A 56,224-nucleotide genomic window follows, 5' to 3' on the forward strand; every position below is an offset into this window, starting at 1 on the left:
CGGTGGGTGGCTGTGCGCACTGTCCGCCCTGACCCCGAACTACGCCGCAGCCCACGAGACTGCACCGGAAGGGAGTTCCTCATGAACACTGTCACGCCGCACTTGCTGTACGAGGATGTGGAGAGCGCGTTGTCGTTTCTGACTCGAGCTTTCGGGTTCGAGGAGACACTGCGCTACAACGATCCCGCGGGGTATGTCAGCCACGCCGAGATGAGACTGGGCGAGGCGGTGATCATGCTGGGCGATCCCGGCCCGGACTATCGCGGCCCGGGCCGTCGCGGTGGCGCGACGGTGCAGATTCACGTCCAGGTGGACGATGTCGATTCGCTCTGTCGTCGGGCGCGGGAGGCAGGGGCGAACATCACTGCCGATCTCGAAGACCAGCCGTACGGCGACCGCAGTTTTTCGGCGGACGATCCCGAGGGCCATGCGTGGACGTTCGGACAGACGATCCGCGAGGTGGCACCCGAGGACTGGGGGGCCGTCGCTACCTGAGGACTCGGTGTAGTCATGTTCGAAGCGATGTTTCTCCACTCCGGCGCCGGGGAACCCGGTGGGCATGTCCGTCCTTGTCGCAACCGAGAGCACCCGAGGCACTACCCGGCGCGCCGCCACGGTGATCGCGGGGTCGCTGGCCCAACACGGATTCGAGGTCACACTGGGAACCCTGTCCGACCTCGAACGGGCCGCGGAGTTCGAGGCCATCGTCATCGGGAGCGACGCGGAGGGTGACGGCTGGCCCGACGTCGCGCGCGAGGCGTGCAGGCGTCACGCCCCAGCTCTGACGCAACGGCTGGTCTGGTTGTTCTCCGGCCCTGCACCCGACGGCGCGACGAGGGGCAACATCGACCTGTCCGAACTGGCGGTGACGGTCACGGCACGGGACTACAAGTACTTCCCGGCGACAGATACCGAGCGGATCCTGTCGTGGACGGCGTTCATTGCCGATGAACTCCTTGGGCACAGCTGACCTACGCCCGTCGGTTCACCATCGTCCTCAGACGCCTACGTGATCCACGATGATCTGTTTCGCTGCGCTCCACGCGGGTGAATGGACGTCCCCGAACTCGCCGTGCCCGAGCCCGTCGAGTATGTGCAGCTCGGCAGGGTCACCGGCTGCCTGTGACGCCTGGACATACGTGCGTGACTGGACGGGGTTCACTGTCTGACCGGCGGTACCGTGCACAGCCGTCACCGGCAGGCCGACGGGAAGATGCTCGATCGGTGAGGCAATCGCGTAGCGGTCGGGATGGTCCTCGGGCATGCCGTCGAGCAGCTCGCGTACGAACCCGTCGTGCCCAGCAGTGGCAGCCAGCGACAAATCGAACACCCCGGCCATGATGGTCGCGCTCAGCGGACGGATCTGCGGTTGCGAGCCCGGGGCATCCGGGGGAAGGGTATGGCGTCCTGCGATCCAGGCGGCAAGGTGCCCTCCTGCCGAATGTCCGGCGAGGTGCACTCGTTCCAGATCGAGACTCCCACCGGCTGCGTCCTGCACAGAAGTCGCGAGTGCTTCGGTGGCGTCGTCGGCATCGGCGAGCGTGATCGGCCATCCTCCGGTGCCCTCGACACGTCGGTATTCGATGTTCCAGACCGCGATGCCTTCGTCGGCAAGCGATTGCGAGAGCGGCTCGAAATACGACAGATCGTGATCTTCGAGCCACCCTCCACCGTGCACCATCACCACCACTGGGTGCGGGCCGTCACCGGCGGGCAGATGAAGGAATCCGTAATTGTCGGCGTCGTCTCCGTAGGAGACACGTAGTGTTTCCGGCTGCGTGGTGTGCTCGGCTCCTGCGATGTCACCCTGGGAGTTCGAACAGCCGGCAGCAACAGCGACGGCCGTCAGAAATACCGCAATTCTCAGCCTTGTTGATCGGGTCGACTTCATTCGGCACACCTTTGTCGTCGAAGCACGGAAGATCACCGGTCGCTGTTCATGCTGCAATACTGCAGGATATGTCGCTCGGACCACGCGAGAAACACACAACGTCGGGTCAGCCGAGAGTTTCAGCGATCCGTCGGGCCACGTAGGCCGCATCCTGGTCGGCGCCGTGCAGGGTTCCAGACAACATTGTTCGCTGGTATTCGAGCCCGACATACGCGAGACCCTTGTGGATACGCGAGATGCCCGAGCGATGGAGGGGAAACCCTTGGGTATCGAACTGCTCGAGACCGGCGAGATGGCCGAGTGCGGGACGGTAGCCAGTGGCGAGAATGACGGTATCCACCTTGTCCTCACGTTCATCGGCCCAGCGCAGAACGCTTTCCCGCGCGCCGACGAACATCTCGCGCCGCTCGGGCGCACCGTCGTCGATCATCTGCTTGTAGCCCTGTGTGTCGACCACGGGTATCGGCGTGTGACCGAACCACCGACCGATCGGTAAGCGTCCCGCACGTGAGAGCCACGTCCAGAACCGGGAATTCGGCGGAATCGGAGTGTTGGTCGCGTAGTGGATCGGATGGCGAGACGCCAGCACGACTCTCGAGTATGCGGAGAGTTCGACCGCGATTTGTACTGCGGAGTTGCCGGCGCCGACCACCACGACACTGTGGTCACCGAAGCGTTCGGGGGAGCGGTACTCGGCAGCGTGGATCACTTCGCCGGTGAACTCGTCGAGCGCTGGAATGTGGGGCCGACGCGGATTCGAGAATCCTCCCGTTGCCGAGATCACCGCGCGCGACGCAACGGTCTCGCCGCCTGCTCCGTGGATCAGGAAGTGCTCGCGCCGGCGCGACACGCGCTCGACGGTGAATCCGGTGCGCACTTCGGCGGTGAGCGACTTTGCGTAGGATTCCAGGTACTCCGCCACTTCGATGCCGCTGGGATACCGGTGGGGACTACCCGGAAAAGGCTCTCCGCGGAGGGAATTGAGATGTGCGGGCGTGAACAGGGTGAGGCTGTCGTAATAGTCGCGCCACGACCCGGCGGTCGTCGCTCTCTTTTCGAGCAGTGTCGTGGACAGCCCCCGCTGTGTCAGTTCACGCGCGACGGCCAATCCTGCTTGGCCGCCGCCGATTACCACTGCATCCCATTCCACGCGGTTCACCTGTCCGTCTACTTGCACGTCAGGTGTCACCGTATCGTCTATGTCCATGGATTTTCGGATGTGCCTTTGTTGGTCAGGGCAGCGGCTCACCGGTCTCGAGCAAAGTCTTCAGACTGGACATGAACGCCGGCCAGCCGTGCTGGACGGACTCCAGAACCTTGCTCTCAGGTCCGATGAAGTCATCGTGGGTCAGCGTCAGCTTGACTGTCTCGCCGTCCTGTTCGAGTTCGAACGTGACCCGCGACGCCGGTTCTTCGGCCAACTCGGCGTACTCGCTGCCGGCGTCGGCGGCGACCTTGAAGGTGTAGGCCAGGCGTTTGCCCGGTTCGGATTCCAACACGACCTCCCCGGTCTCGACCCGGGTGCCGTCCGGGTCGATTGCGATGATCGGTGATCCGACCTGCCAGTCCGATTCCATGGCCATCCCACCGAACCAGCGACGGATGAAGGCGGCGTCGGTCAGTGCCTGCCAGAGCTTCTCGGGAGTGGTCTGGATATACGTGACGTACACGAACGTGGGCTTGCTCATCGGTCGGTCCTCCAGGGATCGTTTCAGGTCCGCGAGCGCGTGGAGGCGTTCGCGGTCGTACTTGCCGATCCAGCGATCGGCGATCTCGCTGATGGGGGCGGGATTGAGGTAGTGCAGACGCTCCCGACCATGCCGCACGGTCGCGACGAGGTTTGCGTCGATCAACACGGCGAGATGCTTCGTCACTGCTTGCCGGGACATCTCCAGTCCCTCACGGAGCTCTCGCAGGCTCTGCCCGTTACGCATGTTGAGGCGGTCGAGTAGTCGTCTGCGGTTGGCGTCGGAGAGCGCCTTGAATACCTCGTCCATGCCACCATCACCTCTTCGGGCAACCTTCAGGTTGCCTATTCCAAAATAAGCAACCTGAAGGTTGCCTGTCAAGGTCGCCTGGTACGGCACACGGCAGTGAGCGCTGATCGAGGCAGCTTCCGTAGCTCCGGGTCGGAGGCTAACCGCGCGCGGGACGCTCGCGCCGACCCTGCGCCTCCACCACTACCGGGGCAGCGAGCTCCACGGCGAGCAGCAGATCATGGAAGCGGTGGGGCCGGCCCAGGGTGGCGCGGGTCGCGAGCCGGCCGACACCTCCGAGCGCCATCAGTCCGGCGAGCACACGCATCCGGTTCAGGTCCGGTTCGGGGCGAGCCGCGGCGTCGAGCCAACTCACACCGTAGCCGGCGAAGACGGGGCCCATGAAGCGCACGTGTGAGTCCACGGTCGCGTCATCGGTCATGCCGGGTTCCCCGGATACTCCGCCGACGAGCTGGATCCCTCCGATCGCGATGCAGGTCCATCCGGTCACGCGTCCTAAGATTCTCAGGGCTGACATGAGCCCATGATGACAGACACAGCGTGTGTCCGGACCGCGCCGACGATTCCGATGATCCACATCAGACATGAATGCCGAAGGTCTCGATCTTCCGATAGAGCGATGATCGGGCGATTCCCAGCGATTTCGCTGCTGCGACGCGGTTGCCGCCACATTCGCGGAGCGCCACCACGATGGCATCGCGTTCGGTGCTTTCCATCGTCGTCATCGTTCGACGAGGTGCAGAACTGAGTGCGGGTGGCAGATCTGCGGCGGTGATCGCCCCCGCCGGCTTGACACGCAGGGCGAACTCGAGAGTGTCCACGAGTTCGGTGACGTTGCCCGGCCAGTGATACTTCCTCAGCACCCGCAACGCGTCATCGCGAATATCCGACTCTCGGTGAGGCGCTCTCTGCCCCAGTAACATTCGGATGATTGCCGATATGTCATCGGGGTGATGCCGTAAAGCGGGGACGTCGAGTGTCGTGGCGAAGTTTCGGGCGAGGACCGAGTGCAGGAGTCGACTGCCATCCGTGGATGAAGTGGCGACGATCCACCGTGCTGGATAGCTGCGCTGGTCGGTGGACACCAGATCGGAGACGATCCGGTCCTGTTGTGCGTCGAGCAGATCGATATCGCGCAGAACGATTGTGGTGGCGGAAGACTCGATCGCCTTGCTCACGCCCGCCTCCACGGACTCGGTGGCATCGCACTCCACGACGATGATGGGTGCCTGCGGATTCTTGTACAGGTGCGCGCCGCGGGCAAGAGTGAGCCTGCCGCTCCCGCCTTCTCCTCGCAGGATCGTGTTGGCCTCTGACGAGGCGAGCGCGACCAGCTCACTACTGCACCGGGCCCACTGTGGTGACGAACCCGTCGACCCCGGCAGCGCAGGAATGCTTCGGTGGCGCGTGATCGTGCGTGTGGGGCGCGGCGACCGTTCGACTTCCAGAATCACGCCCGCGACCTCGACACCGTCCTCGATTATGTGGCGCTTGACCGTGATGGTTCCGCCCGAGGGCAGGCGAAGGTCGAGTTGGGTGATCTGCGAGGGGCCGAGCAGTGCATGCGCCTCCTCGCGGAGGAACGCCTCATCGATCGGATCGAGGAGGCGAGAACCGATCGAGTTCGACATGAAGACACCGCAGCTCAATGAGTACACCGCGGCCTGCCGCCGCCGACACGCCGCCAGAAACTCTCCCAGTACGAGCTGTTGCTTCTCCGATCCAGTCGAACGGAGTGCGGACTCGATGTCCCGGGCAGCCCCGAGCGCGAGTTGACGCATCAGTGGGTTCGCCTCCCGGGCGAGGCCGGTGATGTCGATCAGCCCTTCGACACGCCCGAGAATCGGATTGTGGATAGGCGCGCCGGCACAGGTGAAATCGTGGATTGCCTCGTGGAAGTGTTGGCGCCCGTTGACGTAGACGGCCATCCCCGTCTCGAGGGCTGTGCCGACGCCATTGGTACCGATGACGTCCTCTGAGTAGTTGAACCCCGGCGCGAAGCAGACACTGTCCAGCTTCGCGGCAAGGGCAGGATCGTTGTCGCGGCGCAACATGACCTGGGCATGCTCGTCGGTCAGTGCGACGCTCAGCGACATTCCGGTCAGGTCGTCGTGAAGGCGATCGAGGATCGGTGAGGCGCATTGGACCAGCCTGCGTCGCAGGTCGAGGTCTTCGACGAACTGGAGACGAGGAGGGTTCGAACCATCCGGTACTACACCGGCCCGGCGAGATCGCTGCCACGACCGGGCGATGAAACTCGAGACATCGTCGGTTGTGGACAGGGATGTCGCGGGTCGACGGTCGGTAGTCACTCGCCTTCTCCGGTGGTCATTGTCCATCGCATCTCCGTCCTGCATGTCTCCGACTTTCCACATCACTGTGTCGCAGATCACCCTCCTCGAGTGTCCCAGAATGAGACATCGGTGGGAAACCCGCCTCAACTCGGGGCGGGCTCGGGTGCGATGGGTGAGTGGCTGAGCCACCGGACTGCGCCTCCCGGACCCAATAGGTGCATGATCCGGGAGGCGCGGCCCAGCTCAGGGCGAGGGGATGAAGCCGTAGGTGACGAACATGGTGGCTCCGCCAGTGGCGAAGTTCTCGATGTCGGCGGCGGCCTGCCCTTCTGGGTCGAAGGACTCGGGGTTGTCGGGGTGGCCGTAACAGACGATGAGGTGATGCACTGGATTCCCTTCGAAGATGTTGCTGCGCGGTGTAGCCGGTCAGACCTCGATGTCGAGGAGATCTCCGAGGTGGCGGTCGATCTGAGGCATGTAGGTCGGTGAAACACCGAACAGCCCCAAGTGGCCGAGGGTGTCTTCGACGACCCGCAGTTCGCTGTCCTTGATCAATTTCTGCTCGGGTGCGCAGTCCCGCACCGGGAACAGCTGATCTTCGTCGATGGGCATGACGAAGGTCTTGGCGGTGATTCGACCGAGTGCTGCAGCCAGATCGCCGCCGGTGTGGCGGGCGACGTCACCGCGCTGCCACGCCCATGATTGAGTGAGTAGCGCGTTGGGATCCATCGCAGTGAAGTAGGGTTCGAGGAATCCGGCGAGGAATGCGTCCTTGGAGTCGAAATCCATTGCCCGCCAGATCTCCTGCTTCCAGAACTCGGTCGAGAAGCCGAGAACTGCCCAGATATGGGCTTGCCGTGTCAGACCGTCGACGACCTGTTCGTGGGAGGTGTACTCACCGCCGTTCCATCCCGGATCCGACTGGATCGCTTCGCGCATGATCTGGGCGATCAGAAAGTCGCCCGGCGTGTTCTGCGCAGTGCCCGCAATCGGTGCGGCACGCAATACCTTGTCGGGGAATCGCACTGCCCATTCGTAGGTCTGCTGAGCTCCCATCGATCCGCCGGTCACGAGCGCAAGCCGCTCGATACCGAAGTGCTCCCGCAGCAAGCGTTCCTGCGCGATCACGTTGTCACCGATACGGACGTGCGGGAACTTCGACATCGCAATACCTGAATTGGCTCCGTCGGCATTGTGCGGTGAAATCGACAGCCCGCTGCCGATCTGATCGATGCAGACGATGAAGTACTTCTCCGGGTTGAGCGCGTGATCGGGGCCGATATAGACATCCCGCCAGATCTGGTGCGTACCCGAGTACCACGTCGGGATGAGGATCGCGTTGTCCTTGGCCTCGTTCAAAGCGCCGAAGGTTGCTACCGCGAGCCGGCACTCGGGTATGGAACCGCCTTCCTCCAAATCGAGTGGTCCAATGCTGATCACATCGTAATCGCCATGAAATTCACTTGTGTAGTACGGGTTCTCGGTCATGGTCGTCCTCCTCGAGCGAGCAGATGAAATGGGTGTCGGGTCAGCTCAGTTGAAAACCTTTGTACCCGGCGGCGGCCGCGGCAAGGGTCTTTTCCCGATAGACGCCGACTCCGCCGATGTAGGACAGCACTCGCCGAGGCTTGCCCGGGACGTTCGCGCCGTTGTACCAAGAGTCGGTCTTCGAGACCAGCGTGGCGTTCGCGGTCTCGTCGTGGTGGGCGACCCACTCGTCTTCACCGGCCAGGGTCGGCTCGATGACGGTGTGGTCGTGCGCCCGCATGTACCGGATGCATTCGGCTATCCATTCGGTCTGTTGTTGCAGGCAGGTGGTCATATTGCACAGTGCTGCGGACGGGGCCAGGGGCGCACCGGTCGTGAGCATGTTGGGGTAGCCGTGCACCATCAGACCCATGGTCGTGCGGATGTCGCGATTCCAGTCGTCCTTCAATGACCGACCGCCGCGCCCGCGGATATCGATCCTCGTCAAGGCTCCTGTTCCGGCGTCGAAACCGGTGGCCATGACGATCACATCGACCTCGTGCAGCGTGCCGTCGGCCATGACTATGCCTTCGGGCACGATCCGGGTGATCGGGTTGTTGCGGACTCCGACGGCCTCGACGTTCGGGCGGTGATAGACCTCGAGGTAGTTCGTTTCCAGCGGCACACGATGTGTTCCGAAGCCGTAGTCGGTAGGGATGAGCAGGTCGCACAGGTGGGGGTCCTGTAGGCGTGCGCGCATCTTGCGCCGGACGAACTCGGAGATTTCCTCACTGACCTCTTCGTCGTAGAACATCTCGCCGAACGAGGCGAGCCACAGCTTCAACGACCCGTTCTCGTAGATCTCTTCGAGCACGTCGTCGCGCTGTTCCGGAGTCAGATCTGCCCACACATGCTCGAAGTCGTATTCGAAGCCGCTGAAGGTGGTCGGCAGTGTCTCTTTCAGCTCGGCGAACCGGCTCTTGTACGCCTCCACGTCCGACTCGTCGAAGGTCGGATTCCTCATGGGCAGGGCGTACTGAGGTGTGCGGATGAAGACTTTCAGGTGCTCGACCTTGCCGGCGACGGTCTGGATCACCTGGATGCCGGTGGCGCCGACCCCGATGACAGCGACCCGCTTGCCGTCGAGATCAGCACCTTCCTTCGGCCACCGGGACGTGTGGAAGATCTGTCCGTCGAAATCTTCCTGCCCCTCGAACATGGACGACATCGGAGCCGACAGCATTCCGCTGCAGGCGACCAGGAACCGAGTGGTGATCGTCTCGCCGCGATCGGTTTGCACGACCCACTTGGCGGCGAGTTCGTCGTAGTGCGCACTGGTGATTCTGGTGGACAGTTGGATGTCGCGGCGAAGATCGAGAGTGTCCGCGATGTAGTGCATCCAGCGCTCGATCTCCGGTTGGCCGGGAAAGCGTTGGCTCCAACTCCAGTTCTTGTACAACTCTTCCGAGAACAGGTACTGGTAGATGTACGCCTCGGAGTCGAAACGCGCACCGGGATAACGGTTCCAGTACCAGGTGCCCCCGACGTCGTCGGCGGCGTCGTATGCGCGCACTCGCAGCCCCTGTTCTCGTAGCTGGTGCAGCTGGTACAGGCCGGCAACACCTGCGCCGATGATCAGTGCATCCAGTTCGAGCGATTGCGCTGCGGTTTCCGTAGGTTCAGTATTCGCTGTCGACATCTCGAGCCCTTCTGTGGTTCTGGTCACTGAGATGTCATTGTTGTGAGAGCCGGCACGGTTGACTGTCCGAACTTCGGACACCTTGTCGATCATCAGGGTGACGCCAGAAATGACCTGCCCGGTAACGGATGTCGCGTCGGGCGAATCAGATGTTTCTGGCGCTACGTTCCGGCGATGGACGGTTCCGCGGAGAACCGCTCACGCAGTCGGCGCTTGAGAATCTTGCCACTGGGGTTCTTCGGAAGGCTGTCGACGATCACGACGTGCTTGGGGACCTTGTAGCCGGCCAGATGTTTCCGACAGTGCTCGATGACGGCCGCCTCGTCGATCTCGGTATCCGCAACCACGACGGCTGCCGCGACGGCTTCGATCCAGCGAGGGTGTGGAACAGCAAATACCGCTACTTCCTCGACGCCGTCGAGGGCGTAGACGACCTCTTCGACCTCTCGGGTGGCAACATTCTCGCCGCCCGTCTTGATCATGTCCTTCTTGCGGTCCACGACCCACAGATAGCCTTCGTCGTCGAGGTAGCCGAGGTCGCCGGAATGGAACCATCCCCCGGAGAACGCCTCTGCAGTTTTCTCGGGCCGGCCGAGATAACCCACCGTGGCGTGCGGACTGCGGTGCACGATCTCGCCGACCTCTCCTGTGCTTAGTGGGCTGTCCTGGTCGTCGACGATGCAGGTTTCCACATTCAACGCCGGACGCCCGGCAGAACCGGCTTTGCGGAGCTGGTCCTCCGGGCCCAGGGCCGTTGCCAAAGAAGACATCTCGGTCTGACCGTAGAAGTTCCACAGTCGGATTCCGGGAAGTCGGCGATTCATCTCGTGCAGGATTTCGACGGGGAGGGCAGAGGCGCCGTAGTAGCCCTTGCGCAGCGACCGAAGATCGGTGGTGTCGAAGTTCGGTGATCTCAGCAGGGCGATCCATACGGTCGGAGGGCAGAACAAGTTGGTGATCTGTTCTTTTTCGATGGTGCGCAACAACCACTCGGGGTCCGGTCTGTCGAGGATGACGCTGGTGGCCCCGAGGTAGATGTCCGTGCTGAGGAAGTTGTCCAACTGGGCGCAATGATAGAGCGGAAGAGCATGGATTTCTTTGTCCTCGGTGCTCATCCCGCCGGTGACGATGCAGCTGATGTACTGCCACATCAGTGACCTGCTGGTGAGCAGAGTCCCTTTCGGGCGTGACTCCGTGCCCGAGGTGTACATGATCCGGATGACGTCGTCGTCGCCGATCGGCACTTCCGGCGCCGGATCGCCACGGAACTCCGTCCACTCCGATATCGGTGTCCAACCGTCCGGCACTGGGGAATCGGACAGTTCGATTCCGACTCTGATCCGGACAGTTCCCGCAGAGTCCGCGACAGCCTGGTCGGCGACGGGGGCGAGGGAATCCTCGACCACGAAGGCATCGGCTCGGCAATCGTCGAGAATGTAGGCGATCTCCGGCCCTGTGAGCATGAAGTTGACCGGGACGAAGACGACCCCGAGCCGGGCAGCCGCGAAGTTGAGGACAGGGAGTTGCCAGCAGTTGTGCGACAGCACTGCCAGGCGATCGCCGCGGCGCAAGCCGGCAGCGTGGAGCGCGGCTGCGACGCGGTCGACCAACGCGTCGAACTGCGCGAACGTCAACCGCACCTCACGGTGCACGATCGCGAGTTTGTCCGGGAATCGTGCCGAGGATCGCCGCGGAAGGTCGCCGACGGATTGGCCACGTGCTTGGGACACGAGGGCGGAGCAGGCGCTGTCGAACTGCATGTGTGACCTCTTTGCTCAGGTGTGAGTCGGAGTCGGTCGTGGTTCCCGCCGCGCGGCACGACTCGTAGATGAACTGTGCGCTCGCAATCGGGTGAGTCGATACCGTCCAACTACGTGATCACTACGGATCGGGAACGGGATCGAAAGGGCGGAGTGAAAGTCTGAGCTCGGAAGCTCCTCTCTCGGAAAGACCACTGCTACTCAGTATTCTGTCTTCGCTACCGACACATCCTGACCCCGTCACGCAGACGGGATGCGGTCAGGGCCTGGCTGTGTACCCGGTTGTCGGGATCCCGTAGGCGACCACGTAGTTGCCCCGCTGTCGAGATACGCGTGGCGGGTCATTGTGATTCCAGTCATATGCAGGTACCCGTCGTACCCATCTGGAAGGAATCCTCGGATGACAATCACCGCGCCCGTTCTCTCGACGTATCAGCAGCGAGTTCGCGGGGCCGAGTATCTCGATCGCGCCCGCGAAGTAGCCAGGGTCATCGAGGCCGAAGCGAACGCCATCGAAACAGAAGCAACGATCACGCGGCCTGTCTACGAGGCACTTGCGGATGCGGGCTTGTTCTGGATCCTGGTGCCGGAGGAATACGGCGGTGCCGGCCTCGACATCGTCAGTGCCTTCAAGGTGGTCCAGGAGATCACACGCGCCGACGGCTCGACGGGCTGGGCGTTCATGGCCAACTCCTGCAGTACCGGTGTAGCGGTCGGCTACACGAATCCCGACGGTGCCCGCGAGATGTTCTCAGGTGTCGACAAAGGCATCACAGCGGGCATGATCGTCCCCACCGGCACGGGCCTCCGAGTCGACGGCGGATACCGTGTCACCGGCCGCTTCCAGTTCGCCAGCGGCTCGGCCCACGCATCGTGGATCGGCGCAGGCTTCGTCGTGCACGACGACCAGGGCAATCCGATGGTGGGAGAGGACGGGCAGCCCGAGGCCCGTATCGCCTGGATCCCCAGGGAGAACATCGAATTCCTCGGTAACTGGGACGTCATGGGCATGGTCGGCACCGGTTCGTACGATTACCGGGTGACCGACGTGTTCGTCGCGGAGCGGTTCACCATGAATACATTCTCGACCGTTCCGGTCCGGCCTGAGTCCGTGTACAAGCTCGGGTTGCTGGGCATCGGCGTCGGCGGTCACGCACCTGTGGCATTGGGACTCGCCGAGCGTGCCTTGGAGGAGATCGCACGCATCGTCGCGGGGAAGGCCCGGCCTGGATACGACGGTGTCGTCGGTGACTCGGACGTCTTCCGGATCGAGTTTGCCCGCCACGAAGCCCTGTACAAGGCTGCCTGTGCCTACGTCTACGAGGTGTTCGGGGACGCGGAGGAGACTGCGGCAGCGGGACTGCCCATCTCCGACGAGCAGCACGCGCGTCTACGGCAGGCTGCGACCTGGGTTCAGGAGGTCGCGGGCGATGTCGTGATGTTTGCTCACCGCTGGGCCGGTAGCGCCACGGTTCGTAACCCCAGCGTCCTGGGCCGGTGCGTCCGTGATGCCGCTGTTGCCACTCAGCACGCCCTGATCGACCGCATGACGTTGAGTGACGCAGCCGGGGCGATCCTGCCCGGCTATCAGCTGGGCTGATCGCCGGGTGCGTTACGATTTCGCCCGGGCCGCTCCGGCGGCCCGGGCGTGGCGGGCCCGATGGTTCTGTTCACGTCGCGAACAGTGCTCGAGGTACCTCGGTTCGTCGCGAAAGACACAATTTGCGTAGCAGGTGCTCCACATGCCCCTCCACGGTACGAGATGACAGCACCAGTTTCTCGGCGATCTGTTTGTTGGTCAGTCCCTGTGCGACCAGTTCAGCGACCTCTCGCTCACGGGGTGAGAGAAGCTCGAGCTGGGAGGTATCGGTCGTGGCGGTTGTGTGGGCGGAGTAACTCCGGTCTGGGGCAGGGTGATCGTGTTCGGCGCAGTCCTCGTCGAAGATGTAGGCGAGCAATTCGGGGGCGGTCATGGCCTGGCCTCGGGCCCACGCGGCATCGAAAGCCGAACCGCCGACGTGGTGCCGTGCCGTATCGACTGCGCGTGCGCGCAAGGTATTCCAGTGGTCTGCACCGTAGAGTTGTCGACCGATCGATCCCCACATGGAAGAGGCCGCGCCCAGCACGACGGCGGCACGTTCACCGTGGCCCTGCTCGGCGAGTGCCCATCCCAGAAGGTCTGCCATCACTGTCTTGCCGATCGGGTCGGCGAACTGTCGTTGGTAGCGAAGTGCTTCGAGCGCGCGCTGGACGGCGGTGTCCGGATCATTCTCGAGCAATGCGACGTGGCCGAGTCCGTAGGTCGCGTAGGAGTGGAACCAGAGCTCGCCGATCTCGTCGGTCATGGTGAACACTCGGCTGAACGCAGCGGCGGCGCCGGATACGTCTTGCGTGGAGCAGAGCAGCATGCCCCGATGGATCTGCAACATCGATACCAGTTCCGGATCACAGCCGTGGAGTCGATATCCGCGTTCTGCCTCGTCGAGGTATGTCATCCCGGTATCCGCTCGGCCGGCGAAGAAGTCCCGCAGTCCTGCGATATGGACCGCGAACGACCTGGTGACCGGATCTTCGCGGTCGCCGGCGATCTCGCGTGCCCTGCGTAAGGTGAAGTCGGCCGCATCCCGATCACCTTGAAGCGTCTGAACCAATGCGAGCACGGTGAGGATACGTCCTCGTGCGGTCCTCGAGATTCCGGGCAGGTCGAGTGCCTGCGTCAACCACATTCTGTGCTCGCGTACGGAGATTCCGCAGGCCCACAGGAATCTCGAGGATCCCAGCGTGTCAGCGGCCAGTCTTACGAGTGCAGGATCGGTGGGGTTGTTCATCACCGAATGCAGTGCAGCCCGGATGTTTCCGCGGTTGATCGAGACCGCTGTCGCCTTCGTCAGCTGCTCGGGTCCGTACCAGGAGGTGGTCGACTCTTCGACGATACGAGCACAGTATTCGAGGAGCCGTTCGTTCATGTGACGGCGTTCCGGGATGGTCTGTTTTCCCCATCCGTACTCCCGCATCGATTCGAGCAGCCGGAAGCGAACGCCGTTGTCCGAAATCTCACGCACTACCACCGACTTGGAGACGAGCGCGGCGACCGCTTCCATGATCTCGTCCTCGGACAGCGCATCGTCCGAGCACACGGCCACCGCCATACCCATGTCGAAACTGTCGGCGAAGACGGAAGTGCGGCACCACAAGATGCGTTCGGTCTCCGAACACAACTCGTAACTCCAGTCGATCGTCGCTTGCAGACTCCGGTGCCTCGGTGTGCGTCCGCGCGCGGAGACGGTCAACATGGAAAGACGCCGATCCAGTCGTTCCGCGAGGTCCTCGACCGAAAGGACGTTCAAGCGAGTACAGGCCAGCTCGATGGCCAGGGGAAGTCCGTCGAGCCGTCGACAGATCCGTCTGACTGCGTCCACATTCGAGTCGCTGAGTTCGAAGCCGGACAGCACCGACTCGGCGCGATTGGCGAACAACTCGACGGCTCCCGACGCCCTACCACCGTCGATGGAAAGCGGCGGAAGGTGGAAGACGTATTCGCCGGGGATTGCCAGGTACTCCCGCGAGGTGGTGAGGATTCGCAGGTTGCTCGTTTCTTCGGTCAGGCGGCTGACGAGCGCTGCGATCCCGTCGACGAGATGTTCGCAGTTGTCGAGGATCAGGAGCATCCTCCGGTTGCGCAAGTACTCGACGAGGATGTCGTCGGCGGAGCTGTCCGGGCCGTCGCGGGTTTCGAGTCCGAGTCGATCGGCGATTGCCTGGCTCACCAAGCTTTCGCTTCGTAGGGATGCGAGTTCCACGAAGCGGATTCCGTCGGCAAAGGCCCGTCGGTATTCTTCCGCCGCTCGTACGACGAGTCGCGTTTTACCAATCCCTCCGGGGCCGACGACCGACACCAGCCTGTGGACACCGAGTAGGCGGCGGACCTCGCGCAATTCGTGGTTCCGTCCGACGAAACTGGTGGGATGTTGCGGAAGCCCGGTGCCGATCGAAGGGGGATCGAAGGGAACGGTGCTCATCTCGCTCTTGATCTGGTTCACCTTGCGCACGAGAAGTGTTCGCGAGTGGCTCCACATGATGCATCTGCCTATCTCTGCGATGGAGATGCTCGGAGACCGTTGGAGGAGGTCCCGGATGCGTGCATCCGCCTCGTCGGCCACCGATCCCTTCAATCGTCGGTGGTCGTTCGGCTGTTCGGGCATCGCAAGAGCTCTGCGCACCGTGTTCCGGGAGATACCCAACCGTTGGGCAATGCCCTTGATCGACTCGCCTTCGCCACGGCACTGATGGATTTCGAACCACTCGTCGGCGTTCAACCGCACCTCCTATGAGACGCATATCACTCTGCTGGCTGAAGGTGACGTACCGCAACATAGGGGGTCAAGATGTGTCACTTTCGGCTGTCGGCGGAACATGCGCCACCCTTTCTCTCGAAAGGAGAGGCCTTCACCAGCGAAAATGGTGCACGGAGTCGTCGCTGGACGCCCCCGTAGACGGTCACGTGATCGGACGGTTACCGACCCTCGTTGTCGCTGCGAAGGTGGTGTGGACCACATCCCCCATGTACGGAGGCATACCGATGACACAGCAGAACGCCGACGCGCTCACCAAGGCTTTCGCCGCTGCCGACCAAGGCGATCCCGCACCCCTCCTGGATCTGTACGACGACACGATGACCTGGGCCGGATTCACCTTCGACGGCACACAGCGGGTCTACAGCAAGGCGGAATTCCTGGAGGGTCTCGGTGTGCTCGCCAAGCTCGACGCCTCCGCGAACGAAGTGGTCAGCTGCGATGTGATCGACGACGAACTCGTTGTCGCCAAGATCCGGGCATACCGCAAGCTCGGCGAACACGAACTGGATATCACGATGGTCATGGGCCACCGATTCGTCGACGGCAAGGTCGTGCGCGGCAATGATCTCGTGCCGTCCTCGTTCGAAGCGTTCTGGTCCGCGACCGGACTCGCCGGCTGACAGGCGATGGCGATGAGCATCGCACAGCGCTGCATGCGCAGTTGGGCCCTCGACGTTGCAATCGAAGCGCTGCAGGCCGGCGGCCCAGTGCTGGCAGTGGACGATCTGAACGGTACCGGCATCGACATGATCGTCCTGGCCCGGAGCGCGTCGACGCCCGTAGTGGCAGAAATGATTCGTGAAGGAAGCGGGTTCATCTGCGTCACAGTGAGTCGGTCCGATGCTCATCGCCTGTGCCTGCCGCCGATGGTCTGGGAAGGCGGCAATTCGTTCGGCGGTCGGATGTGTGTGGCGGTCGACGCAGCAGAAGGGGTCACCACCGGCATCTCCGCGCAGGACCGCGCAGTCACTCTGCGCACATTGGGAGATGGACAATCGACTCCCACTTCGTTGACCCGACCAGGCCACGTGATCCCTGTCCTTGCTACAGACGAGAACACACCCGGCAGGCCACGCTTGATCGCGGAAGCCGGGCACCTCTGCGCCGTATCCGGGACGGATGTGCAGGGCTCTCCGGTGGCATTCGCCTCCCTGGTGTCCCGCATCGATCCGTGCCGCGAAGCCGGCGTCGCCGAAGTTCACCACTGGGACCTACCCACGATTCGTTACTCGGACCTGCGAGCCTCGATCACCGACAGTCGTACAGCCGTTGCATGAACGGCATCATCATCATCCACCGCACTCGACGTCCCTGGGAGACCGATCGTCCATGAGCATCCCCACCCCGACGACCAGCCATGAAGCCGACCTCTGTGCCGACTTCAAAGAGGCGATGGCACACATGTGCGCACCGGTCGCCGTTGTCACGACGATGGACGGCGATCGTCCACACGGCACGACCGTCAGTGCCGTGATGTCCTTGTCGATCGAACCACTGCTGATCGCTGTGGCGATGGCGACGACATCGGAAAGCCTTTCGGCGATCACGCGCACCGGCACGTTCGGAGTGAACGTCCTCGGGGCGCAGCAACAATCCGTCGCCGCACGTTTCGCGATCAAGGGGGACGACAAGTTCGCGGGAACACTCTGGCACCGGCATGATTCGATACCGCGACTCGATGGGTCTGCAATCTGGCTGTCCTGCAGGGTCGATCACATTCTCCCGGGTGGTGATCACGTCATCCTCGTCGGAGGCGTCACGGGTGTCGACACCGACCCCATCGCCGCGCCACTGACCTACCATGGCCGGCGGTTCGGAACACACACTCCGCACGACACACCCTGAGAACTGTTGCCGTATTGCCGTACTGCCGTGTTGTCGAAAAGGACACGAACTTGACTCTGCCGCCCGTCCTCCACGACCGGCTTCGTCTGCCGGTGGTTGCTTCACCCTTGTTCATCGTCTCCGGTCCCGATCTCGTTGTCGCACAGTGTACCTCCGGTGTGGTCGGATCATTCCCGTCGCTCAACGCGCGACCCCGGCCGGTTCTGCGCGAGTGGCTCGCCGATATCACTGCGAGACTGGCGAAATACGACGCGAACAACCCGGAAGCGCCGGCCGCCCCGTATGCCGTCAACCTCATCGTGCACAAGACCAACTCTCGACTCGAGGAGGATCTCGCCACGATCGTCGAGTTCGAGGTTCCGATCGTGATCACTTCGCTCGGTGCCCGTGCGGACGTCAACGACGCCGTCCATTCGTACGGCGGCATCGTCCTTCACGATGTCATCGACAACACGTTCGCCCGCAAAGCGGTCGCCAAGGGGGCAGACGGGCTGATCGCGGTGGCTGCCGGAGCCGGTGGCCATGCGGGGGCACTGAGCCGGGTCCGAAGCCGTGGCGCGATATCTGGGGCGCAGGGCAGGGCATCGGCGCTGTCGACGCCGTGCTGACGGCTGCAATGATCATCGAACGTCTCAGAGCCGAGTATGCGCAGGCGAGAGCAGTATTGCTCTGACTTCCGGTTTCCCGCATGCACCGAGTCGGGGTTACGACTCGCTGCATGCGGGGATCCACGCAGCGCAATGGTGAGAAGGCAATACAAATGAGCAGCGGCGGTGTCACGCTGGGAACGACCGGTCGTCATGAGGTCGCCGCAGCGTTCGCGCACGCAGAGCGGGGCACTTCGGGTTGGTCCCGGGTGCCCCGCTCGCTGGTGTCTGCTGATCAGACCTTGTTGAGGGCGCCCGCGTCGACGGGCAGTGCGATGCCGGTGACGTAGCGTGCCGCGTCCGAAGCGAGCCACACCACGGCGTTGCTGACATCCATCGGTTCGATCCAGGGAGTCGGCAGCACGTTCATCGCGGTCTCGCACGCTTCGCGGAAATCCTCGTGTGTGGGTGTCTCGAGGTCCGGTCGGAACAGCCGGTACATGTCCTCGTTGTCGATCATGTCCGTGAGCACCGACGTCGGATGGATCGAATTGCACCGAATCCGATGGGCGCCCAGCTCATTGGCGGCAGTCCGGGTGAGACCGGTGACGCCGTGCTTCGCGGCGACGTAGTGGGCGAAGTTGGGGAAACCCTGCAAGCCACCGGTGGAGCTGATCAGGACGATCGACCCGCCCTCACCCTGCTCGATCAGGACGGGAACAGTCGCGCGCATCGTCTTCCAGACGCCCGACAGGTTGATGTCGATCATTTCGTCCCACTGCTCTTCGGTGAGTTCGTGCAGTGGACTGGATGAGAAGATGCCGGCGTTCGCCACCACGGTGTCGAGGCGTCCGAGCTTCGCAACACCCTCGGCGACCACGTCGTGGAGCTCGCTCAGCGACCGCACGTCGGCAACAGCGACATGGGCACGGTGTCCGAGCTTCTCGATATGCCGGGCAGTTTCCCGGAGTTCGTCCTCCGTCGCACCGCGGTACTTCGTCGTTGCCGGCTTGGCGCAGATGTCGACGATGATGACGTCGGCGCCTTCTTCCGCAAGCCGTATGGCGTGCGAGCGCCCTTGTCCGCGTGCTGCTCCCGTGACCAGCGCGACTTTGCCTTCAAGTTGTCCCATCAGGGTTCCTTCCGTTGTGACTACGGTTTTGAATGGACGAGGGTGTTTCGAACGCGGTATGTCCTGAATCACAATGGTCGGTCCGTGCGCTGCACACAGGCGGGTGACTACGTGGTCCGCTACGTGGTCACCCATTCGGGTCATCGACCTGGGTGAGCCGGCTCGGTCAACCGCAGTGCACTCGAAGCGCTGCGCGACGTGACGAGGTCCGACACGGTGGGATCGGTCCACGCGCCGGGATGGCGCGAACCACTATGGTCGCGGGATGCACGAACGTGTGGCCGATCGTCGCCTCTGGACCTGGGTGGTGCTGCTCGGGCTGACGGGTCAATTGGCCTGGACGGTCGAGAACATGTACCTCAACCTGTTCGTCTACAACACGATCACCGACTCGCCGACGGTACTCGCCACCCTGGTCGCGACCAGCGCCGTCGCCGCCACCGTTGCGACGCTGCTCGTCCTGCTGCGTAGGGTCGGCAGCACACAGACTTTCACACAAGATTCTCTGGAGAGCAGCCTGTGATCACCGAATGGGGCGAAACCCTCGATCCCGACCGTGTCCTACCTGAATACCCGCGTCCACAACTCGTGCGCGACTCCTACGTCAACCTCAACGGCCGCTGGGACTACGCCATCACCTCCGCCTCGGTCACCGAGCGACCTCGCGAGTGGGACGGGGAGATCGTGGTGCCGTTCTCGCCGGAGGCACCGTTGTCGGGCGTCGATCGGATTCTGCAGCCCGACGAAGCGCTGTGGTATCGGCGGACCGTCACGCTGCCTGCCGGTTTCGTGCGTGATCGCGTGCTGCTCCAATTCGGGGCGGTCGACCAGGACTGTGAGGTGTGGGTCGACGGCACATTCGTCGGTGGGCATCGAGGCGGATACCTGCCGTTCGCCCTGGACGTCACCGACGCTCTGCGCGGTGAGAGTCACGAACTCGTCGTCCGGGTCCGGGACGTCACCGACACCTCCTGGCGCAGCCGCGGAAAACAGAAAATCGAGCCCGGTGGTATCTGGTACACGCCGCAATCCGGGATATGGCAGACGGTCTGGCTCGAATCCGTACCGCAGCGCTGGGTCGCACGGCTCGACCTCGTGCCACGTCCGGAGTCCGGTGAGGTCGAGATCAGTGTTGAGGCAGGTGGAGCCGGATCGAACACGGTCGAGGTGACAATTCGAGCAGACGGCCACGACGTCGTGTCCGGCACTGCGTTGGTAGGGGTTCCGACGCGGTTTCGGATCGGCGACGACGTGCGCCTCTGGTCGCCCGAGGATCCGTTCCTGTACGACGTGGAAGTGCGGCTCGGTGCCGACAACGTGTCGAGTTACGTCGGGATGCGGGCGTTCGGTATCGGACGCGACGCGACAGGCACCACCCGGCTGCACCTCAACGGTGAACCGTATCTGCACGCGGGCCTGCTCGATCAAGGGTACTGGCCCGACGGCCTCTATACCGCGCCCTCGGACGAAGCGCTCATCCACGACATCGTCACGGCCAAGGAACTCGGCTTCACGATGCTGCGCAAGCACATCAAGATCGAGCCGCTGCGCTGGTACCACCACTGCGACCGCCTGGGCATCCTCGTGTGGCAGGACATGGTCAACGGTGGGCGCAACTACCGCCAGGCCGTTGTCACCGCTCCCGTCGCTCTCCCCGTGAAGTTGGACGATTCTCACTACACCTGGTTCGGACGGCAGGACACCGAAGGACGCATCGAGTTCCTCGAGGAGCTCGATGCGACTGTGGCGCTGCTGCGTTCGACGCCGAGCGTCGCGGCGTGGGTGCCGTTCAACGAGGCGTGGGGCCAGTTCGATGCGGTCGCCGCCACCGCGCGGATCAAGACGCTCGACGCCACCCGGCCCGTCGACCATGCCAGCGGCTGGCACGATCAGGGTGGCGGCGACATGGCCAGCCGCCACGTCTACTTCAGGCCCTACCGGCTGTCGGGGGCCGACGCGAAGGACGAGCGGGTCGTCGTGTTGTCGGAGTACGGTGGGTATTCCTACCGGGTCCCGGGACATGTGTGGAGCGACAAGGAATTCGGCTACCGCAAGTTCTCCGACCGGTGGACTTATGAGCGCGCGTTCCTGCGTCTGCAGCACACCCAGCTCGGCCCGGCAATCGATGACGGACTGGCAGCCTTCGTGTACACGCAGCTCGCCGACGTCGAGGAGGAGACGAACGGTCTGATGACCTACGACCGTCGGGTCCTGAAGGTCGACGCCGATGCCGTTCGTGCGTCGAACCTTCGGTTGCGCGGCCGGCACGACCACGCAACCGGGGGAGCGGCGTCACCCCTTACGGTGCGCGAACGGGAAATCACCGAACCGGTGTCCCTGACCCGACCCGACGGACGCCTGAACCCCGGCGCGGTCGGGTGGACGCGCACACCGTTGATCGCCACGGACGGCATCGGCCGCGGTTGGGCGGGGAAGGGGCGCAACAAGCGGTGGGAGTACTGGGCGGTCACCACACCGACCCACGTGGTCGCACTGGTGGTGTCCGATATTGATTACGCGGCAGTGCATGGTATCTGGATGCTCGACCGGGAAAGCGGGGAAACGATCGCGTACGACGCGATCGGCCTGCCCCGCAGTGCAACCCTGCCGAGCACCCTCGGTGGAGGGCCTGTCCGGGCGCGCACGAAGAAGGTGTGGATCGACATCGACGAGATCGACCGCGGCACACGGCTCCGGGCGCGCGGAGAACGGCTGGAGATCGACGTGCTTGCCCACCGCCCCGAGGGGCACGAGTGTCTCGGTGTGGTCGTGCCGTGGACCGACCGGCTCTTCCAGTACACGGTCAAGGACGTTGCGCGGCCCGCGACCGGGACGATCCGGGTCGACGGTGCCGCCGTGGATGTGCCTGCGGGGGAGTCGTGGGCGACGCTCGATCATGGGCGCGGATGCTGGCCGTACGCGGTGCACTGGAACTGGGGCGCGGGATCCGGCCGCACCGACGGCAAGGTGATCGGCATCCAGGTCGGTGGGAAGTGGACCGACGGATCCGGATCGGTGGAGAACGCGCTGGTCGTCGACGGAAACCTGTCGAAGATCAGCGAGGAGCTGGCGTGGACCTACGACCCGGGCGACTGGATGGCGCCGTGGCGGATCACCGGCGACACCGTGGACCTCACCTTTGCCCCGTTCCATCTGAAGAAGTCCGTCACCGACTTGAAGGTGTTCTCCTCACGCACCCACCAGTGCTTCGGTCACTGGTCCGGCACGGTCGCGGATGACACCGGTGCCCGGGTGCACGTCGAAGACATCGCGGGGTGGGCGGAGGATGTGCGGAACCGTTGGTGACGTTCAGCCGCTCTCGGTACCGGCAGGCAAGTGCTACGAGGCGATCATCGCGTCGACTACCTCGGTTTGCTGGTCGGCCAGATACCAGAGCAGTGCGAGGAAGGCCCACAGCAATAGGGAGAGCATGGCCCAGCAGATCACGTTCGCCTTGCGGTAGTGGACGAGGCAGGCGACGAATTCCCTGAGGAACGCTGCGGGCAGGTAGTAGGCGGCGGTGGGAGCTCCCACGACAGTCGCGTCGAGGCCGAGATCCCGGGTCAGCGACGCAGTGCGCAGGACGTGAAAGTTGCTGGTCGCCACCACGAGGGTGGGGGACGGATGCCCGAGTCCCGCAAGTATCGCTGTGCTGTTGCGCAGGTTCTGCTCGGTGGTGGTCGACGTGTCTTCGAGTGCGATTCGTCGTTCGTCGACGCCGGCATCGATCGCGTAGCGGGTCATCGCTGCGGCCTCGGAGATGTCTTCGTCGCTGCCTTGACCGCCGGACATGACGAGCACCGGATCGCCTCCCGATTCGTTCGCCGCAGCCAATGCTTCGATCCCTTTGTCGATCCGTGACGCGAGCAGCGGGGTGACTCGGCTACGGGCGAGTCCGGCGCCGAGGACGACCACCGCGTCGGCGGAGTTGGGCACACGCAGATGACGGTAGACCAGCGAATAGGCAATGAATCCGAAAAGCTGGATCACCAGCATCGCGATGGGGATGACGACGAGGACGAAGACGAGTGCGATATTCCAGAAGGAGGAGCCGGTACCCAGCTCGAACACGGTGGCGACGGCCGCAACCAGCACTCCGAGCAGAAATACACCGAATACCGCCGGAAGGAGCGTCGGGATGCGTAGACCTTCGCGCCGCACCACATGATAAGAGTTGAACAGCAAGGTGATTCCGCCAACGAGCAGCGCCAGGATGACGAGGAGCAGTGGGCCGACGATGACGATGTCGGCGGTGTCCGACTCTGGAGACAGCCACGCGACGAGCAGAACGGTGAAAACCCATGTCGCTACGAGGCAGGCGATGAGTGCCATACCGTGAGCGGGGCGGCGTGGTTCGCGGATGATCGAAATCCCGGTCGCACTCCACATGGCCAGCGCGAGCACCCCGAAAAGGATCACCGCGATCAGCATGTACATCTCCTTCGCTTGGCGTAGGACTTCTTTGATCCGGAGAGTACCGACGAATCCGGTGCGCGTGCTCGGTATGGAGAGATCGCGACTACCGGGCGGACACCATCGACAGTGGCGACGGGTTTCCGCGGATCGTGTTCAGCGTGAAGCTCGCCGTCCCCGGCAGGTACCTGTCATCCGAGGACTCGATCGTGTTCCCATTGCTGCTGAATGCCCGGCGGCGGACTCTCAGCAACGGAGTCCCTTCGGCGACCTCGAGGAGTCGGGCATCGTCCGCGTCGGCGCCGACGGCGTCGATGGTGCGCGTGGCGTTGTCGATATCCACCCCGGAGCTGATCAGATGCTGGTAGATGGAGCCGGAGTCGGTGTCGAACGTGAGGAGATGTCGTCCCACATCGAGGGGGTAGTTCAAGCGCTCGACCATGGCAGGCACCCCATTCAGGAGCCGTAGCCGGAACACGGAGACCACCGGGGATTTCGGTTCGATGTCCAGGGCGGCGGCCAGTGCCTCGTCTGCGGGTCGGCGTGTGACGCTCTGGGTGACCTGTCCGGGTTCGAATCCCGACTGGCGGCACCACTCCGAGTAGGAGATCACGCCGTCGAAAGACTGGGTCGGTACCGTGTCGAGCACGATGGTCCGCCGCCCCCGACCGGATGAGATCAGTCCCTCCGAGCGCAGCGTGGCCATGGCCTGGCGAACAGGCCCTCGGGACGAGTGGAATCGTTCGCACAGCTCGGACTCGGAGGGAAGCGGTTCCCCGGGAGCGAACTCCTTGCGGCTGATGGCGTTCCGGAGGAAGGCTGCAATCTCTTGATGTTGCTGAAGTGTGGTCCCCATGGTGGTTCGTACTCCCTCTTCCGGTGACGACTTATATATACAGTAAGTGCTTGCTGTGCTGGGGCAACGGTTCATTATCCGGAGGGTGCGGTGAAAAGTGCGTGAACAGCCGGCGAACATGTCTATACAGGTTTCGAATATGGTGCCGGGTGCTCATACTCTCGTTGAATGCACAAACATTCCGACCTTCTTGTCATCGGCTCCGGCATCATCGGCCTTGCTACCGCATTCCTGGCTCACGAGCAGGGGCGGTCCGTCCGTGTCATCGAGCGCGATGACCGGCCCGTCGGTTCCTCGATCCAGAATTTCGGCCACGCCTGCTTCACCGGCCAGGCAGACCTCATACAAGGCGTCGCCGATCGTGCCCGGACGGGCTGGCTCAACGCGGCCGAGCGGGCCGGCTTCTGGGCTGCAGAATCCGGGACCTACATCCCGGCGACCACGGAGACCGAACAACAGATCCTCCGAGAGTTCGCCGAGCATCGCGGCCCCGATCAGGTCACCTGGTTGAGCAGGAGCGAGGTGGCTGCTGCTATCGGAAACCCCGTTCTGGCAGCGCTTTCCGGAGTACATCTGCCGCGAGATATGAGGGTGAACCCGCGTGAGGCGGTGCCCGTTCTGGCTCGCTGGCTCGCGGCGCAGGGGGTCGACTTCGCTTGGAATACCCAGGTCACTGCCGTGGCCGATGGGGTCGCGGAGACGAACCGCGGCGATTACACGGCCTCGGAGGTCGTGGTGTGCCCCGGTTACCGACTCGGCCACCTGTTTCCGGACCTCGCCGACAGTCATGGGGTGCGAACCTGCACGCTCGTCATGTCTCTGATCGACCGGCCGTACGCCGTTCCGGCGGAGCTCGCGATGCTGACCGGTACATCCCTGGCCCGGTACGAAGGCTTCACTGCCATGCCATACGCGCCGGAACTTCGACGCGAGCTGGCCGAACGGGAGCCGGAGCTCGTCGATTGCACAGCGAACCTGATGGTGACAGGCCTGCCGGATGGGTTGCTCATCGGGGACAGCCACGCCTATGCGGCAAGCCCGGAACCGTTCATCGACGAACATATCGGAAATCTGTTGCTTGCTCGCGCGACGCACGTCCTCGGAATCACGGCACCGGTTGTCCGTCAGCGCTGGCTGGGCCGTTACGCCGACAGTCGTTCGACCAATCTCGTGCTCGAGCGTCCCGATCAGCGCACTACTGTGGCCGTCGTCACTTCCGGGATCGGCATGACACTGTCTTTCGGAATCGCCGATCTGGCGTTGAGTGGTGGCTCCGTACCGGGCTTCTGACCCGCACGCGGCTGCTCGATGAGCGCTCGGTGAACACTTCATGAACCGACCCCATATGTATATACATGTTGGCTCGCGATGCGGCACACTGGATCCCGACACCACAGGGCTGTTGTGGCCACCGCTGTTTGAACGCGGAATGCACTGCCCCCGAGCCTCTCCCCCCCCAGAAAGAAACTTGTGAAGACTCTTTTCTCCCCGAAGTCGGCTGCTGCCCGTGCCGTCGTCCTCGTTTCGGCCACCGTCCCGATCCTGGCTGCGTGCGCCGGCGGATCCGGCGACGAGACCATCACGTTTGCGGCCATCCCGGCCGAGTCGTCCTCCTCTCTGGAAAGTGACTACTCGAACATCACATCGCTCATCGAGCAGGAAACCGGCCTCGACGTCGAGTTCCAGAACGCCTCCGACTACGCCGCGGTCATCGAGGGGCAGCGCGCCGGCCAGATCGACATCGCGTCCTACGGTCCGTTCTCCTATGTCATCGCCAAGGACTCGGGCGTGAACATCGACGCCGTTGCCGCGCCCACCAGCGACCCCGCCCAGCAGCCGGCCTACACCTCGCTGGCGTACGTCCGCGCTGATTCCGACATCAAGGGCCTCTCCGATCTTCGGGGCCGGACTGTGTGTTTCGTCGACGCGGCCTCCACCTCCGGCTATCTGGTCCCCATGGAGGGGCTGATGAATGAGGACATCAACCTGGAGACGGACCTCGAAGCGGTCCTCGCCGGAGGCCACGACGCCTCACTCCTCTCGCTCGAATCCGGCTCGTGCGACGCCGCTTTCGCTCACGACACCATGCTCAACACGCTGGTCACCTCCGGCCAGATCGGCGACGGCGCCCTGCGGTCCGTCTGGGAGTCCGACCCGATCCCCGAAGACCCGATCGCTCTGAACCTCGACACTCTGGATCCCGCTGTCGCGGAGCAGATCTCCACCGTCATCCGCGACAAGGCCAACAAGCCGGCGTTGGTCGCGGCGGGCATCTGCGCCTCCGAGGAGGAATGCATCCTCCCGGAGGAGATCGAGTACGGCTACCTGCCGGTCGATGATGCCGATTTCGACGCGATCCGCGAAATCTGCGCTGTCACCGATGCCGCAGCCTGCCACAGCATCAACTGACCTGGCATGACCACTGCCACCAAGGACCTCACCATGAACCACCCCATTGTCGACACCGACACCCTGACTCACCCGGCCGTCCGGCTCGAACGCGTGACCAAGGACTTCGGCGGAGGCGTCCTCGGCCTCGATGACGTCACCGCGGAGTTCCGCACCGGTGCCATCACCGTGCTGCTCGGCCTGTCAGGCTCGGGCAAGTCCACCCTGCTCCGGCACCTCAACGGCTTGCATCGCCCGACGTCCGGGTCCGTCTCGGTCCTCGGCCAGGACGTGGCGTCCTTGCGTGGCAGGCCGCTGCGTACACTGCGACGCGAGATCGCCGTGATATTCCAGCATTTCAACCTCATCGGTCCGATGTCCGTGCTCGAGAACGTGTGCACCGGCCGTCTCGGATCGCTCGTCGGTCCCCGATTGTCGCTGATGATGTATCCCGAGAGTGTGCGACGGCAGGCACTCGAGAAGCTGGACCGCGTAGGTCTCGCCGACCGGGCCTACCAGCGTGCCGACACGCTGTCCGGCGGTCAGCAGCAACGCGTGGCCATCGCGCGAGCGCTCATGCAGAATCCCAAGATCCTCCTGGCGGACGAACCGGTGGCGTCCCTCGACCCGGTATCCGCCCGAGAAGTCATGAGCCTGATCCAGGAGATCTCGTCCGAGAACCAGCTGACGGTGATCAGCTCGTTGCACCAGGTGCAACTCGCCATCGACTTCGCCGACCGTATCGTCGGGCTGAGGAGCGGACGGATCGTGCTGGACCAGGCCACCGAGGGTCTGTACGCCGAGGAAGCGTCGGAGATCTACACCAGCGTGTCCGGGATGGCGCTGGCCGGACATGGTGGTCGGTAGTGAACAAGACCGCTACTCGGAAGCCGCCCGTCGAATTGCCCCCGAGACCCGCCCCGCGAGTGGGGACCGTTGCGGCCGCGCTGGTGATGCTCGCGCTCGTGGTCGCGGGTGCGTGGTCCGTCGATTCTCTCGGAATCAACCTCGCGACCATCGCCAAGTCCCTGGACAACGCCGTCGCCTTCATTCAGCGGATGTTCCCGCTGGACTTCCCTCCGATGGTCGAGACGGTGGGCCTGGTCTTCGAAACTCTCGCCATCGTCTTCCTCGCCACGTTCCTCTCTGTGGTGCTGTCCGTACCGGTGGCCCTGGCTGCAGCCAATTCCACTGCGAGAGGTAGTCTCTCGCAGGGCGCTGCGCGCACCCTGATCGTCCTGGCGCGCGCGGTCCCGGACCTCGTTCTGGCCATTGTGTTCCTACGCATGTTCGGCCTGGGCGCGACGGCGGGCATCCTCGCCATGGGCATCCACTCTGTGGGCATGGTCGGCAAGCTTTATGCCGATGCGATCGAGGAACTCGACGACGGCCCGCGGGAGTCGATCGAATCTGCCGGCGGCAGTCGCGGTCAGCAGATCTTCTCCGCCATCCCCCAGGTGCTCCTGCCACAGATCGCGGCAACCGCCCTGCACCGCTTCGACATCAACCTGCGCACGTCGGTTCTGCTGGGTTATGTCGGGGTGGGCGGGATCGGTCTGGCCATCGCCGACGCCCTCCGGACCCTGGACTACCGGCGAGGCATGGCGTTGGCCCTGCTCGTGCTGATTCTCTGCATCGCCGTCGAACTGCTCTCCGGGGCAATCCGAGCCGCCATCATGAGGCGATCCGGGGGAGCGGTGGTAGGAGGTACGTGGTCCGACCGCCTGTTCAACCGCGGTGCAACCGGTCTGTCGGGCGACCTGCGTCTGACCCCGCCGTGGACTGCGGCACGGGTTCGGAGATTCGTATCCGGCGGAGTCATTCTGGTGCTGCTGGTGGCGTCGCTCTGGCGCGTCGACGTGTCCTCGGGTTCCCTGTGGGACGGCGTGCTGGCGCTCCCCGACACACTGGGGTTGTTCCTGCCTCCATCAACGGGCGGGGCCCTCGGCTCGCTCGTGGAGCAACTGCTGGTCACCATCCAGATCGCGCTGGCAGCCACTTTCATCGGGGCGGTCCTGGCCATCCCGATCGGTATCCTTGCCGCGAACAATGTGGTGGCGAACAGGGCCGTCCGCTCCTTCTTCCGGATGCTCATCGTGGTGGTTCGCGGCATCCCGGAACTGATCCTCGCCATCATCTTCGTGGTCGTCTCCGGTCTCGGCGCTGTGGCAGGCACCTTGGCCCTGGCGGTGGGCGCGGTCGGCCTGCTCTCCAAACTCGTTGCCGATTCACTCGAAGAGACCGACACCGACGTCCAGGACGCCCTGCGCACCGCCGGGGCGTCCGAAATCCAGGTGTTCTTCGGCGCGACACTCCGGCAGTCCGCACCGGCCTTCATCGCCCACACCATGTACCTCCTGGACTCCAACATCCGCTCCGCGACCCTGCTGGGCGTCGTCGGTGCCGGCGGCATCGGATTCCTGCTCCTCAATGCTTCCCGCGTCAATCAGTTCGACGTGGTGACCACGGTTCTCATCCTCATGGTCGCCGTGGTGCTGGCGGTCGAGGCGCTGTCCATGTGGCTACGCACGGTCGTCCGCTGATCGAGCTGCCCACAACACTTCCTACCCGACTGCACGAAAGAGAAGACATCATGATCGAACTCGCCATCTTCGACATGGCAGGCACCACCATCGACGACCGCGACGAGGTATACCGCGTCCTGCGCGAGTCCACCGAGCGCCACGGAGCCACCTACACCGACGAGGAATTCCAACAGTGGATGGGCACCGAGAAGCGCTGGGCCATCGAGAATCTGTTGAGAATCGGCGGTGTGGACGTCGACGAAGCCCTCGTCGAGCGGGCCTGGGCGTGGTTCCGTGAGGAGTTGCGGCAGACCTACACCGACACTCCGCCGACGCCTCTCGACGGCGTCGAAGAAGCCTTGCGTGAGCTGAAGGCGAAGGGCATCAAGGTCGGCCTGACAACCGGATTCTCCCGGGAGATCGCCGATCTGATCCTGCAGTCCGTCGGCTGGCAGGAGGGGGAGATCATCGATCGCATCGTGGCCGGCGACGAGGTACCCGACGGCCGCCCCGAGCCCTTCCTGATCCAGTCGGTCATGGCCCATCTGGATGTGCAGGACGCGGCCGCCGTTGTCAGTGCAGGGGACACCGCTTCCGACGTGGAATCGGCCCGGCGGGCCGGAGTGACGTCGATCGGTGTGCTCACCGGACACCTGACCCGCCCGGACTTCGACGCTCTGGGCGCCGATCTCGTACTCGGGTCCGTCGCCGACCTTCCGTCACACGCCATCATCGCCGGGCAAGTTCGGTGACGGCGACAGCGCACGCCGTTGTGTGGCGTGGCGGTAGGGACTTCGACACCGTCGAAATACCCCTTCCCGAACCGGGCCCCGGAGAGACGTTGGTGCGTCTCACCGCAGCCACGGTGTGCGGTTCGGACCGACATACCGTCAACGGTCGACGTGAGGCTCCGTGCCCCTCCGTTCTCGGGCACGAAGGCGTCGGCGTGGTGGTCAGCACCAACGGAGGACACCTGGTCGACGGTTCTCCGGTGAGCCCCGGAACCCGGGTGGTCTTCGGCGTGGCCCGGTCCTGTGGCCGCTGCGAGATCTGCATGCGCGGGCTCACCGCCAAGTGCACGAGCGTGCAGAAGGTCGGTCACGAATCCTTCGAGAGCGACTGGCCACTGTCGGGAACCTACGCCAGCCACATCCTCCTGAGGGAAGGCCAGGCCGTGGTGCCGGTGCCCTCTTCGCTCGACGATGGGGTCGCGGCCACCGCCGGATGTGCCGTGGCCACGGTGATGGCCGTTCTCGAACGCGCCGGCGATCTGTCCGGGCGCCGCGTGCTGGTGAACGGTCTGGGCATGCTGGGACTGGTGGCTGTGGCCGCGGCCCGTCGACGCGGTGCCGCCGCAATCATTGCCGTCGACCCGAATGCGGCCCGGTTCGGATTGGCCCAGGGTCTCGGGGCAACCCCGGTGTCGTCCGAGACGGGAGACGCCGGCACCGTGGACGTGTCCCTCGAACTTTCCGGCTCGCCTACCGGCACCCGGAGCTGCATCGATGCCCTGGGCATCGGCGGCACCGCCGTCCTCGCCGGAAGCGTGTCGCCGGTCGGCGCGACCGAAGTGGACCCGGAGTGGATCGTGCGTGGATGGCGCACCATCACCGGCGTCCACAACTACGAACCGCGGCACCTGCAGGAGGCCGTGGAATTTCTCGAGTCCGTCGGAGACGACATCCCCTGGAAGGACATCCTGGACGGCCCGATCATGGCCGATCAGCTCGCCGAGGAGTTCCGCCGGAACGACGTACAACGCTTACGCACCGTGGTGAGGATGTAGTCGCCTCTCCGGGGGCCGCTCGGTCACTTGTTGCGGGTATGTCGACCGAATCGATCCGACGTTGTCGTCGCGACGATCCCAGCGTCCCGCTACCGCAATTGCGCGCGCGGATAGCTGAGATGCTCGCGAGAACCCCCACCGCGCCAGGGGTATCGTGCGTCAGGATTCGACACCGAGCATCGCGATCACTCCGCGCGCGGTCGCGCGCATCGACCACGCGAAGGTCTCACGAGGTGTGAGACGTGCGAGCTTCCGTGCGCCGGAGTTGATCGTGCGGAACCCATCGGCCCTCGAGGGGCGAATCGTGTCACGCTCGTCGCGGTGCGAGACAGGGTTGATTTCGGCGAGTGCGACCGCGTGCTCGGCGACGACGGACAGGGCGATGCTTGCGTTCGCCGGTTCCCAGCCGTAGCGGTCGGCGAATTCTTTCTGGTTGCGGTCGATCGCACCCAGTGCGCCTTCTGAACTCGGAGTGAGTGCAGTGAGATACCTGCCGATCCCGGGATTCGCGACCACGAAATCACGTAAGGCCAATGCGAGGTCGACGAGGGCGTCCTCCGGATCGTCGGCGGTGGGCTCGGGGAGTGGGGCTCGCGCGACGATGCCGTCGGCGACGATGCGGTGGAGTCCGTCGAGGTCGCCGACGTGGCGGTACACCGACATTTCACTCACCCCCAGATCGCTGGCGATCGATCGGATGCTCAACTTGGGCAGCGTGATACGCGCGCCGGCGTCGACGAGGCGTTCGGGGGTGACGAGCCGAGGTCGCCCAGGTGAGGACATGCCGAGCATTCTCCCATGGAATCGTTGTTAGGTTAGACTCACTCACATTATCCGAGTGGCTCCGTACGACGAAGATCGAGGTTGATATGCCGGACGAGGTACCGTTCACAGCCGACCGGGTCGCCGACCTGATGGAAGTGCTGCGCACACCCGAACACCAGGCCGGGCTCGAGGAGACGACGTTCACCGTCGTCTCGGTTGCCGATCGCGCGGCCGGATTGATCCGAGTGAGCGGCACGATCTCCGGAACGCATTCACTCCAGGACTGGGCTGGGCCCAACATCGCCGTTCGACTGTCGCTTCCGGAGCGGTCGTCGGAGTTCGCGGGGATCGACGGAGCACCCGACACCACCGCCCGTGTCTATACCGTCGCCGACGTGGACATCGAGAGCAGGACGGTCGCGATCGACATCGTGCGTCACGGTGAATCGTCGCCGGCGATGAAGTGGCTCGGTCGGGTGCGCAGTGGAGATGTCGTACCGGTCGCCGGTCCGCGACCACACCGTGTTCCGGGGTCGGGATCGCCGCGCATCCTGCTGGCCGACTCCTCGGCACTGCCCGCGGCGGTCCGTATCCTCACTCGCCTGCCGATCGAGGCTCCGACGGTGCTCGTTGCTGCCGCGCCCCTCGACGAGATCGATCTCGTCGAGGGGGACCTCGGGGATCGGAGGGACTTCGTCACAGTGCAGCGCGCTGAACCGGGCGTCGATCGGCCCCTCGCAACCACATTCGCCGGGATGGAGGTGCCGGCCGGTGCGTCGGTGTGGGCGGCGGGGGAGCGCGAGGATGTGCGAGAGGTCCGCCGCCGTTGTCGGGACGACCTCGTACTGGCGGCCGAGGGCATCCAGGTCTTCGGCTACTGGAAGCGCGGAATATCCAACACGCGAATCGATGTCGCTCGGCTCGAAGCTGCGCGGTCGTCGATGGAGGCGGGACGCGGCGTCTTTGCGACCGACGACCTCGACATCGAGATCTGACGCGAACCTCGTGAACAACTCCGGGGTGTGTGCATATGCACCCCGGAGTTGTTCACATGTCAATTGTGCGCGGCAACGTTCGGTGCGATCTGTCCCTCGACCAATTCTCCGATCGTGTAGTCGATCGACAGTGGCGACGCATTGCGCAGCGCTGTGAGGGATGCGGCGTCGACGTCGACGTACCGGCCGTCGGCGACGGCCGGAATCGACGTGAAGACCGGATCCGACAACGCCTGCTGTGACCCGCCCACTGCGAAGAAACTCAACAGGAGGATGTCGGCATCGAGTTGGCGCGCATTCTCGGGAGAGATCGTCGCCGACCCGGAGCCGTCGCCCGTGTCGGGCAGGGCGCTGATGGTGTCGGTGAGGGTCATTCCGAACTCGCCGAGGATTACGCTGCTGAAATCGTCGGGATCGTTGACCGCCTTGTAGCCGACAGGCGTGGCGATGCCGAGCGTGTATGTCACGCCGTCGAGTTCGGGGTTGCGCGCGACGGCCTCGTCGATGTGGGTCTGGACGTCGTCGATGAGGGTTTCGGTGGCGTCCTCGCGGCCGAGTGCGCGACCGATCTGGCGGGCCTGGTCCTGCCACGGGATCGTCAGGTACGTGGCGCTTTCCGGACCGACCACGGGTGCGATCTCGCTCAATTGGCCGTGGTAGGTCTCGAGGTCTGCGAATGTCGTCGCAACGATGAGGTCGGGCTGCAGCGCTGCGATGGATTCGAGGTCGAGATCGACCACATCGAACCCGGCTCGGGTGGTGTTGACCCGCGTCGGTTCACCTTCGATCAGATCGGTCTGCCACGGCACCTGCCCATCGGGGGACAGCGGGAAGGATGCGGTGCCGACGGGTTGTACGCCGAGAGCGAGCACGGTGTCTGCCTCCTGCCAGCCGAGTGCGACGACGCGCTGCGGATCGGCGGGAACCTCGACGGTCCCGAATCGGTCGGTGATGATACGGGTTTCTTCGTTCGTGGGGGTCTCGGTGCCGGCGCACGCGGTACCGAGTGCAGTCAGTAGTGCGAGTGCCAGAAGTGCGGGTGCTGTGCGTGTGGCACGGCGTGGTGGGCGCACGGTGTACTCCTGTCGAAGCGGCCGATTTGATATTTAGGTTAGACTAACTCACATAATTGGACTCCGTGCAAGTTCCTCGACGCGGACGAAAGTGGGAGAGTCTGCTGTGCGTAGACTTTTCGCATGACTGCTGCTTCTCTGCAGGGTGCAGTGCTGGGCACTTGGGGCCGCGAGCCGGGGACTCTGACAGGCCGGACGATGCCGCTTCCAGAGGGGGTGTCGCTCCCGTTCGTGATCGCGTCCGAAGCGCACGTCCTGAACTCCGCCACCGAGTGGGATCCACACGTGCATTCGGTGCATGAGTTGGTGTGGGTGCGCGACGGGACGATGACCGCGCGCGTGGGCCGTCGCGTGTTCACCGTGGCGGAGGGCTACGGACTGTGGGTTCCGGCCGGCGAGGTCCACGCGGGTCGGCTGACGGCGAAGATTCGCCTGTACGACGCATTCTTTGCGCCCGAGCGCATCCCGCGCGCGTTCGAAGGGCCGGCGGTGGTCGAGATGACTCCGGTTCTCGAGTCGCTGCTGATCCACCTGAGCCGTTCGGATCTTTCACCCGGCGAGCGGGCGCGGGCAGAGGCCGTCGTCTTCGACGTGCTCGAGCCCTCACAGCGGCAACTCGCTGTCCAATTGCCCAACGATGTGAAGATCAACCCGATCGCCGAGGCGATTCTGACGAATCCGGGCGACGAGCGGTCCCTCGACGAGTGGGCCCGCGAGCTCCGGACGAGTACACGGACAATCACCCGTGCGTTTCGCGCGGCGACGGGGCTCACCTTCTCTCAGTGGCGGCAGTCGGCGCGCATCCACAGGGCGTTGACGCTGCTTGCGGACGGAGTCGAGGTGCAGGACGTATCGGAGATGCTCGGGTACGCGCATCCGGGCACTTTCATCGATGCTTTTCGGCGCGTGATGGGCACAACTCCGGGCTCGTTCGTCAACGCTTCTTGACCCGTTTGTCCGAAAACCGACATCGGCTGTCTCCGATGCGGAATTGCAGACGAAATCGGCTTCACTTAGGATCACCTAAGTGAAGAGAAGGTCTGTTGTCCGGAAGTGCGGAGATGCGAGGTGCTGAGAGCGACTGTGCACGACAGCACGTTGAGCGGTGAAGAACTCGTTCTGCGTTACGGGAAGACCACGGTGGTAGACGGTGCGTCCCTATCCCTCACTGCGGGACGAGTGACGGCGCTGGTGGGGCCCAACGGAAGTGGAAAATCGACACTTCTGCGCGCGCTCGCCAGGCTGCACGAGATCGGATCCGGTCGCGTACTGCTCGGCGCCCTCGACGGTGGGCAGCAGCGGTCGGTATCGCTGATCAACGGGCGTGAGTTCGCCCGCGAAGTAACTCTTTTCGCGCAGTCGCGACCCTCACCGGAGGGCTTGGCCGTCAGTGAGATCGTCGCGTTCGGCCGGCATCCGTATCGCCGCGGCTTCGCAGGTCTCAGCGACGAGGACCGTCGTGCGATCGACGACGCGATGCGCGCCACCGGCGTGCAGAAATTCGCCGATCGTGCTGCCGGCGAGCTTTCCGGCGGCGAACTGCAACGTGTATGGCTCGCTACGTGTCTGGCGCAGGAGACAGGCGTACTACTGCTGGACGAGCCCACAAATCATCTGGACATGCGATACCAGATCGAAATGCTCGACCTGGTGCGCGATCTCGTCGACGACCGCAATGTGGCCGTCGGAATCGTCCTGCACGACCTCCATCAGGCGGCTCAGGTAGCGGACACTCTGGTTCTGCTGCAACGCGGGCGGATTCGCGCTACGGGAGCGCCTCTCGAAGTCCTGACCGAAGAAAACCTCAGCGACGTGTACGAGATCCAGGTCGAAACGAGCATCGACCCGACGGGGCGCCTGCGGATCGACCCGGTAGGACGACACGGCGCTGTCGCGCCGACGGATCGTTGAGACCGGCCCGCACACTTCACTCCCTCACCCCCTGAGTACATCCCTGGTCTCGGCACGTACACACGTGCCCAACAGAAATAGAGGAACAGCCCGATGATCGAACTCCGACGAAGAATCGCTGCCGGGGGGATTGCGCTGACAGCTGCGCTCATCCTTGCCGGATGTGGGACCACCGAGGTGGAGGGTTCCGAAGCTGCTGCTGCGAACCCTGTTTCGGAAAGCTGCGCCGAGGACACCACCGCGACGTCGACGGAACCGGTCTCTCTCGTCGACGGAGTCGGCCGGACTGTCGAACTCGACAAACCCGCCGAACGTATCGCGGTGCTCGAATGGCAGGAGATCGAAGATGCACTCACCCTGTGCGTGACTCCCGTCGCCGTGTCCGACTCCGAGGGATACGGCAAGTGGGTCAGCGCCGAAACACTGCCCGAGGGAGTGGTCGACGTCGGAAGCCGCGGGGAACCCGACCTGGATGCGCTGTTCGCAGCCGACCCGGATCTGATCATCGTCGAGGGGTTCACCGCGGACGACGAGGTCATCCAGCAGCTCGAACAGCACGGCGTACCCGTAGTGGCCGCGCTGGGCAACAACCCCGAAGACCCGATCGGGAATGTCAAGAGTGTCTTCTCGCTGATCGCCGAGGCAACGGGTCGTACCGAGCGTGCGGCGCAGGTACTGGAAGAGTTCGATGCGCACCTCGCCCAGAGGAAACAGGACGTGGCGGATCTCGACCTGCCCACCACGGACTTCTTGTTCTTCGACGGATGGCTTCAGGGCGGCAACATGACGCTCCGCCCCTACGTCGAGGGTGCGCTGTTCACCGCGCTCGGTGAGGAACTGGGGATGACCCCGGCGTGGGATGCAGCGGTCAACGACTCGCATGGCACGGGCGGCCTCAACGCGGAGTACGGCCTGGCTCAGACCGACATAGAAGGCCTCACGGGCGTCGGTGAGGCAAACCTGTTCTACTCGAACGGCGATGTGAGCGGCTACGTGGCAGAGCTCGAGAAGAGCAGTATCTGGACATCACTGCCGGCCGTCCAGGAGGGCAGGGCGTACGAATTCCCGCTGATCTGGGGTGCGGGCGGACCCCGCTCGACCCTGCAGGCAGTCGATGCCTTCGCGGATGCCCTGACCGGAGAATGACACCCTCGACACAGGTCGACACCGACGTCGCGTGCGGAGCTGACTCCGCACGCGACGCCGGAGCCGGGACGCCGGCAGCGAGGCGTCACACAGCGAGTGGGATCACCGTCCTGGTGACCCTGCTCGCTGCGGTGGTCGTGGTGGGTCTGTGGCACCTGACCCAAGGGACCTCGGGTGTGGGCACGTGGGACCTGGTTCGGCTGGCTCTCGGTGCCCAGGAGTCGGTGGGTGGGGTGTCCGTCGGCGACATCTTCTCAGATTCCAGGCTGCCCCGATTGTGTGCCGGTGCGGCCGTGGGCATCACGCTCGGGGTGGCAGGTGCGTTGTTGCAGTCCGTGACTCGCAATCCTCTGGCGTCGCCCGACACCCTGGCGGTCACCGCCGGCGCCTACTTCGCGCTCACCCTCGCAGCTGCCATCGGCTTGACCTTGCCCATATGGGTGTCGAGCGGGGTTGCGTTCGTCGGAGGACTGCTGGCGGCCGCGGTGGTGCTCACGATCTCGGGGAGAGCGACAGGTACGACAACAGCCCGTCTCATACTCGCCGGCTCGGCCATCGCCATGGCCTTGGATGCCGCGACCGGGGCATTGCTGATCTTGTTCAAGGAGAACACGACCGGTCTCTACGCATGGGGAAGCGGCTCGCTCGCTCAGCTCAACATCGATGCGACCGCACGCATGGCTCCCCTCATCGCGACGGTTCTGCTCGGCGCGATGCTGCTCGCCCGCAGGCTCGATGTGTTGAAACTCGGCGACGACGCGGCCTCGTCCCTGGGCGTACCGGTTCGTTCCACGCGGTTCGTCGCTGTGGCCTGCGCCGTCGTGCTCACCAGTATCTCGGTGTCATTGGCGGGCCCGATCGCCTTCGTCGGGCTGGGCGCGCCGGTCCTGGTACGGCTCCTTGCCCGCCGGGTGCCGTCCCTCCATCGACATGTATTCCTCATTCCTGCGGCAGGCCTCCTCGGGGCCCTGCTGATCTTGCTCGCAGATGTCCTGATCCGCGCGATCCTCGGCCCGCAAGGATCGGCCTCGATCCCCACGGGCGTCCCGACCGCGGTACTCGGCGGTGTGCTGATCGTGATCTTGGCGATGCGCATGCGCGACAGCGGTTCCGGTCGGGCGCTGTCGAATGCCGGAAGTCGCCTGCGGTCGCATCGGCGGTTCGTGGTCGTCGCTGTCGCCAGTGCCGCTGTGTTGATCGCAGTCGTCGTGCTCGGCCTCCTCGCCGGAAGTCTCTGGCTTCGGCTCGGCGACATCGGTCTGTGGCTTCAGGGTGGTGCGCCGCCTCTGGTCTCACGGGCCTTGAACGAACGCGCCCCGCGAATCGCTGCCGCTGCACTCGCCGGTGCCGCGCTCGCGTTGGCGGGGTGCCTGGTGCAGGGCACCGTCCGAAATCCGCTCGCCGAACCAGGCATTCTGGGAATCACTGCAGGAGCCGGGCTGGGTGCCGCGACCGTTGTCACACTGCTGGGCGGCGGCCGGCCGCTCATGATCGGGATGGCGATCGTGGCCGGTATTCTGACCTTTGCGCTCGTCGCTGCGGTGTCGTGGCGCGGGGGGTTCCTTCCAGAGCGGTTCGTGCTGGTCGGTATCGGGTTCGGATACTGCATCACCGCCACCACCACGTTCCTGCTCCTGAGCGTCGATCCGTGGAAGACGCCGCGCATCTTCACATCGCTCTCCGGGACGACCTATGGGCGTGTCCTCGAAGATGTCGTTCCCGTTGCGGTGGTTCTGCTCGCGGCGATTCCGGTGTCGTTCGTGATCCGACGTCAACTCGATCTTCTCGCCGTCGACGAGGACACCCCGCGGATACTCGGTGTCCGCACGGCACGCACCCGGCTCGTTGCGTTGGGGACTGCTGCGCTCCTAGCGGCGGTCAGCGTGGTGGCGGTCGGTGTGGTCGGGTTCGTCGGTCTGATAGCCCCGCATCTTGCGCGGGCGATCGTCGGTGCGCAGCACAGACGGATCATCCCGGTCTCGATGTTGCTCGGCGCAGGTCTCCTGTGCGTCGCAGACATCCTGGGCCGTACCCTCATCGCACCGTCCCAGATCCCCGCAGGCCTGATGATCGCGCTGATCGGAGCACCCTACTTCGTGTGGTTGCTCCGGCATTCCCGCGTGTGAACGAGAGGACTACATGTCGACGCACATCCCTCCGAAGATCCTCGTCATCCCCTTCGATCGTGCCGCGCGCTACCCCGAGTTGGATCGCCTCGGGCACCGTGACGTCCTGGATCGTTGGCGGGCGACCGATCGATCGACGCATTCGCCCCGACTCGTCGCCGTGCTCGGTCGCGAGGGCGACGACTGGATCGGTGCTGCGTTGGTGACTGCCCGCCCACACACCGCCTACCTGAAGATCGTCGACGTGGTGGGCGATGTCCCCGTCGTCGTCGATGGAGTGGTCGACTACGCGCGGAACACGGGAGCCGTACAGGTCAAATGGGAGGGATGGAATGTTGAATCAGACCCCTTCGCAGTGGGTTTCACACCTCTGAGGGCCCCGACGGCCGAGAGGTTCGAACCGGAACGGGCTTTCGTCCGCTGGATCGCCGACGTCGAGGTGCCCGAACCCCGGTACTATCGACAGACAACTCATTTCACCTGCGGAGCCGTAGCCGCTCTGATCGCACAATCGCACGCGGGAAGCGCGGGTTAGACACCCATCGAACGTACCGCTGAACTGACGTTGTGGCGGGAGGCGACGAACTTCTTCGCATGTGAGCCTTTCGGTTTGGGTGTGGCCACGAGCCGTAGGTGGCCGGACGCGGGGGTGACGATCGTGCTCGACACGACCGAGCCGGTCATGCTCGGCTCCTTCACCGAAGAAGAGCGGGGCTGGCGTTCGGCCCTGCAGCGCGCATCGCGCGAGGAGGCGGCCTCGCTCGGAATTCCGATCGACGGAGACCGGATATCCCTGTCGGAGATCCGTGAGGCACTCTCATCCGGTGAGAGCGTGCTGTTGCTGATCACGCTCGACGCAATGCTGGGCATCGACGTGCCGCACTGGGTGCTGTGCCACGGCACTGTGCCGGGAGCCGTTGTGATCGAAGATCCCTGGGTCAGTGACAACATCGGCGAGACGTGGGTCGACTCCCATCTTCTGCCGGTGCACGATTACGCACTCGACGAGATGTCGCTCATCGACGGTGCCCGATATCGAGGTGCAGTACGTATCGGGAGCTCCTCGTAGGTGCGTGTGCCTGCACGGCGCGACCACGAGCGTGGGCGGAGGGTTATTCGCGGTCGGGTACCAGGACGGCGGCGCCGCGGACTCGGTCGTCGGCGAGATCCGTCAATGCTCGATCCGCTTCCGACAGTCGGTAGCGCACCGTGCTCACCTGGATCCGATGCTCGCCGGCGAAGCGCAGGAAGGTGTGTGCGTCGTCGCGTGTATTGGCCGTTACCGAGCGTATCTCCCGCTCGTAGAACAAGTGCTGCTGGTAATTCAGCGGAGGGACGTCGGTCATGTGGATTCCGGCGAGCGAGAGGATTCCGCCGCGGTCGAGTGCCTCGAGTGCGGTCGGGATCAGATCTCCTACCGGCGCGAACACGATGGCGGCGTCGAGTGGGACTGGTGGCTTGTCCGCCGAGCCCTGCACGGACTCTGCGCCGAGCTCCTCTGCGAGCGCGCGGGCGTCGGCGCTCCTGGTCATGACATGAACGGACACGCCTCGATGCATCGCCACCTGCGCCGCAATATGGGCGCTACCACCGAAACCGTAGATGCCCAGGCGCCCGCCCTCCGGAACGGCCGCGCGCTCCAATGCACGGAACCCGATGATGCCAGCGCACAACAAGGGCGCGAGTTCGACGTCGTCGTAGCCCTCCGGGAGTGGAAGTGCGAACTTCGCAGGGACCGTGACGTATTCGGCGTATCCGCCGTCGTCGTCCCAGCCGGTGTATCGCGAATGGGGACAGAGGTTCTCGCGCCCGCGCAGGCAGTACCGACATCGTCCGCAGGTGTACCGGAGCCAGGCGACACCGACGCGGTCGCCCTGTGAGAACCCGCTGACCGCGTCGCCGGTCCGGTGCACGGTTCCTACCACCTCGTGCCCGGGCACCACGTGGCGCCGATGGACAGGCAGGTCGCCTTCCGAGACGTGCAGGTCGGTCCTGCAGACGCCGCAGGCTTGAACCTTGATGAGCAACTCGTCCGGACCCACCGTGGGGATCGGGCCGGATTCGAAGACCAGCGGGTGCTCGTGGATCGGTCGCGGGTCTGCCACCCGCCACGCCATCATCGTCTCGTTCGAGTTCACGGCGACTCCCGTTTTCTGGTGCCTGCCCAACTGTAGGTCAGACGCCGCCGTTCGAGGCCACCTCTGTGAGGTCTTGCCCGCCGGGCGAACACCGACCACCGAAGATCACGCGGGATCGAGCTGGAGGATTACCTCGACCCGACCACGGTCGTCGCGGTGCGCAACTGCGTGACCTGACCGCTCTTCGTCGAACTGGATGCTCATGGGAGCGCCGTCGCCGAGGAAGTTGCGCCACCACGACTTCTGGTCGGGCATCGCGACCCCGATCTTCACGGTGTCGCCCGAGATCCGATAGCTGACCGGAAGTGTGATCACCCTGCCGGATTTGCGACCGACGTATGTGATCGGTGCGACGTAGCTACGGATGCGGCTGCCGATGATCGGAAGGTCCGCGGCCGCCATGATGACGGAGTTGAAGGGTCCCGCGAAGCGCAGGATCGAACTGCTGATTGTCATGTCTGCCTCCCACCGACACGGTACGGTACGGACTCTTCCGAGTCAGGAGGCCTCGAATCGTGCTTCGACGTCGGCGCTCAGCGTGATGCGGTCGGGTTCGAGGACGAAGCTGCCGCCGCCCTCCTCGGACGCCGACGCGATGTCGGAACGCATCGCCCGCATCATGGGTGCACTTCCTGCACGTGGACTCGGGCCCGGCTGAAGTCCCAGCATTCCTGGATCGGCGATGGCGAGCGCTCGGAAGTCGCTGTAGCCCAAGCTTGTCGTGTATCCCTTGGCTTTGGCGAGGGCATCGCGCACTGCGAGTTCGCGGACCTTCGCAATCCGCTTCTCTCGGGTCTTGCGGGTGATCCACCAATTCAGGTCGGTGACCGCGACGGCCTCGATCTCAGAGACGGTGTCGACGAACGTGCCGACCACGTCGAACTCATGGAACGTCACTGTGAGCGACGCCGACGATGTGTATCGCCACGGGCGGGTCTTGCCGTCTTTGCTGTACGGGCGGTGTCGACCGTGGCGTACCTGGTCGAACGTCCATCGTTTGACGGGGCTGTCGCTGCGTTCGCGCAGTTCGGTGACGAGGTCGGTCAGTGTGGCGATCGCGGAGGTGACCGGGTCGGTGGCGTGCTCCCGCGTCGTACCGTCGGCGTGCACGCGGAGCACGACCGTGCACCGGTTCGGGGCGAACTCACGTTCGGCATGACCGGTGACGGTGATCGTGATGGGGTGATCGCTCATGGACGCGAGTGTGCCAGGCTCCAGGCGCGAGTTGGGGAAATGCAGGCCTTGTGCTACTCGAGCGGATCGATCGGGCTGTCGGTTATCAGTGCAGTCAGGATCATCGGGGCATCGCCGTCGCACTGATTGAGCGAGACCGCGACCCAGCGGGCGTTCGACTCGGTGACCGGACCCCAGACGGTCAGGTCGCCGAGGCAGTCATTGGCGACGAGGGAACGGAAGGGTTCTTCGGTGGGCGGGTTCCACAGAGCCGGCCCCATCGTCACAGTGCGGTGAGGCCCCCATCTGTGAGTCAGTTCCGCAACCAAGGCCGTGAGGTGGCCCTCCGCCATCTCTTCCGCATCGGTCCATTCGGTTTCGTACACGCCGACGAGGTCTTTACTCTCCCAGAGGGGAAACAGCATGAACCCCTTACCCCGCGTGGAGGTCCACTCGCCGGTGTCCGGTTCTCCCTCATCGGTTGTGGGCCCGGACGAAGGGAGGGACACGAGCAGTGCGGCCTCGATGTCCGACACGGCTCGATCCGTGTCGAAGACCTCACCTGCGCGGGCGGTCATCGTGCGTGCCTGTTCATCGGACGTTCTCTCATAGCAGCCAGAGTGCCAGCCGGGTAAGACACCTGCGAGGCCACAGGTGTCTGCAGGGCGGACTCGTCGTCACGGGTTCGCTGGAGGACTGGGGATCAATGTGGTGCCGAAGGTGATACGTATGGCGTCGTCCTTCTCGGCTTGGTATGGCGCGAGGAGTGCGCTGAATTTTTCCTGGATCTCGGCGAGGTCGTCGGTGGTGACGTAGACCGGTGAAGCACCGAAGCCGAGGTAGTTCCTGAGGTTTCGATCGCCGCTGTCGATGAACTTGTCGAACTCTTCGCCGAGCACGCCGAGGAACGACACGAAGGCGTTGCGAAGTTCGGCGTCGCTCACCGCGTCGAGATCGTCCTGCCCCACGTGCGCCATGCGTTCGCCGAGTGCGAGCGTGCGTTCGATGGTTCCGCGTACGCGTCGTTCGTCCACGACGGTGACGATCTCAGCGTCGATCAACGCAGACACGTGGCGGTAGAGCGTGGCCTGGGTGATGTCGGGTAGTTCCTTGCGGAGCTCTGCGGTGGTCAGTTCACGACCGCCGAGCTGCTGGATGATCCGCAGCCGTACCGGGTGCAGCACGACGTCGGCTATCGACGGCTCGCCTTCCATTCGGCCCCTTTCTCGATTGTTCTCACTCTGATAATGTTCTCACCATCGAGTCCAGGTTACCGCTGACAGAAGGGCCGCCGCCATGGCCGACCTATCGCATTCCGAATCATCCCTGCATCTGACCTTCTCCGGCTGGGAAGCTTTTTTCGTTCGTCGCTCCGACATGTCGATCCCGCAGTCGTCGATCGCGCGCGTGGAAGTACTGCCGGGGTGGACCTCCGAGGTGCTCGGTTTCCGGAACGGTCTCGCAATCTCCGGATTCCTCAAGGTCGGTACCTTCACGCATCCCCGCGGCACCAAACGCCTCGTCGTCATGAAGCGCGGTGAACCAGTGCTGCGCATCGTGCTTCGAGGCCGCCAGGCCGGCGACGAGTTCGACGAACTGCTCATCAGCGCTCCGAACGCACAGGACATCGTCGGAGCGCTGCAGCGGGTACAGAAGTCATGACCGGCGTAGCAATCCGCGTCGAGAACCTCACCAAACGATTCGGCACGATCGATGCTGTTGTCGACGCGCGTTTCACAGCCGAGTCGGGGCGAGTGACGGGATTCCTCGGACCGAACGGTGCGGGAAAATCCACAACTCTGCGGATGCTCCTCGGCCTGATCCGGCCCGATGCGGGAACAGCCCTGTTCGACGGTGTTCCGTACATGGATCTCCCGGCTCCCACGCGTACCGTCGGAGCTGTCCTGGACATTGGGTCGGCGCACCCCGCGACCACCGCCCGTGCCCACCTGCGCACCTACTGCGTGCTCGGTGGCCACCCTTCGGAACGAGTCGACGAGGTGATCGAGACGGTCGAGCTCGACCGGTTCGCCGACCGTCGCATCGGCGGCTACTCCACCGGTATGAAACAGCGCCTCTCCTTGGCTACCGCGCTTCTGGGTGACCCAGATGTTCTCGTCCTCGATGAACCGTCCAATGGTCTCGATCCATCGGGAATCGTATGGCTACGAACCTTCCTTCGGAACTTCGCGGCCGCAGGCGGAACCGTGTTGATCTCCAGCCATGCACTCGGTGAACTCCAGAACAGCATCGACGACGTGGTGCTCATCGACCACGGACGCATCGCCTGGACGGGCGCGCTTTCCGAACTCACCACCGCGGGGGACACCCTCGAAGAGGCATTCCTTCGACTCACGACTCGAGCAGGTGTGCAATGAACCATGCCATCCGCGGTGAATTCACCCGGCTCTTCTCCACCAGACTCCCGCTGTGGGCATTGATCGCAGCCGTTGCGAGCGGCGCCGGTCTCACGGGAGTCCTCGGTCTCATCGGACCGGAGAACGCGTCGCCACCGATGCCCGGACTCGACACTCCCGAGGGCGTGGGCATCGCGGTCGGGCTCACCGGCCTGTTGCTGTTCGTGCCCGCACTGTTCGGCACAGTTGCCATCACGAGCGAGTACCGGCACAGGACGATCGGGACGACGTTCCTCGCAATTCCACGACGGGGCACCTTACTCGGCGCAAAACTGTTCGTCTACAGCATCTTCGGACTCGTGTACGGGTTGCTCATGTCCCTGTCGTCGGCGACCGCCCTGTGGTCTGTCGCCGCTGTCCGCGACGTCGCTCTCGGCGCCTCCGCCACCGATCTTGCGACGCTGCTCACTCGCATGGCTGCGGCGGCAGCGATCTACACAGTGCTGGGCGTCGGCATCGGTGCCTTGGTCCGCAACCAACTCGTGGCGGTGGGGATCGTGCTCGGATACTTCTACTTCCTCGAGCCCGTTCTCATGATCCTTCCGGGGGTCCACACTCTGTATCAGTTCCTGCCGGGAGGCGCGACCGCGGCGCTGACGGATTTCACGTTCCTCGCAGACACTCTGACGCAGGAAACGTCGATGTCCGAGCCCGCCATGCTCTCTCCACTGACCGGTGCACTCGTACTTGTTTTCTACGCAGCGATCGCGTCGGTCGCGGCGGTGGCAGCGCCGCTGCGACGCGACCTCGCATAGGAGCGTTCCGTCGTTCAGCGGATGCCCAGGTGACCGAGCACCGCGGTGCGTTGACGCCGGATCGTTTCGGCCTGGTCTTCGAGTTCCGCGGCGCGCCGCATCAGGCGGGCGTGCAGTTCGTCGCACATCTCCAGCCGTGGTGCGCGGCCTCGCGCGCACGGCAGGAAGCGGCGGATATCGTCGGAGTCCATGCCCGAGGCGTAGAGGCCCTGGATCCGGTCGACGATCACAGGGGCGTCGTCGGAGTACGTCCGGTAGCCGTTGACTGTTCGTTCCGGCACGAGAAGCCCCTGCTCCTCGTAGTACCTCAGCGCGCGTCGGCTGACGCCCGTGCGCTCGGCCAGTTCACCGATCAACACCGTGTAGCTCCTCTCGACTTGACCTTCACGCCGACGTGAACCTTTACGGTCTCCGGCATGAAGTCGACAACGCGCTCGATCCCGGTTCATTCCCCGCGCCGGGTCATCATCGTCCACGGATACAGGGCCTGCCCCGATGACCATTGGTTCCCGTGGCTGCGCGACACCCTCTCGGCCGACGGGGTAGACGTGAATGTGGTGACGCTGCCGACTCCCGAGGAGCCGGACGCCGCGGAGTGGCACAGTGCTGTGGCGGAGGCTCTCGGCGCACCCGACGCATCCACGTGGGTCGTCGCGCACTCGCTCGGAGCGATCACCGCGTTGCGTGTGCTCGCGTCGCTGTCCCAGCCCTGGACTCTCGGAGGCCTTGTTCTGGTGTCCGGGTTCACCGGTGCTTTGGCTGCAATTCCGGAACTGGACGCCTACCTCGCAGACGATGTCGATGCGGAGGCGATCGGACAACACATCAGTGTGCGCGTCGTGATGCGCTCGGACGCAGACAGTTTGGTTCCGCCCGCTGCATCGGATGCGTTGGCGCTGCGGCTCGGGGCCGAACTGCACATAGAACCGGGCGCCGGTCATTTCCTCGCTGCGGACGGGGTGACAACTCTGCGGCCTGTAGTGGACTGGATGCGTGCAGGTGTTGCTTCAGCAGCGACAGCGTCGAGCCGGCCGAGAAGGCTTCGAGAATCGACTCACTGCTGACACGCCAGGACGGTCCCGGGCCTGACCCACCTTTCTTTCCTGAGGGGCGGTGCCCCAGGAAAGAAAGGTGGGCAGAGCGCGCAGGATCAGATCACGGAAGATCCGCCGTCGACCGGGAGATTCACGCCAGTGATGAACCGAGCTTCGTCGGATGCGAGGAACAGCACGGCATTCGAGACGTCCACCGGCTCCACCCACGGTGCGGGTAACGCCAGCAGGGTGCCGGACGCTTCGGCGAACTCGTCGAACGTCGGTACGTCGAGATCGGGACGGAACAGCTTGTAGACGGCCTCATTCTGGATCATGTCGGTGTTGCAGTTCGTCGGCGACACCACGTTTACCCGGATGGAGTGCGGCGCGAGTTCCATTGTCAAAGTGCGCATCAATCCGATCACGCCATGCTTCGACGCAACATAGTGACCGAAGCGAGCGAAGCCTTTCGCGCCGGCATCGGAGGACGTGATGACAATGGTGCCACCGCGGGCGCCGCCGACGATGTGCGGGATCGCTGCCTTGCAAGTGTTGAAGACGCCGTTGAGGTTGACGTCGATCACGTCGTTCCAGTCGCTGACGAGCAGGTCGGGAACTTCGTCGCCGAACTGGAAGATGCCTGCGTTGGCGCACACGATATCGAGCCGTCCGAGCTGCCGGACGGCGTCGTCGAGCCCGGCGGCCAGCGAAACCTGGTCGCGGACATCTGCTGTGTAGGAGACGATCTTGCGACCCTGCGCTTCGACGAGCGATACGGTCTCGGCAAGGTCTGATTCGGTGGCGGGGCGGTAGAATTCGGCCGTTCGCCCTACCTCGCCGCACACGTCGACGGCGATGATGTCGGCGCCTTCCTGCGCCAAGCGCACGGCATGGCTGCGGCCCTGGCCACGGGCCGCACCGGTGATGAACGCTACTTTTCCTTCGACTCGACCAGTCATGTCTTTTCCTTGGATTCGTTGTGGTTCAGAAAATTCGAGGGATCGAGGAACCTATGTGGTGAGTTCGAGTTCGCCCATCCGATACCAGTCTGTTCCGGGAATCTCGGTGTTGATGATGTGCGGTGTCTCTGCGAGTAACGGACGCATGGCGTCCAGGCCCGCGTGGAAATGTTCGGATGCGACGTGGGCAGCGCCCGCATCACCGTCGCGGAAGGCTTCGACGAGGACGTACCGGTGGGGATCGTCGACACGGCGAGACCATTCGAACCACAGGTTGCCGGGTTCGCGTCTCGTCTCCTCCGTGAAATCGCGGGTGTGGTCGAGCCATTCGTCTGCGTGCTCGGGACGGACGGCGAATTTGACGACGATGAAGATCATGGCACTCCGATCGTGGAGAGGGGAGGCGTCGTTTTCGGCGCGTGGGAACGCCGGTATGACGCGGAGGTGAGGTGAACGCCCGTGTGTGGGGCGGAGGTGCGAGGGTTACGACCCGTTACGACAGGTTGTACCGGTACGAGACTTTGTGCATCTCGAGTTCCATGAATGCTTCCAGATCTCGGACACCGCCGAGAGCCGGGATCTGCTGGTGCAGGAGTTGGTGCAGGTGCTGGTTGTCGCGGCAGACCACCTGCATGTAGATGTCGGCCCGGCCGATGCAAGTGGACACATAGGTGGACTCGTCGAGCGCGGTGAGTTCTTCGACGAGTGTGTCCTGCATGCCGGGCTCGACCCGGATCAGCACGAAGGCGAGGACGCTGTAACCGAGACGGAACGGATCGGCGATAGCGATGACGTTGAGCGCCCCGGACTCCTGCATCCGGCTGCTGCGGATGCGGACGGTGCCCTCCGAGACGCCGAGCTCGCGGGCGATCTGGCGATACGGCATCCGGCCGTCCTCCTGGAGGAGACGTAAGATACCGCGGTCGACATCGTCGAGACCGTCGACGGACGTATCCGCCGCTGGTTGGTCTGTATTGTTCGCGTTCGGCACCTTGCGCACCCGCTCAGTCTAGGTGGTTGGTCTGCGGCCGCCGGTCAGGCACGCGGTGCCGAGTCCAGGGTGCCACGTTGCCCATCGAACTCGTCGTCGGGCACCAGCACGGCGCGACCTCGTACCCGGCCGTGGTGCAGGTCGTCCAGGGCCTGTCGGAAGTTCGAGAACCGGTATTTGACCGTGTGCAGGCGCACCTTTCCTTCGGCGGCCAGTGCCATGAGCTCGACCAGGTCGTTGTAGGTGCCGACGAGGTTGCCGATGAAATTGATCTCGGAGCTGATGATGTCGATCGTGGGAACGTCGAGGTTGCCGCCGTAGCCGATCACGAAATACGAGCCCGCGCGGCGGAGCATCGCGACACCGGCGGCGATCGCGGTGCCTTCCCCGACGAAGTCGAGCACGACCTCAGCGCCGTTGCCGCCGGTCAGGCCGAGTACCTCTCGAGCTTCGTTGCCGTCGGCAATGACGGTGACGTCGGCGCCGATCTGCTTCGCGAGCTCGAGGGCCTCCGGGGACTGATCGACGACCACGATCCGGGCTGCGGTGAGTGATTCGAGCACCTGGACACCGATATGTCCGAGCCCGCCTGCTCCGATCACGGCCACGGTATGCCCGGGACGCAGGATCTCGGCGGCCTTACGTGCAGCGTGATATGCCGTCAGTCCCGCGTCGGCGAGCGCAGCGACATCTGCGGGCTCCAGACCCGGATCGAGGGTAACGACGCTGCGCGCGGACGTGCGCAGGTATTCGGCCATGCCGCCGTCGGCGTCGATTCCCGGGAAATCGGAGTGCGTGCAATGCACGTCGTCGCCGTTGCGGCACGATAGGCACAGTCCGCAGGTGGCCAGGGGGTGCAGGATGACGGAGTCACCGACCTTCACGTTCGTGACGGCCGAACCGATCTCGGTTACGGTGCCGGCGTTCTCGTGGCCGATGGTGTAGGGGAGGCGGACTCCGCTCTTGCCCTTCCACTGTCCTTCGATGATGTGCAGGTCGGTGCGGCATACACCGGCGCCGCGCACCTTGACGACGACGTCGTGAGGATCACGGACGGCGGGGACGGGGACGTCGTCGAGGGTGGGGACGGTGTCGTACTCGTGGACGCGGACAGCTTTCATGGTGATCAACTCCTGGTGTCGGTGACGGAATCGTGTTCGTCGGACGTGGTGGTTTCCGAGGTGGTGGGCGGTACGGGCCGTAGCATTCCGTGCGGTGTATCGCGAATCCGCCATTCGATCTGCGTTTTTTCCTGGATGCGCTGGCGGTAGTACCAGAGCACGCACGCAATCATGAGAATCCCTATACCCGTGATTGTTTCGCTGAGCCCTCCGTACCCGGTCAGCCCTGGGTTGAGAATGCCGACAACGATGGCGAAGCTGTTCACGGCGAACAAGCCACAAGCAACGAACACCCAGGGTCGGGCAAGACGGATGGGGCGCAGCATGTCGGGACGGTCGCGGCGGAGCAGCACGAACGCGCCTACTGCGAGGGTGACGGCGGTGAGATACCCGAGGTTGCTTGCGAGAAGTATCGCAATCGGTTCGCCGAGCACGATGAGGATGACGACATTGATGAGCATGTCGGTGGTCAGTGCACGCCCGGGCACGCCGTAGCGGTTGAGCTCACCGAGTTGCCGGATGGTGCCGCCCGACTGCGCGATTCCGTACAGGGAGCGGCCGCCGTCCGCGGTCGCGGTCATCATCGCGATAACGAATGCGGCCATGACGGGTACCTGCCCGAGCCATGCGTAACTGCCGAGGATGTGCTCGAATGCGATTCCGATGTAATTCACGGGATTCGCGCCGATGGTTTCCTCGCCGAGAGCGCCGACGACGACGTAAGGAACGAGAATGTACAAGCCCATGATCATCAGGGCTGACCGTCGCAGAGCACGTGAGGTGTCCTTCACCGGGTCCTTGTATTCCGCGGCGAAACTTGCGCACACCTCCGTGCCGTACGTCGTCCACGCGGTGATGTAGAACCAGACCACGATGACCTTCCAGTCGAACGGCGTACTGGATCCGGCCCAACTGATCCGGGTGACGTCGAAGTCGGCTCCCGTCGACAGGAACGGGCCGACGACGAGGACTGCGAGGCCGATCACGAGCAGCGCGCCGGTGATGCGGGCGACGCCGGCCGCGATCTTGATGCCGAAGTAGTTCAGGGCCCACGCAGTGACGATGGCCCCGATCGCGATCAGATAGGGCAGGCCGAGGTCGTGGCCGATGGGGAGACGGACCGAGATCTCGTTGTCCGGGAAGAATGCCTGCTCGATGAGCGTGCCGAGCACGACGCCTTCGACGGACAGCGACAATGACCAGCCCATCCAGTATCCGAATGCCGCGATGGCGCCCAGAGGGGCGAAATGCCGCTTCCAGCCTTCGTAGGCGTACACAGAGATGCCGCCGGAGCGGTCCGGGAACATCGCGGCCATCTCGGAGAACAGGTGGCTTTGCAGGAACGCGAAGAAGCACGCGACGGCCCAGATCGAGATGGCCGTCCAGCCACCGATCGCACCGACGGTGTACCCGAGGGTGAGAAACAGCCCGATCGGCATGTTGAGTGCGAATACCATGCCGTCGCGCCAGGTCAGCGTGCGGACCATGTGGTCGGGCGCCGGGGAATGTCCCGGTGATTCGAGCGAACTCATTGGGTGATCCCTTTCGAGTTGCCAGGAATGAGGCGAGGGTACGTCGATCACCGCACGGCGGGATACAACGAATCGATGTCGGTGCGCGATGAACGGGTGGCGATCCAGCGGCGGCACCGGATCATCAGCCGCGGCTGATCAACGATGCACGCGCCTACGAGGATGTCGTCGCGGAAGTAGAGGGCAGCGAGGTCATCGGAATGGGGGAGGAGGTGGGCTTCGGATGTGGTGTCGCCGATGATGCTGATCCGTGCTCCGAATTGATCGGACCACACGTACTGTGCGGAGGCGAGAGTGCGCTTGTCATCCGAGACGATGTTGTGCGCGACTATCGCGGCCTGTTCGGTCGCCGAGGTCCAGTGTTCGTGGCGGCGGGGGATACCGTCGGTGTCCGCCCACGCGCACACGTCACCGGCTGCCCACACGTGCGGGCCAGCGCGACCGGTGGCATCGCAGATCAGGCCCCTACGATCGAGCTCTAATCCACTTCCCTCGAGCCAGGCAGTGGCCGGGACGGCACCGACACCGACGACGACGGCGTCGCACTCGAGGACAGTGCCGTCGTCGAGGGCCACCGCCTCGACCGAGGGCACGCCCAGCAATGTAGCGACCGACCGTCCGCACAGCACACGCACGCCGTGCCGGCGTGCGAGGTCGACCAAGGGTTGTGCGGCGGAATCGCCGAGGTTGCGTGAGAGTGGGATTGCTGCAAGTTCGATCACGGTGACGTCGAGGCCGAGTTGCCGAGCCGACGACGCGATTTCGAGGCCGATGAAACCACCTCCGACGACGACGATGCGTGCGGCGGTGCGGAACGCCTCGCGGATGCGTTGCGCATCGTCGATGGTGCGCAGGGTGAACACACCGGCCGGCGCGTCGGGAAATACCGTCCGCGGGACAGCGCCGGTAGCGACCACGAGTTCGTCGTAACGCACCGTACCGGCATCCGTGTGGACGGTGTGATGGTCGACGTCGAGCCGCCGTGCTCGTTCTCCGAGTCGCAGGACGACATCGTTGTCGCGGTACCAGGTGAGATCGTGGAATGTAGCGGGGATCGAATCAGGCTCGGCGAGTGTTGATTTGGAAAGAGGAGGCCGGTCGTACGGCAGGTGCGGTTCGTCACCGATCAGTGTCACGGATCCTTCGAAACCCGCCGAACGGAGCGATTCGGCGACCCGGACACCGGCGAGCGACGCTCCCACGATGGCGACGTCAGTCATTGTTGTTCCGTTTCATCGTGAGGGCTGTGGCGGGGCAGGAGCGGACAGCGTCGAGCGCCTCGTTCTCACGGGCGGGACCGACATCGGTGGCGAGCAGTACGACCTTGCCGTTGTCATCGAGGTCGAAGATGTCGGGAGCGGAGACCACGCAGTTCGCGTAGCCCTGGCACTTACCGAGGTCGGCGATGAGTTCAGTCATGGTACTTGCCTTTTGGTTCGAATGGTCACATCGCGAGCGCGTTGACGGTGGTGCGCATGAACGACTGGAGGGGGCTCTCGCTGTCGAGCAGTAGACGACCTGTCCGAACCCTGCCGGAGTTGTAACCGATCTGCTGGATATCGGTGGCCTTCTTGTCCTCGATGAGGGTGCGATCCCACATGTCGAGCCATTCCTTGACGATGATCGGATCCGCTCCGGGCTTCGCGTACATATCGACGAACGCCCAGCACTTCTCAGGGCCGACGGGTTGGACGCTCCCGATGAAGCCGACATAGTCGTCGAGTGCAAAGAAGGATGAAGGGAAGGTGAACGCGAACCGGAACCCTTCGAGACCTGCGGGATCGACGTCACCCGGCAGCCACTTGATCGGGCCGTCGTGCCAGATTGTGTGATCGGTGGAATCGACCGTGTAATCGTCGGGACTCGTGTGGTAGGTCTTGCCGAAACTGGACTTGTGCAGGGTGGGGCAGTGGTAGCACTCGACCGCGTTCTCGGCCCACAGCTTCCAATTGCAGTTCATGTCGTACTCGTAGCGCACCTGGAACTCGTACTCGCGCAGATCCGAGTTCAGCTGATCGCTGTGGGTACGGATATCGTTGGTGAAGGACGACAAGGGTTCTGCAGCAGGGTCTGGATTGACGAAGATCCACTGGTCCCAGCGTTCGACCGATACCGGTTCGAGGGAGATCGTGGAACAGTCGAACTTCTTCTCGCGCTGCGACCTGGGGGCGGTCTTGAGCTTCCCGTCGAGCCCGTATGTCCAGCCGTGATAAGGACATTGGAGAAGCGGCTTGTTCCCGCTCGCTTCGGCGATGGCGTGGAGCCTGTGGCGGCATACGTTGACGAAGCCGCGTAGCTCTCCGTCGCGGCCGTGGGTGACGATGATCGGGACGGCGCCGGCGCGGGTCACTGCGTAGTCACCGGGCTTGGCGACGGCGGATTCATGACACGCGTACTGCCACGACTTGGCGAAGATCTGTTCTTGTTCGAGGCGGTGGATCTCGGGTGCGAAGTAGAACGGTGCTGGCAGGGTCTCTCCGTTGTCGAGAGCGGCCAGGATCTCCTCGTGCGGAGGCAGGCCATATTTCGTTCGGATGTCTTCCATCTGGATGGGCACTGTGGCGCCTTTCATGATCACGGCGGGCTGTAATGCGTATCACATGTGATTGCGTAACAGCATGCCGTCAGTATTGCGCGAAGTCAACATCTAATCGCCATTACGATACGCAATGCGTAAACTCAGGTTGTGGTAAGTGCGGCATGCGCGTCCGATGAGCTGCAGCGGCGTCGGCGATGTGAATTGCACCGGGATCAACGAAGAAGGGCAGGTACCTTGATCTCCGTGAAATGGTTGCTGTTGGTCGGGGCGATCGTGTGTGAGGTCGCGGCGACGTTGTCTCTGCGTGCGGCAACCGACAATCCCTGGTGGTACACGCTCGTCGTGATCGGTTACGTCGCATCCTTCGTGTTCCTCGCCCGCGTCCTCCGGCGAATGCCCGTCGGGGTGGCCTACGGAATCTGGGGAGCGGCCGGAATCGTGCTCACCGCAGTCATCGCTGCGTTGGTCTTCGCCGAGCCCCTCACACCGATGATGGGGGTGGGTATTGCGTGCATCATCGCCGGCGTCGTGATCGTCGAGCTCGGATCCCACCCGCCTGCGGATGAGCCATGTGACCGTGGTGAGTTGGAAGCGTCGGCACGATGACGTGGGTACTGTTGGCCTGCGCGATCGGCCTCGAAGTGCTCGGCACCTTGTGCTTGAAAGTATCCGACGGTATGGCCCGGCTGCGCTGGGTTGCGGGAACAGTGGTCTGCTACGTGCTGGCCTTCGCCCTGATCGGCGCAGTGCTCGCCCGAGGTGTTGCCGTCGGGGTGGTCTACGGGATCTGGGTGGCCTGCGGTGTCGCGCTCACGGCTGTGCTCGGCAGACTCCTCTTCAGGGACCCGCTCACCGCCAAGATGGTCTTCGGCATCGCACTGATCGTCGTGGGTGTCGTCGCTGTCGAACTCGGGGCGAATACGCCGGTGTGAGGGCCCGGCCGCGGCGTGATTCAGGTGGGCACGCGGGTCACTGCGATCGCCCGTTCGTGCAGACTGCCGAGGATCAAGGTGCCATGGTGTTCGACGACTCCGGTGACCATGGCGTAGTCGGCTCCGTCCTGCTGCAGGTCGTGGACGATCGAGCCGTCCGGTGTCACACCCAGCACCCACGCGGTGCGGGCCGGGGCGGGCAGGAAACGGTCGGGCAGCATCCACAACGCCCTGCGTAGTATGCCCGGCAGCGGAAGCAGAGTGTCCAGCACCGGATTCCGTGGTGAAGCGAGGGTGACCCAGATCAGTCCGTCACTGCCGAGTGCGATGTTGTCGGGGAATCCGGGCAGGTTGTCCACCAGTGTTTCCCGGTTGCCCGCTTCGGGGCCGCGCAGCCAGTAGCGGTTGAGTCGGTAGGCGGCGGTTTCTGCGACGATCAACGCCGCGCGGTCGGGCGTGAGCGCCACGCCATTGGCGAACTGCAGACCGTCGAGCAGCGTCTGCACTTCGCCCTCGGGCGACAGGCGGAACAAGCGTCCGGTGCCGGAGTGTTCGACCAGGTCGCCCCTCCACCGCTCCAACGGCCAGCGACGCGAGGATGCGGTGAAGTAGATCGTTCCGTCATCCGGGTCGGCTACCACATTGCTCGCGAAGTTCAGTGGTTCGTCGTCGACGGCGTCGACCAGCACCGTGACCGAACGTCCCGGACCGGGCCAGTGCAGGAGTCCGCGCTCGGCGTCACAGATGAGCAGTGATCCGTCCGGCCCGGCGTGGAGGCCCAGTGGGCGACCGCCGGTGTCGAGCACGGTGGTGACTTCTTCCGCGTCGATGTCGACGCGGAGGATCTCACCCGTGTCGATACCCGTGTAGATGCATCCGTCTGTGCCGAGAACGACGTCCTCGGGGCCGGCGCCCGGCAGCGCGATCTGCCGAGCCGGGGGCAATGGAGGTGTGCTCGTCTTCCTCTTTGCTCGCGGTGGTGCCGGGGGTGGGGTCCAACAGTGAGGCCGTAGACGCGTGGAGGAACGGGAAGCTGCGGTCATGTCATCTCCGACTCCGATGGCGCACCTGAGGAGGACTCGAGGGTACGCGGTCCTGACGCATCGTTCGTCGAACTTATGTGTCGGTGTGTCGGTCTTCGTATCCGATGGGGGCGCCGCGCGGATTCCGACGGGACGCTTGACCAGGCGACTGCGATCGCGGCGGCCTGAGTCGGGAGCGAATCTGTACAACCGTATTCCGCCCCGGTAGCGTCCCGAACGGCCGTCCAGGTTCGGGGGAAGGAACGCTCGATGAAGCTCCTCAGGTGTGCCGGTGCAGTAGCTGTGACGGCGATGCTGACGGTGCCGCTCGCATATGCCGACCCTGCGCCCCCGGTCGAGTCGTACTCCCTGCAGGAACTTGTCGGTCCGTACCCGTCGGACTTCCCCGCACGAGGCAATCACATCGCGGTGCTGGATGGTTTCACCGCGATCCGTGACACCCATCCTGACCTGGTGCAACGCAACCTCGACCGGACTGTCGAGATCAACAACAACGCGACGCCGATCGAGCAGCAGCGTGCACTGTTCGATGCCGACCACGAGCGCCTGCTGTCGTTGTCGGACGCTCTTGGTGAGGGG

General features: G+C 64.1%; 59 protein-coding genes and 1 pseudogene (2 of these 60 cut by a window edge). 30 read left to right on the forward strand and 30 right to left on the reverse strand.

The annotated features are described in order from the left end of the window. From Q7514_RS24630 to Q7514_RS24640, 3 genes are all read left to right on the forward strand, one after another. A protein-coding gene (locus tag Q7514_RS24630; RefSeq protein WP_330135890.1) for a nuclear transport factor 2 family protein crosses the window boundary here: on the forward strand, positions 1-85 show its 3' portion. The gene continues 329 nt to the left of window position 1, outside the view; 85 of the gene's 414 nt are visible here — the last part of the coding sequence; the start codon falls outside the window, past its left edge; its stop codon occupies positions 83-85. Next, positions 82-495 (forward strand): VOC family protein, encoded by a 414-nt coding sequence (locus tag Q7514_RS24635; protein ID WP_330135891.1) that lies wholly within the window; start codon positions 82-84, stop codon positions 493-495. Before Q7514_RS24630 ends, Q7514_RS24635 begins: the two co-directional genes overlap by 4 nt. 64 nt (positions 496-559) lie before the next feature. Further along, the gene (locus Q7514_RS24640) at positions 560-970 is read left to right on the forward strand and encodes a flavodoxin domain-containing protein (RefSeq protein WP_330135892.1); all 411 of its coding nucleotides are present in this window, start codon (positions 560-562) and stop codon (positions 968-970) included. A 27-nt stretch (positions 971-997) separates the two neighbouring features. Here the strand turns inward: Q7514_RS24640 and Q7514_RS24645 are convergent, their stop codons facing one another. The 9 genes from Q7514_RS24645 to Q7514_RS24685 all read right to left on the reverse strand — a co-directional run bounded on the left by Q7514_RS24645 (position 998) and on the right by Q7514_RS24685 (position 11,108). Then, positions 998-1,891, reverse strand: coding sequence for an alpha/beta hydrolase family protein (locus Q7514_RS24645; RefSeq protein WP_330135893.1), 894 nt, complete (start codon positions 1,889-1,891; stop codon positions 998-1,000). Between the two features lie 106 nt (positions 1,892-1,997). Beyond that, positions 1,998-3,041, reverse strand: coding sequence for a flavin-containing monooxygenase (locus Q7514_RS24650; protein ID WP_330135894.1), 1,044 nt, complete (start codon positions 3,039-3,041; stop codon positions 1,998-2,000). Between the two features lie 82 nt (positions 3,042-3,123). Then, positions 3,124-3,888: an ArsR/SmtB family transcription factor gene (locus Q7514_RS24655; RefSeq protein WP_330135895.1), complete on the reverse strand. Its 765-nt coding sequence runs from the start codon at positions 3,886-3,888 to the stop codon at positions 3,124-3,126. 139 nt (positions 3,889-4,027) lie between these two features. Further along, positions 4,028-4,585: a DUF4345 domain-containing protein gene (locus Q7514_RS24660; RefSeq protein ID WP_330135896.1), complete on the reverse strand. Its 558-nt coding sequence runs from the start codon at positions 4,583-4,585 to the stop codon at positions 4,028-4,030. Beyond that, positions 4,467-6,200, reverse strand: a complete 1,734-nt coding sequence (locus Q7514_RS24665) for a sigma-54-dependent Fis family transcriptional regulator (protein WP_330135897.1) — start codon at positions 6,198-6,200, stop codon at positions 4,467-4,469. The genes Q7514_RS24660 and Q7514_RS24665 overlap by 119 nt, the downstream gene beginning before the upstream one ends. A gap of 225 nt (positions 6,201-6,425) precedes the next feature. Next, entirely contained in the window at positions 6,426-6,569 is a 144-nt protein-coding gene (locus Q7514_RS24670) for a hypothetical protein (RefSeq protein ID WP_330135898.1), read from the reverse strand. A gap of 39 nt (positions 6,570-6,608) precedes the next feature. Continuing rightward, entirely contained in the window at positions 6,609-7,670 is a 1,062-nt protein-coding gene (locus Q7514_RS24675) for an alpha/beta fold hydrolase (protein ID WP_330135899.1), read from the reverse strand. Between the two features lie 40 nt (positions 7,671-7,710). Beyond that, positions 7,711-9,348 (reverse strand): flavin-containing monooxygenase, encoded by a 1,638-nt coding sequence (locus Q7514_RS24680; protein WP_330136029.1) that lies wholly within the window; start codon positions 9,346-9,348, stop codon positions 7,711-7,713. A gap of 161 nt (positions 9,349-9,509) precedes the next feature. Further along, positions 9,510-11,108: an acyl-CoA synthetase gene (locus Q7514_RS24685; RefSeq protein WP_330135900.1), complete on the reverse strand. Its 1,599-nt coding sequence runs from the start codon at positions 11,106-11,108 to the stop codon at positions 9,510-9,512. 400 nt (positions 11,109-11,508) lie between these two features. On the opposite strand from Q7514_RS24685, the gene Q7514_RS24690 reads away from it, so the two are divergent. After that, positions 11,509-12,708 (forward strand): acyl-CoA dehydrogenase family protein, encoded by a 1,200-nt coding sequence (locus tag Q7514_RS24690; protein ID WP_330135901.1) that lies wholly within the window; start codon positions 11,509-11,511, stop codon positions 12,706-12,708. Positions 12,709-12,778: 70 nt separating this feature from the next. Here the strand turns inward: Q7514_RS24690 and Q7514_RS24695 are convergent, their stop codons facing one another. Continuing rightward, complete coding sequence (locus Q7514_RS24695; RefSeq protein ID WP_330135902.1) at positions 12,779-15,424, reverse strand: LuxR C-terminal-related transcriptional regulator; 2,646 nt, start codon at positions 15,422-15,424, stop codon at positions 12,779-12,781. Between the two features lie 263 nt (positions 15,425-15,687). Here Q7514_RS24695 and Q7514_RS24700 point away from each other — a divergent pair, with 263 nt between their 5' ends. The 4 genes and pseudogenes from Q7514_RS24700 to Q7514_RS24715 form a co-directional block, all read left to right on the forward strand. After that, the gene (locus Q7514_RS24700; protein WP_330135903.1) at positions 15,688-16,083 is read left to right on the forward strand and encodes a nuclear transport factor 2-like protein; all 396 of its coding nucleotides are present in this window, start codon (positions 15,688-15,690) and stop codon (positions 16,081-16,083) included. A 12-nt stretch (positions 16,084-16,095) separates the two neighbouring features. Continuing rightward, the gene (locus Q7514_RS24705; protein ID WP_330135904.1) at positions 16,096-16,740 is read left to right on the forward strand and encodes a 3,4-dihydroxy-2-butanone-4-phosphate synthase; all 645 of its coding nucleotides are present in this window, start codon (positions 16,096-16,098) and stop codon (positions 16,738-16,740) included. Positions 16,741-16,792: 52 nt separating this feature from the next. Further along, positions 16,793-17,308 (forward strand): flavin reductase family protein, encoded by a 516-nt coding sequence (locus tag Q7514_RS24710; protein ID WP_330135905.1) that lies wholly within the window; start codon positions 16,793-16,795, stop codon positions 17,306-17,308. 50 nt (positions 17,309-17,358) lie between these two features. Then, positions 17,359-17,847 (forward strand): annotated as a pseudogene (locus Q7514_RS24715) (NAD(P)H-dependent flavin oxidoreductase); the annotation flags it as partial. Positions 17,848-18,190: 343 nt separating this feature from the next. Here the strand turns inward: Q7514_RS24715 and Q7514_RS24720 are convergent. Then, positions 18,191-19,027 (reverse strand): mycofactocin-coupled SDR family oxidoreductase, encoded by an 837-nt coding sequence (locus Q7514_RS24720; RefSeq protein WP_330135906.1) that lies wholly within the window; start codon positions 19,025-19,027, stop codon positions 18,191-18,193. Between the two features lie 265 nt (positions 19,028-19,292). Between Q7514_RS24720 and Q7514_RS24725 the strand changes: the two genes are divergently transcribed. Next, positions 19,293-19,550, forward strand: a complete 258-nt coding sequence (locus tag Q7514_RS24725; RefSeq protein ID WP_330135907.1) for a hypothetical protein — start codon at positions 19,293-19,295, stop codon at positions 19,548-19,550. Beyond that, positions 19,547-22,333 (forward strand): DUF2804 family protein, encoded by a 2,787-nt coding sequence (locus Q7514_RS24730; protein ID WP_330135908.1) that lies wholly within the window; start codon positions 19,547-19,549, stop codon positions 22,331-22,333. The genes Q7514_RS24725 and Q7514_RS24730 overlap by 4 nt, the downstream gene beginning before the upstream one ends. 33 nt (positions 22,334-22,366) lie before the next feature. On the opposite strand, the gene Q7514_RS24735 is transcribed toward Q7514_RS24730, so the two are convergent. Both Q7514_RS24735 and Q7514_RS24740 read right to left on the reverse strand, forming a co-directional pair. Next, positions 22,367-23,458: a YdcF family protein gene (locus Q7514_RS24735; protein ID WP_330135909.1), complete on the reverse strand. Its 1,092-nt coding sequence runs from the start codon at positions 23,456-23,458 to the stop codon at positions 22,367-22,369. Positions 23,459-23,546: 88 nt separating this feature from the next. Continuing rightward, positions 23,547-24,296, reverse strand: a complete 750-nt coding sequence (locus Q7514_RS24740; RefSeq protein WP_330135910.1) for a GntR family transcriptional regulator — start codon at positions 24,294-24,296, stop codon at positions 23,547-23,549. Positions 24,297-24,464: 168 nt separating this feature from the next. Here Q7514_RS24740 and Q7514_RS24745 point away from each other — a divergent pair, with 168 nt between their 5' ends. The 6 genes from Q7514_RS24745 (at position 24,465) to Q7514_RS24770 (ending at position 30,995) form a co-directional block, all read left to right on the forward strand. Further along, positions 24,465-25,586 (forward strand): TIGR03364 family FAD-dependent oxidoreductase, encoded by a 1,122-nt coding sequence (locus Q7514_RS24745; RefSeq protein WP_330135911.1) that lies wholly within the window; start codon positions 24,465-24,467, stop codon positions 25,584-25,586. Between the two features lie 180 nt (positions 25,587-25,766). Beyond that, a complete protein-coding gene (locus tag Q7514_RS24750) occupies positions 25,767-26,705 on the forward strand; it encodes a phosphate/phosphite/phosphonate ABC transporter substrate-binding protein (RefSeq protein WP_330135912.1) in 939 nt (312 codons plus the stop codon). 33 nt (positions 26,706-26,738) lie between these two features. Next, positions 26,739-27,551, forward strand: coding sequence for a phosphonate ABC transporter ATP-binding protein (phnC, locus tag Q7514_RS24755; RefSeq protein ID WP_330136030.1), 813 nt, complete (start codon positions 26,739-26,741; stop codon positions 27,549-27,551). Next, positions 27,551-29,227, forward strand: a complete 1,677-nt coding sequence (phnE, locus tag Q7514_RS24760) for a phosphonate ABC transporter, permease protein PhnE (RefSeq protein WP_408016178.1) — start codon at positions 27,551-27,553, stop codon at positions 29,225-29,227. Before phnC ends, phnE begins: the two co-directional genes overlap by 1 nt. A gap of 50 nt (positions 29,228-29,277) precedes the next feature. Further along, positions 29,278-29,961: a phosphonatase-like hydrolase gene (locus Q7514_RS24765; RefSeq protein WP_330135913.1), complete on the forward strand. Its 684-nt coding sequence runs from the start codon at positions 29,278-29,280 to the stop codon at positions 29,959-29,961. Further along, positions 29,958-30,995 carry a zinc-binding dehydrogenase gene (locus tag Q7514_RS24770; RefSeq protein ID WP_408016179.1) on the forward strand — a complete coding sequence of 346 codons (1,038 nt, stop codon included), beginning with the start codon at positions 29,958-29,960 and terminating at the stop codon, positions 30,993-30,995. Before Q7514_RS24765 ends, Q7514_RS24770 begins: the two co-directional genes overlap by 4 nt. A 159-nt stretch (positions 30,996-31,154) precedes the next feature. Here the strand turns inward: Q7514_RS24770 and Q7514_RS24775 are convergent, their stop codons facing one another. Further along, entirely contained in the window at positions 31,155-31,778 is a 624-nt protein-coding gene (locus Q7514_RS24775; protein ID WP_330135914.1) for a TetR/AcrR family transcriptional regulator, read from the reverse strand. A gap of 86 nt (positions 31,779-31,864) precedes the next feature. Between Q7514_RS24775 and Q7514_RS24780 the strand changes: the two genes are divergently transcribed. Further along, positions 31,865-32,755 carry a siderophore-interacting protein gene (locus Q7514_RS24780; protein WP_330135915.1) on the forward strand — a complete coding sequence of 297 codons (891 nt, stop codon included), beginning with the start codon at positions 31,865-31,867 and terminating at the stop codon, positions 32,753-32,755. 59 nt (positions 32,756-32,814) lie between these two features. Here the strand turns inward: Q7514_RS24780 and Q7514_RS24785 are convergent, their stop codons facing one another. Further along, on the reverse strand, positions 32,815-33,828 hold the full coding sequence (locus tag Q7514_RS24785; RefSeq protein ID WP_330135916.1) for an iron-siderophore ABC transporter substrate-binding protein: 1,014 nt from the start codon (positions 33,826-33,828) through the stop codon (positions 32,815-32,817). 123 nt (positions 33,829-33,951) lie between these two features. Between Q7514_RS24785 and Q7514_RS24790 the strand changes: the two genes are divergently transcribed. The 6 genes from Q7514_RS24790 to Q7514_RS24815 all read left to right on the forward strand — a co-directional run bounded on the left by Q7514_RS24790 (position 33,952) and on the right by Q7514_RS24815 (position 40,080). After that, a complete protein-coding gene (locus tag Q7514_RS24790; RefSeq protein WP_330135917.1) occupies positions 33,952-34,776 on the forward strand; it encodes a helix-turn-helix domain-containing protein in 825 nt (274 codons plus the stop codon). Between the two features lie 120 nt (positions 34,777-34,896). Then, positions 34,897-35,739 (forward strand): ABC transporter ATP-binding protein, encoded by an 843-nt coding sequence (locus Q7514_RS24795; protein WP_330135918.1) that lies wholly within the window; start codon positions 34,897-34,899, stop codon positions 35,737-35,739. A 93-nt stretch (positions 35,740-35,832) separates the two neighbouring features. Continuing rightward, positions 35,833-36,885: an ABC transporter substrate-binding protein gene (locus Q7514_RS24800; RefSeq protein WP_330135919.1), complete on the forward strand. Its 1,053-nt coding sequence runs from the start codon at positions 35,833-35,835 to the stop codon at positions 36,883-36,885. After that, complete coding sequence (locus tag Q7514_RS24805) at positions 36,882-39,011, forward strand: iron ABC transporter permease (protein ID WP_330135920.1); 2,130 nt, start codon at positions 36,882-36,884, stop codon at positions 39,009-39,011. Before Q7514_RS24800 ends, Q7514_RS24805 begins: the two co-directional genes overlap by 4 nt. Positions 39,012-39,024: 13 nt before the next feature. Beyond that, complete coding sequence (locus Q7514_RS24810; protein ID WP_330135921.1) at positions 39,025-39,546, forward strand: hypothetical protein; 522 nt, start codon at positions 39,025-39,027, stop codon at positions 39,544-39,546. Positions 39,547-39,552: 6 nt separating this feature from the next. Further along, positions 39,553-40,080 (forward strand): peptidase C39 family protein, encoded by a 528-nt coding sequence (locus tag Q7514_RS24815; protein ID WP_330136033.1) that lies wholly within the window; start codon positions 39,553-39,555, stop codon positions 40,078-40,080. Between the two features lie 43 nt (positions 40,081-40,123). Here the strand turns inward: Q7514_RS24815 and Q7514_RS24820 are convergent, their stop codons facing one another. The 5 genes from Q7514_RS24820 to Q7514_RS24840 form a co-directional block, all read right to left on the reverse strand. Beyond that, a complete protein-coding gene (locus Q7514_RS24820) occupies positions 40,124-41,131 on the reverse strand; it encodes a zinc-binding alcohol dehydrogenase family protein (protein WP_330136034.1) in 1,008 nt (335 codons plus the stop codon). 123 nt (positions 41,132-41,254) lie between these two features. Beyond that, the gene (locus tag Q7514_RS24825; RefSeq protein ID WP_330135922.1) at positions 41,255-41,605 is read right to left on the reverse strand and encodes a hypothetical protein; all 351 of its coding nucleotides are present in this window, start codon (positions 41,603-41,605) and stop codon (positions 41,255-41,257) included. 42 nt (positions 41,606-41,647) lie between these two features. Further along, entirely contained in the window at positions 41,648-42,343 is a 696-nt protein-coding gene (locus tag Q7514_RS24830; protein WP_330135923.1) for an SIMPL domain-containing protein, read from the reverse strand. Positions 42,344-42,396: 53 nt separating this feature from the next. Continuing rightward, positions 42,397-42,900: a hypothetical protein gene (locus Q7514_RS24835; protein WP_330135924.1), complete on the reverse strand. Its 504-nt coding sequence runs from the start codon at positions 42,898-42,900 to the stop codon at positions 42,397-42,399. A gap of 99 nt (positions 42,901-42,999) precedes the next feature. After that, on the reverse strand, positions 43,000-43,536 hold the full coding sequence (locus Q7514_RS24840; protein ID WP_330135925.1) for a helix-turn-helix domain-containing protein: 537 nt from the start codon (positions 43,534-43,536) through the stop codon (positions 43,000-43,002). A gap of 82 nt (positions 43,537-43,618) precedes the next feature. Between Q7514_RS24840 and Q7514_RS24845 the strand changes: the two genes are divergently transcribed. From Q7514_RS24845 to Q7514_RS24855, 3 genes are read left to right on the forward strand one after another with little or no spacing between them, the layout of a single operon-like run. Next, on the forward strand, positions 43,619-43,984 hold the full coding sequence (locus Q7514_RS24845; RefSeq protein ID WP_330135926.1) for a hypothetical protein: 366 nt from the start codon (positions 43,619-43,621) through the stop codon (positions 43,982-43,984). Beyond that, entirely contained in the window at positions 43,981-44,700 is a 720-nt protein-coding gene (locus Q7514_RS24850) for an ABC transporter ATP-binding protein (protein ID WP_330135927.1), read from the forward strand. Before Q7514_RS24845 ends, Q7514_RS24850 begins: the two co-directional genes overlap by 4 nt. Then, positions 44,697-45,494 carry a fused MFS transporter/spermidine synthase family protein gene (locus Q7514_RS24855; RefSeq protein ID WP_330135928.1) on the forward strand — a complete coding sequence of 266 codons (798 nt, stop codon included), beginning with the start codon at positions 44,697-44,699 and terminating at the stop codon, positions 45,492-45,494. The genes Q7514_RS24850 and Q7514_RS24855 overlap by 4 nt, the downstream gene beginning before the upstream one ends. Before the next feature lie 14 nt (positions 45,495-45,508). On the opposite strand, the gene Q7514_RS24860 is transcribed toward Q7514_RS24855, so the two are convergent. Continuing rightward, positions 45,509-45,853: a MerR family transcriptional regulator gene (locus Q7514_RS24860; protein WP_330135929.1), complete on the reverse strand. Its 345-nt coding sequence runs from the start codon at positions 45,851-45,853 to the stop codon at positions 45,509-45,511. 57 nt (positions 45,854-45,910) lie between these two features. Between Q7514_RS24860 and Q7514_RS24865 the strand changes: the two genes are divergently transcribed. Continuing rightward, on the forward strand, positions 45,911-46,558 hold the full coding sequence (locus Q7514_RS24865) for an RBBP9/YdeN family alpha/beta hydrolase (RefSeq protein ID WP_330135930.1): 648 nt from the start codon (positions 45,911-45,913) through the stop codon (positions 46,556-46,558). Positions 46,559-46,644: 86 nt separating this feature from the next. On the opposite strand, the gene Q7514_RS24870 is transcribed toward Q7514_RS24865, so the two are convergent. The 8 genes from Q7514_RS24870 to Q7514_RS24905 form a co-directional block, all read right to left on the reverse strand. Beyond that, positions 46,645-47,487: a mycofactocin-coupled SDR family oxidoreductase gene (locus Q7514_RS24870; RefSeq protein ID WP_330135931.1), complete on the reverse strand. Its 843-nt coding sequence runs from the start codon at positions 47,485-47,487 to the stop codon at positions 46,645-46,647. 51 nt (positions 47,488-47,538) lie between these two features. After that, a complete protein-coding gene (locus Q7514_RS24875) occupies positions 47,539-47,865 on the reverse strand; it encodes a putative quinol monooxygenase (RefSeq protein WP_330135932.1) in 327 nt (108 codons plus the stop codon). A gap of 115 nt (positions 47,866-47,980) precedes the next feature. Continuing rightward, the gene (locus tag Q7514_RS24880; protein ID WP_330135933.1) at positions 47,981-48,487 is read right to left on the reverse strand and encodes an Lrp/AsnC family transcriptional regulator; all 507 of its coding nucleotides are present in this window, start codon (positions 48,485-48,487) and stop codon (positions 47,981-47,983) included. A gap of 35 nt (positions 48,488-48,522) precedes the next feature. Continuing rightward, on the reverse strand, positions 48,523-49,599 hold the full coding sequence (locus Q7514_RS24885) for an NAD(P)-dependent alcohol dehydrogenase (RefSeq protein WP_330135934.1): 1,077 nt from the start codon (positions 49,597-49,599) through the stop codon (positions 48,523-48,525). A gap of 5 nt (positions 49,600-49,604) precedes the next feature. Beyond that, a complete protein-coding gene (locus Q7514_RS24890; RefSeq protein WP_330135935.1) occupies positions 49,605-51,131 on the reverse strand; it encodes an APC family permease in 1,527 nt (508 codons plus the stop codon). Between the two features lie 47 nt (positions 51,132-51,178). Further along, positions 51,179-52,351, reverse strand: a complete 1,173-nt coding sequence (locus Q7514_RS24895) for an NAD(P)/FAD-dependent oxidoreductase (protein ID WP_330135936.1) — start codon at positions 52,349-52,351, stop codon at positions 51,179-51,181. Next, complete coding sequence (locus Q7514_RS24900) at positions 52,344-52,550, reverse strand: ferredoxin (protein ID WP_330135937.1); 207 nt, start codon at positions 52,548-52,550, stop codon at positions 52,344-52,346. The genes Q7514_RS24895 and Q7514_RS24900 overlap by 8 nt, the downstream gene beginning before the upstream one ends. A 25-nt stretch (positions 52,551-52,575) precedes the next feature. Beyond that, complete coding sequence (locus tag Q7514_RS24905; protein ID WP_330135938.1) at positions 52,576-53,688, reverse strand: aromatic ring-hydroxylating dioxygenase subunit alpha; 1,113 nt, start codon at positions 53,686-53,688, stop codon at positions 52,576-52,578. 225 nt (positions 53,689-53,913) lie between these two features. Here Q7514_RS24905 and Q7514_RS24910 point away from each other — a divergent pair, with 225 nt between their 5' ends. Both Q7514_RS24910 and Q7514_RS24915 read left to right on the forward strand, forming a co-directional pair. Next, positions 53,914-54,276 carry a DMT family transporter gene (locus Q7514_RS24910; protein WP_330135939.1) on the forward strand — a complete coding sequence of 121 codons (363 nt, stop codon included), beginning with the start codon at positions 53,914-53,916 and terminating at the stop codon, positions 54,274-54,276. Then, positions 54,273-54,602: a DMT family transporter gene (locus Q7514_RS24915; protein WP_330135940.1), complete on the forward strand. Its 330-nt coding sequence runs from the start codon at positions 54,273-54,275 to the stop codon at positions 54,600-54,602. The genes Q7514_RS24910 and Q7514_RS24915 overlap by 4 nt, the downstream gene beginning before the upstream one ends. Positions 54,603-54,622: 20 nt before the next feature. Here the strand turns inward: Q7514_RS24915 and Q7514_RS24920 are convergent, their stop codons facing one another. Continuing rightward, on the reverse strand, positions 54,623-55,546 hold the full coding sequence (locus tag Q7514_RS24920; protein WP_330135941.1) for an SMP-30/gluconolactonase/LRE family protein: 924 nt from the start codon (positions 55,544-55,546) through the stop codon (positions 54,623-54,625). A gap of 348 nt (positions 55,547-55,894) precedes the next feature. On the opposite strand from Q7514_RS24920, the gene Q7514_RS24925 reads away from it, so the two are divergent. Beyond that, a protein-coding gene (locus Q7514_RS24925; RefSeq protein WP_330135942.1) for an acid phosphatase crosses the window boundary here: on the forward strand, positions 55,895-56,224 show its 5' portion. 798 nt of this gene lie beyond the right edge of the window; the window shows 330 of its 1,128 coding nt (coding positions 1-330); its start codon is at positions 55,895-55,897; its stop codon lies off the right edge, out of view.

This window comes from Rhodococcus artemisiae (assembly GCF_036327795.1).
Taxonomy (GTDB): Bacteria; Actinomycetota; Actinomycetes; order Mycobacteriales; family Mycobacteriaceae; genus Rhodococcus; species Rhodococcus artemisiae.

Bases quoted from the DNA above. Each gene is read 5' to 3' on its own strand.
- Q7514_RS24705 (WP_330135904.1), top strand. From the start codon at position 16,096: ATGAGCATCGCACAGCGCTGCATGCGCAGTTGGGCCCTCGACGTTGCA.
- Q7514_RS24775 (WP_330135914.1), bottom strand. From the start codon at position 31,778: ATGTCCTCACCTGGGCGACCTCGGCTCGTCACCCCCGAACGCCTCGTC.
- Q7514_RS24825 (WP_330135922.1), bottom strand. From the start codon at position 41,605: ATGACAATCAGCAGTTCGATCCTGCGCTTCGCGGGACCCTTCAACTCC.
- Q7514_RS24745 (WP_330135911.1), top strand. From the start codon at position 24,465: ATGCACAAACATTCCGACCTTCTTGTCATCGGCTCCGGCATCATCGGC.
- Q7514_RS24800 (WP_330135919.1), top strand. From the start codon at position 35,833: ATGATCGAACTCCGACGAAGAATCGCTGCCGGGGGGATTGCGCTGACA.
- Q7514_RS24840 (WP_330135925.1), bottom strand. From the start codon at position 43,536: ATGGAAGGCGAGCCGTCGATAGCCGACGTCGTGCTGCACCCGGTACGG.
- Q7514_RS24675 (WP_330135899.1), bottom strand. From the start codon at position 7,670: ATGACCGAGAACCCGTACTACACAAGTGAATTTCATGGCGATTACGAT.
- Q7514_RS24725 (WP_330135907.1), top strand. From the start codon at position 19,293: ATGCACGAACGTGTGGCCGATCGTCGCCTCTGGACCTGGGTGGTGCTG.
- Q7514_RS24835 (WP_330135924.1), bottom strand. From the start codon at position 42,900: ATGACCGCCCGCGCAGGTGAGGTCTTCGACACGGATCGAGCCGTGTCG.
- Q7514_RS24660 (WP_330135896.1), bottom strand. From the start codon at position 4,585: ATGCCATCGTGGTGGCGCTCCGCGAATGTGGCGGCAACCGCGTCGCAG.
- Q7514_RS24655 (WP_330135895.1), bottom strand. From the start codon at position 3,888: ATGGACGAGGTATTCAAGGCGCTCTCCGACGCCAACCGCAGACGACTA.
- Q7514_RS24720 (WP_330135906.1), bottom strand. From the start codon at position 19,027: ATGGGACAACTTGAAGGCAAAGTCGCGCTGGTCACGGGAGCAGCACGC.
- phnC (WP_330136030.1), top strand. From the start codon at position 26,739: ATGAACCACCCCATTGTCGACACCGACACCCTGACTCACCCGGCCGTC.
- Q7514_RS24645 (WP_330135893.1), bottom strand. From the start codon at position 1,891: ATGAAGTCGACCCGATCAACAAGGCTGAGAATTGCGGTATTTCTGACG.
- Q7514_RS24900 (WP_330135937.1), bottom strand. From the start codon at position 52,550: ATGACTGAACTCATCGCCGACCTCGGTAAGTGCCAGGGCTACGCGAAC.
- Q7514_RS24915 (WP_330135940.1), top strand. From the start codon at position 54,273: ATGACGTGGGTACTGTTGGCCTGCGCGATCGGCCTCGAAGTGCTCGGC.
- Q7514_RS24680 (WP_330136029.1), bottom strand. From the start codon at position 9,348: ATGTCGACAGCGAATACTGAACCTACGGAAACCGCAGCGCAATCGCTC.
- Q7514_RS24780 (WP_330135915.1), top strand. From the start codon at position 31,865: ATGCCGGACGAGGTACCGTTCACAGCCGACCGGGTCGCCGACCTGATG.
- Q7514_RS24885 (WP_330135934.1), bottom strand. From the start codon at position 49,599: ATGAAAGCTGTCCGCGTCCACGAGTACGACACCGTCCCCACCCTCGAC.
- Q7514_RS24690 (WP_330135901.1), top strand. From the start codon at position 11,509: ATGACAATCACCGCGCCCGTTCTCTCGACGTATCAGCAGCGAGTTCGC.
- Q7514_RS24845 (WP_330135926.1), top strand. From the start codon at position 43,619: ATGGCCGACCTATCGCATTCCGAATCATCCCTGCATCTGACCTTCTCC.
- Q7514_RS24890 (WP_330135935.1), bottom strand. From the start codon at position 51,131: ATGAGTTCGCTCGAATCACCGGGACATTCCCCGGCGCCCGACCACATG.
- Q7514_RS24635 (WP_330135891.1), top strand. From the start codon at position 82: ATGAACACTGTCACGCCGCACTTGCTGTACGAGGATGTGGAGAGCGCG.
- Q7514_RS24850 (WP_330135927.1), top strand. From the start codon at position 43,981: ATGACCGGCGTAGCAATCCGCGTCGAGAACCTCACCAAACGATTCGGC.
- Q7514_RS24810 (WP_330135921.1), top strand. From the start codon at position 39,025: ATGTCGACGCACATCCCTCCGAAGATCCTCGTCATCCCCTTCGATCGT.
- Q7514_RS24820 (WP_330136034.1), bottom strand. From the start codon at position 41,131: ATGATGGCGTGGCGGGTGGCAGACCCGCGACCGATCCACGAGCACCCG.
- Q7514_RS24870 (WP_330135931.1), bottom strand. From the start codon at position 47,487: ATGACTGGTCGAGTCGAAGGAAAAGTAGCGTTCATCACCGGTGCGGCC.
- Q7514_RS24700 (WP_330135903.1), top strand. From the start codon at position 15,688: ATGACACAGCAGAACGCCGACGCGCTCACCAAGGCTTTCGCCGCTGCC.
- Q7514_RS24640 (WP_330135892.1), top strand. From the start codon at position 560: ATGTCCGTCCTTGTCGCAACCGAGAGCACCCGAGGCACTACCCGGCGC.
- Q7514_RS24710 (WP_330135905.1), top strand. From the start codon at position 16,793: ATGAGCATCCCCACCCCGACGACCAGCCATGAAGCCGACCTCTGTGCC.
- Q7514_RS24735 (WP_330135909.1), bottom strand. From the start codon at position 23,458: ATGCTGATCGCGGTGATCCTTTTCGGGGTGCTCGCGCTGGCCATGTGG.
- Q7514_RS24865 (WP_330135930.1), top strand. From the start codon at position 45,911: ATGAAGTCGACAACGCGCTCGATCCCGGTTCATTCCCCGCGCCGGGTC.
- Q7514_RS24765 (WP_330135913.1), top strand. From the start codon at position 29,278: ATGATCGAACTCGCCATCTTCGACATGGCAGGCACCACCATCGACGAC.
- Q7514_RS24685 (WP_330135900.1), bottom strand. From the start codon at position 11,108: ATGCAGTTCGACAGCGCCTGCTCCGCCCTCGTGTCCCAAGCACGTGGC.
- Q7514_RS24855 (WP_330135928.1), top strand. From the start codon at position 44,697: ATGAACCATGCCATCCGCGGTGAATTCACCCGGCTCTTCTCCACCAGA.
- Q7514_RS24805 (WP_330135920.1), top strand. From the start codon at position 36,882: ATGACACCCTCGACACAGGTCGACACCGACGTCGCGTGCGGAGCTGAC.
- Q7514_RS24895 (WP_330135936.1), bottom strand. From the start codon at position 52,351: ATGACTGACGTCGCCATCGTGGGAGCGTCGCTCGCCGGTGTCCGGGTC.
- Q7514_RS24875 (WP_330135932.1), bottom strand. From the start codon at position 47,865: ATGATCTTCATCGTCGTCAAATTCGCCGTCCGTCCCGAGCACGCAGAC.
- Q7514_RS24830 (WP_330135923.1), bottom strand. From the start codon at position 42,343: ATGAGCGATCACCCCATCACGATCACCGTCACCGGTCATGCCGAACGT.
- Q7514_RS24740 (WP_330135910.1), bottom strand. From the start codon at position 24,296: ATGGGGACCACACTTCAGCAACATCAAGAGATTGCAGCCTTCCTCCGG.
- Q7514_RS24790 (WP_330135917.1), top strand. From the start codon at position 33,952: ATGACTGCTGCTTCTCTGCAGGGTGCAGTGCTGGGCACTTGGGGCCGC.